The organism is Lysinibacillus sp. Ag94 (assembly GCF_023242215.1).
Classification (GTDB): Bacteria; Bacillota; Bacilli; order Bacillales_A; family Planococcaceae; genus Lysinibacillus.
This window is the reverse complement of sequence record NZ_CP096780.1, coordinates 2718556-2776226: the sequence shown is the minus strand read 5'-3', so window position 1 is coordinate 2776226 and position 57671 is coordinate 2718556. Positions and strand designations below refer to the sequence as shown.

General features: G+C 35.9%; 51 protein-coding genes and 3 pseudogenes (1 of these 54 running past the window's edge). 26 read left to right on the top strand and 28 right to left on the bottom strand.

The genetic code is table 11. The features are described from left to right. A protein-coding gene (locus MY533_RS12815) for an aminotransferase class I/II-fold pyridoxal phosphate-dependent enzyme (protein WP_248716267.1) crosses the window boundary here: on the bottom strand, positions 1-981 show its 5' portion. It extends 186 nt beyond the left edge of the window; the window shows 981 of its 1167 coding nt (coding positions 1-981); it begins with the start codon at positions 979-981; the stop codon falls past the left edge of the window. Beyond that, a complete protein-coding gene (locus MY533_RS12810) occupies positions 965-2098 on the bottom strand; it encodes a methionine biosynthesis PLP-dependent protein (protein WP_248716266.1) in 1134 nt (377 codons plus the stop codon). Before MY533_RS12810 ends, MY533_RS12815 begins: the two co-directional genes overlap by 17 nt. A gap of 184 nt (positions 2099-2282) precedes the next feature. Between MY533_RS12810 and MY533_RS12805 the strand changes: the two genes are divergently transcribed. Next, positions 2283-2831, top strand: coding sequence for a Rossmann-fold NAD(P)-binding domain-containing protein (locus MY533_RS12805; protein ID WP_248716265.1), 549 nt, complete (start codon positions 2283-2285; stop codon positions 2829-2831). Positions 2832-2887: 56 nt separating this feature from the next. Here MY533_RS12805 and mscL read toward each other — a convergent pair whose 3' ends face one another. Next, entirely contained in the window at positions 2888-3277 is a 390-nt protein-coding gene (mscL, locus tag MY533_RS12800; RefSeq protein ID WP_248716264.1) for a large conductance mechanosensitive channel protein MscL, read from the bottom strand. Positions 3278-3445: 168 nt separating this feature from the next. Here mscL and MY533_RS12795 point away from each other — a divergent pair, with 168 nt between their 5' ends. After that, positions 3446-4141 (top strand): lytic transglycosylase domain-containing protein, encoded by a 696-nt coding sequence (locus MY533_RS12795; protein ID WP_248716263.1) that lies wholly within the window; start codon positions 3446-3448, stop codon positions 4139-4141. A gap of 281 nt (positions 4142-4422) precedes the next feature. Here the strand turns inward: MY533_RS12795 and MY533_RS12790 are convergent, their stop codons facing one another. Beyond that, on the bottom strand, positions 4423-4680 hold the full coding sequence (locus tag MY533_RS12790) for a GlsB/YeaQ/YmgE family stress response membrane protein (RefSeq protein ID WP_248716262.1): 258 nt from the start codon (positions 4678-4680) through the stop codon (positions 4423-4425). A gap of 177 nt (positions 4681-4857) precedes the next feature. After that, complete coding sequence (locus tag MY533_RS12785; RefSeq protein WP_248716261.1) at positions 4858-5403, bottom strand: cysteine hydrolase family protein; 546 nt, start codon at positions 5401-5403, stop codon at positions 4858-4860. Between the two features lie 407 nt (positions 5404-5810). Here MY533_RS12785 and MY533_RS12780 point away from each other — a divergent pair, with 407 nt between their 5' ends. The 20 genes and pseudogenes from MY533_RS12780 to MY533_RS12680 all read left to right on the top strand — a co-directional run bounded on the left by MY533_RS12780 (position 5811) and on the right by MY533_RS12680 (position 30369). Continuing rightward, positions 5811-6986: an amino acid deaminase/aldolase gene (locus MY533_RS12780; protein ID WP_248716260.1), complete on the top strand. Its 1176-nt coding sequence runs from the start codon at positions 5811-5813 to the stop codon at positions 6984-6986. Further along, entirely contained in the window at positions 6974-8296 is a 1323-nt protein-coding gene (locus tag MY533_RS12775) for a D-arabinono-1,4-lactone oxidase (RefSeq protein WP_248716259.1), read from the top strand. Before MY533_RS12780 ends, MY533_RS12775 begins: the two co-directional genes overlap by 13 nt. A 365-nt stretch (positions 8297-8661) precedes the next feature. Next, complete coding sequence (gene ilvD, locus MY533_RS12770; RefSeq protein ID WP_248716258.1) at positions 8662-10332, top strand: dihydroxy-acid dehydratase; 1671 nt, start codon at positions 8662-8664, stop codon at positions 10330-10332. Between the two features lie 570 nt (positions 10333-10902). Next, complete coding sequence (ilvB, locus tag MY533_RS12765) at positions 10903-12669, top strand: biosynthetic-type acetolactate synthase large subunit (RefSeq protein ID WP_248716257.1); 1767 nt, start codon at positions 10903-10905, stop codon at positions 12667-12669. Continuing rightward, complete coding sequence (gene ilvN, locus MY533_RS12760) at positions 12666-13181, top strand: acetolactate synthase small subunit (RefSeq protein ID WP_132359853.1); 516 nt, start codon at positions 12666-12668, stop codon at positions 13179-13181. Before ilvB ends, ilvN begins: the two co-directional genes overlap by 4 nt. Positions 13182-13279: 98 nt before the next feature. Beyond that, complete coding sequence (gene ilvC, locus MY533_RS12755) at positions 13280-14314, top strand: ketol-acid reductoisomerase (protein WP_132359851.1); 1035 nt, start codon at positions 13280-13282, stop codon at positions 14312-14314. Then, positions 14310-14492, top strand: a pseudogene (locus tag MY533_RS12750) (2-isopropylmalate synthase); the annotation flags it as partial. The gene ilvC and the pseudogene MY533_RS12750, both read left to right, overlap by 5 nt. A 35-nt stretch (positions 14493-14527) precedes the next feature. Then, a complete protein-coding gene (gene leuB, locus MY533_RS12745; RefSeq protein WP_248716256.1) occupies positions 14528-15628 on the top strand; it encodes a 3-isopropylmalate dehydrogenase in 1101 nt (366 codons plus the stop codon). Between the two features lie 17 nt (positions 15629-15645). Then, complete coding sequence (gene leuC / locus MY533_RS12740; protein ID WP_248716255.1) at positions 15646-17055, top strand: 3-isopropylmalate dehydratase large subunit; 1410 nt, start codon at positions 15646-15648, stop codon at positions 17053-17055. 30 nt (positions 17056-17085) lie between these two features. Continuing rightward, positions 17086-17676, top strand: a complete 591-nt coding sequence (leuD, locus tag MY533_RS12735) for a 3-isopropylmalate dehydratase small subunit (RefSeq protein ID WP_132359845.1) — start codon at positions 17086-17088, stop codon at positions 17674-17676. 382 nt (positions 17677-18058) lie between these two features. Next, a complete protein-coding gene (locus MY533_RS12730) occupies positions 18059-19270 on the top strand; it encodes an MFS transporter (RefSeq protein ID WP_248716254.1) in 1212 nt (403 codons plus the stop codon). Beyond that, a complete protein-coding gene (locus tag MY533_RS12725) occupies positions 19267-19437 on the top strand; it encodes a hypothetical protein (protein WP_248716253.1) in 171 nt (56 codons plus the stop codon). Before MY533_RS12730 ends, MY533_RS12725 begins: the two co-directional genes overlap by 4 nt. A gap of 293 nt (positions 19438-19730) precedes the next feature. Then, positions 19731-20612, top strand: a complete 882-nt coding sequence (rbsK, locus tag MY533_RS12720) for a ribokinase (RefSeq protein ID WP_248716252.1) — start codon at positions 19731-19733, stop codon at positions 20610-20612. A 233-nt stretch (positions 20613-20845) separates the two neighbouring features. Beyond that, on the top strand, positions 20846-22696 hold the full coding sequence (locus MY533_RS12715) for a dynamin family protein (RefSeq protein WP_248716251.1): 1851 nt from the start codon (positions 20846-20848) through the stop codon (positions 22694-22696). Positions 22697-22834: 138 nt separating this feature from the next. After that, entirely contained in the window at positions 22835-24067 is a 1233-nt protein-coding gene (locus MY533_RS12710; RefSeq protein WP_248716250.1) for an RtcB family protein, read from the top strand. A gap of 90 nt (positions 24068-24157) precedes the next feature. Next, complete coding sequence (locus tag MY533_RS12705) at positions 24158-25153, top strand: LacI family DNA-binding transcriptional regulator (protein ID WP_248716249.1); 996 nt, start codon at positions 24158-24160, stop codon at positions 25151-25153. A 99-nt stretch (positions 25154-25252) separates the two neighbouring features. Continuing rightward, positions 25253-26674 (top strand): aldehyde dehydrogenase family protein, encoded by a 1422-nt coding sequence (locus MY533_RS12700; protein ID WP_248716248.1) that lies wholly within the window; start codon positions 25253-25255, stop codon positions 26672-26674. Between the two features lie 390 nt (positions 26675-27064). Continuing rightward, entirely contained in the window at positions 27065-28246 is a 1182-nt protein-coding gene (locus MY533_RS12690) for an iron-containing alcohol dehydrogenase (RefSeq protein ID WP_248716247.1), read from the top strand. Positions 28247-28551: 305 nt separating this feature from the next. Continuing rightward, entirely contained in the window at positions 28552-29061 is a 510-nt protein-coding gene (locus MY533_RS12685; RefSeq protein ID WP_248716246.1) for a sigma-70 family RNA polymerase sigma factor, read from the top strand. Further along, positions 29062-30369, top strand: coding sequence for a DUF4179 domain-containing protein (locus tag MY533_RS12680; protein WP_248716245.1), 1308 nt, complete (start codon positions 29062-29064; stop codon positions 30367-30369). It begins immediately after the preceding gene. Between the two features lie 189 nt (positions 30370-30558). On the opposite strand, the gene MY533_RS12675 is transcribed toward MY533_RS12680, so the two are convergent. The 8 genes from MY533_RS12675 to MY533_RS12640 form a co-directional block, all read right to left on the bottom strand. Beyond that, positions 30559-31068, bottom strand: a complete 510-nt coding sequence (locus MY533_RS12675; protein WP_248716244.1) for a ferritin — start codon at positions 31066-31068, stop codon at positions 30559-30561. A 106-nt stretch (positions 31069-31174) separates the two neighbouring features. Then, entirely contained in the window at positions 31175-31807 is a 633-nt protein-coding gene (locus MY533_RS12670; RefSeq protein ID WP_132359823.1) for a Bax inhibitor-1/YccA family protein, read from the bottom strand. 187 nt (positions 31808-31994) lie between these two features. Next, positions 31995-32756, bottom strand: a complete 762-nt coding sequence (locus MY533_RS12665) for a TerC family protein (protein ID WP_132359821.1) — start codon at positions 32754-32756, stop codon at positions 31995-31997. A 507-nt stretch (positions 32757-33263) separates the two neighbouring features. Further along, a complete protein-coding gene (locus MY533_RS12660; protein ID WP_248716243.1) occupies positions 33264-34424 on the bottom strand; it encodes a Ger(x)C family spore germination protein in 1161 nt (386 codons plus the stop codon). Next, positions 34421-35881, bottom strand: a complete 1461-nt coding sequence (locus MY533_RS12655; RefSeq protein WP_248716242.1) for a spore germination protein — start codon at positions 35879-35881, stop codon at positions 34421-34423. Before MY533_RS12655 ends, MY533_RS12660 begins: the two co-directional genes overlap by 4 nt. Then, the gene (locus tag MY533_RS12650) at positions 35881-37005 is read right to left on the bottom strand and encodes an endospore germination permease (RefSeq protein WP_248716241.1); all 1125 of its coding nucleotides are present in this window, start codon (positions 37003-37005) and stop codon (positions 35881-35883) included. Before MY533_RS12650 ends, MY533_RS12655 begins: the two co-directional genes overlap by 1 nt. A 376-nt stretch (positions 37006-37381) precedes the next feature. Further along, the gene (locus MY533_RS12645) at positions 37382-38269 is read right to left on the bottom strand and encodes an anti-sigma-V factor RsiV (protein ID WP_248716240.1); all 888 of its coding nucleotides are present in this window, start codon (positions 38267-38269) and stop codon (positions 37382-37384) included. Next, the gene (locus tag MY533_RS12640; RefSeq protein WP_248716239.1) at positions 38262-38780 is read right to left on the bottom strand and encodes an RNA polymerase sigma factor SigV; all 519 of its coding nucleotides are present in this window, start codon (positions 38778-38780) and stop codon (positions 38262-38264) included. The genes MY533_RS12645 and MY533_RS12640 overlap by 8 nt, the downstream gene beginning before the upstream one ends. Positions 38781-39230: 450 nt before the next feature. Between MY533_RS12640 and MY533_RS12635 the strand changes: the two genes are divergently transcribed. Beyond that, positions 39231-39914, top strand: a complete 684-nt coding sequence (locus tag MY533_RS12635) for a YqeB family protein (protein ID WP_248716238.1) — start codon at positions 39231-39233, stop codon at positions 39912-39914. Between the two features lie 126 nt (positions 39915-40040). Here the strand turns inward: MY533_RS12635 and MY533_RS12630 are convergent, their stop codons facing one another. Beyond that, positions 40041-40808: a TSUP family transporter gene (locus MY533_RS12630; RefSeq protein WP_248716237.1), complete on the bottom strand. Its 768-nt coding sequence runs from the start codon at positions 40806-40808 to the stop codon at positions 40041-40043. 215 nt (positions 40809-41023) lie between these two features. On the opposite strand from MY533_RS12630, the gene MY533_RS12625 reads away from it, so the two are divergent. The 3 genes from MY533_RS12625 (at position 41024) to yfkAB (ending at position 44135) form a co-directional block, all read left to right on the top strand. Continuing rightward, positions 41024-41449 (top strand): hypothetical protein, encoded by a 426-nt coding sequence (locus MY533_RS12625; RefSeq protein ID WP_248716236.1) that lies wholly within the window; start codon positions 41024-41026, stop codon positions 41447-41449. Positions 41450-41522: 73 nt separating this feature from the next. Beyond that, positions 41523-42530 (top strand): LLM class flavin-dependent oxidoreductase, encoded by a 1008-nt coding sequence (locus MY533_RS12620; protein WP_248716235.1) that lies wholly within the window; start codon positions 41523-41525, stop codon positions 42528-42530. Positions 42531-43031: 501 nt separating this feature from the next. After that, complete coding sequence (yfkAB, locus tag MY533_RS12615; RefSeq protein ID WP_248716234.1) at positions 43032-44135, top strand: radical SAM/CxCxxxxC motif protein YfkAB; 1104 nt, start codon at positions 43032-43034, stop codon at positions 44133-44135. A gap of 87 nt (positions 44136-44222) precedes the next feature. Here the strand turns inward: yfkAB and MY533_RS22335 are convergent, their stop codons facing one another. From MY533_RS22335 to MY533_RS12560, 14 genes and pseudogenes are all read right to left on the bottom strand, one after another. Further along, a complete protein-coding gene (locus MY533_RS22335; RefSeq protein WP_371873352.1) occupies positions 44223-44312 on the bottom strand; it encodes an SPOR domain-containing protein in 90 nt (29 codons plus the stop codon). After that, positions 44312-46621 carry a LamG domain-containing protein gene (locus tag MY533_RS12610; protein WP_248716233.1) on the bottom strand — a complete coding sequence of 770 codons (2310 nt, stop codon included), beginning with the start codon at positions 46619-46621 and terminating at the stop codon, positions 44312-44314. The genes MY533_RS22335 and MY533_RS12610 overlap by 1 nt, the downstream gene beginning before the upstream one ends. A 47-nt stretch (positions 46622-46668) precedes the next feature. Further along, positions 46669-47613 carry a LamG domain-containing protein gene (locus MY533_RS12605; RefSeq protein ID WP_248716232.1) on the bottom strand — a complete coding sequence of 315 codons (945 nt, stop codon included), beginning with the start codon at positions 47611-47613 and terminating at the stop codon, positions 46669-46671. Beyond that, a complete protein-coding gene (locus tag MY533_RS12600; RefSeq protein ID WP_248716231.1) occupies positions 47614-48807 on the bottom strand; it encodes a discoidin domain-containing protein in 1194 nt (397 codons plus the stop codon). 92 nt (positions 48808-48899) lie between these two features. Further along, the gene (locus MY533_RS12595; protein WP_248716230.1) at positions 48900-50144 is read right to left on the bottom strand and encodes a discoidin domain-containing protein; all 1245 of its coding nucleotides are present in this window, start codon (positions 50142-50144) and stop codon (positions 48900-48902) included. A gap of 18 nt (positions 50145-50162) precedes the next feature. Next, positions 50163-51614 carry a discoidin domain-containing protein gene (locus tag MY533_RS12590; protein ID WP_248716229.1) on the bottom strand — a complete coding sequence of 484 codons (1452 nt, stop codon included), beginning with the start codon at positions 51612-51614 and terminating at the stop codon, positions 50163-50165. 1 nt (position 51615) lies between these two features. After that, the gene (locus MY533_RS12585; RefSeq protein ID WP_248716228.1) at positions 51616-52455 is read right to left on the bottom strand and encodes a hypothetical protein; all 840 of its coding nucleotides are present in this window, start codon (positions 52453-52455) and stop codon (positions 51616-51618) included. A gap of 33 nt (positions 52456-52488) precedes the next feature. After that, a pseudogene (locus MY533_RS22330) lies at positions 52489-52722 on the bottom strand (discoidin domain-containing protein); the annotation flags it as partial. Beyond that, a complete protein-coding gene (locus MY533_RS22150; protein WP_256469412.1) occupies positions 52707-52838 on the bottom strand; it encodes a hypothetical protein in 132 nt (43 codons plus the stop codon). The pseudogene MY533_RS22330 and the gene MY533_RS22150, both read right to left, overlap by 16 nt. After that, positions 52839-54062, bottom strand: coding sequence for a discoidin domain-containing protein (locus MY533_RS12580; protein WP_248716227.1), 1224 nt, complete (start codon positions 54060-54062; stop codon positions 52839-52841). Next, positions 54062-55138 carry a hypothetical protein gene (locus MY533_RS12575; RefSeq protein ID WP_248716226.1) on the bottom strand — a complete coding sequence of 359 codons (1077 nt, stop codon included), beginning with the start codon at positions 55136-55138 and terminating at the stop codon, positions 54062-54064. The genes MY533_RS12580 and MY533_RS12575 overlap by 1 nt, the downstream gene beginning before the upstream one ends. A 16-nt stretch (positions 55139-55154) precedes the next feature. Further along, the gene (locus MY533_RS12570; RefSeq protein ID WP_248716225.1) at positions 55155-55487 is read right to left on the bottom strand and encodes a hypothetical protein; all 333 of its coding nucleotides are present in this window, start codon (positions 55485-55487) and stop codon (positions 55155-55157) included. Between the two features lie 466 nt (positions 55488-55953). Then, a complete protein-coding gene (locus MY533_RS12565) occupies positions 55954-57345 on the bottom strand; it encodes a discoidin domain-containing protein (protein ID WP_248716224.1) in 1392 nt (463 codons plus the stop codon). A 3-nt stretch (positions 57346-57348) separates the two neighbouring features. Continuing rightward, positions 57349-57671 (bottom strand): annotated as a pseudogene (locus tag MY533_RS12560) (hypothetical protein); the annotation flags it as partial.

Genomic DNA, 57671 nt, shown 5'->3' with positions numbered 1-57671 from the left:
AAGTGAGACAGCGAAAACTGGAATTTTCATCGCCTCTACTAGCGCTTTTGCAGCTCCATAGCTTGGTAGGCGGAAGGATAGTACTGCACCTGCACTCGTGGACTGACTATGATGAATCTCATAGCCAGGATGTGATGCAAGTCCCGGATAGTAAACTTGCTCGACAACGGGATTTGTAGCTAAAAACTCTGCAATCTTTTGTGCCGATTCAGCAGAACGACTAAAACGCACATCGGTTGTTTTAATATTTTGCAATAGAGTAAAGCAGTCCTGTACACCTAATATATTGCCAAATGAATTTTGGATAAAGTACAGATCCTGACCTAGCTTCTCGTCAGCTGTTACTGTCAATCCCGCGATAATATCAGAGTGCCCAGATAAAAACTTTGTCGCACTATGAATAACAACATCGACACCTAGCTCAAGTGGACGTTGGTGTAAAGGTGTCATAAACGTATTATCTAAAAAAGTTAAGCAATTATACTGCTTGGCAAGTGCTACGACTCCGCGAATATCTGTGATGCCAAGTGTTGGATTTGACGGTGTTTCCATATAGAGTAGCTTTGTAGCTGGTGTTATGGCTGCTTCTACTGCTGCTAAATCTGTGAAATCAACGAAAGTATGAGAAATACCAAAGCGTGGTAACACCTTAGAGACGAAGCGGTATGTTCCGCCATATACATCCTCCGTAATGACAATATGATCTCCCTGAGATAATAGCATTAATGCTGCAGATACAGCAGCAATCCCTGAAGAAAATGCATGGGCACGTACGCCGCCTTCTAGCTCAGCTACTGCTTTTTCTAATGCATCCCGCGTAGGGTTGCCAGAACGTGCATAATCATATTCGCCGAATTCATCGATACACTCCTGATGGAAAGTAGATGATACATACATAGGCACATTGACTGCACCTTTTTTATTTTCATAGCCGTCACGGACACCTGCGTGAATTAGGCTTGTTTCAATATGCTGCTTCATTTTTAACCTCTTTTCTAAGGGTACCGAATACTTGTTTTAAATCCGTAATTAAATCTTCAGCCTCTTCAACGCCAACAGAAAATCGTAGTAATCGGTCACATACACCACGTTCAATACGCTCCTCATAAGGCATGTCCGCATGTGTTTGAGTAGCTGGATATGTAATAAAGCTTTCAACACCACCAAGGCTTTCAGCAAAAGTAATTAGCTTCAAGTTTCGAAGGAATGGGTCAATCCACGCCGCCTTTGCTAAGCGGAATGAAAGCATGCCACCTTTTCCTGTGTATAGCACGTCTGTTACAAGCTCTTCTTCCTCTAAATATGAGGCGATTGCTTTGGCGTTTGCATCGTGCTGCTTTAATCGAAGATGCATCGTTTTTAATCCGCGAATAAGTAACCAGGAATCCATTGCACCTAAAACCATGCCGCTGCCATTATGAATAAAGCCAATGCGTTCTGCTAATTCAGCACCTTTTGCGACAACTAAACCAGCTAATACATCATTATGTCCACCAATATATTTAGTAGCCGAATGAATGACAATGTCTGCGCCTATTTCGATTGGACGTTGGAAATATGGTGTATAAAACGTATTGTCGACAATTAACCAAGCCCCATGCTTGTGAGCTAATTCTGCATATACTTGCAAATCAAATTCCTGCATAAGCGGATTTGTTGGCGTTTCTATAAATAGAGCACGCGTATTGTCGTTGATTAATGCTTCTACCTGTTCAACGGATTCAAATTTTGAGTAGACAGGCTTAATATTGTATGTGTCTTCAAAGAAATTAAAAAGTCGATATGTACCACCATATAAATCATCAGGCACCACTAATTCATCACCAGGCTTAAATAAGGATAGAACTAATTGAATAGCTGCCATCCCTGAGCTACAGGCAAAGCCCGCATCTCCGCCCTCTAAATCGGCAATTCCTGCTTCTAATAGAGCACGAGTTGGATTTTTTGTACGCGTATAGTCAAAACCAGTGGATTCACCGATACCTGTATGTTTATAAGCTGTCGATAAATGGATAGGTGGGCTGACAGCGCCAGTTCTAGGGTCACTTAAATTCCCAAGTTGTACAAGTTTTGTTTCAATACTTCTGCTGTTTGTCATGTCGTCACTCTTTTCTTCATTATAATAAAAGGGGAGTCTATTACTTCTTTTCCCATATTCTCAATAATTGTTACCAATTTAACATGTATACTAAAGAAGAACAAGATAATTTCAGAAAATTAGCGAGATTGTTTATATTAAATCATCTAGGAATAGTAGGAAATGTGAGCGGGAGGAAGAAACGATGAAACATTGCTTAGTAATAGGTGGAACAGGAATGCTAAAGGATGTTTCTTTATGGCTTATACAGCAAGGAAATCATGTAACCGTTATCGGGAGACAACACAACAAAATGCAAAGTTTGATAAATGAAGCGGACTATTCTTCGAAATTGTCACCGTTACTAGTTGATTATACGATCTATAATAGCTTTAGAACGGCGTTAATAGAGTCTCAAGAAACACATGGTTCGTTTGATTGTGTTATTGCTTGGATTCATGGCTCTGATATAAGAGTCTGGGAGTCGCTTTTTCGAGCAATTCCTAACACGAAGAATGTGATTTTATATCATATTAAAGGGAGTCGTTCTTACGTAAATAATGAACGTACAAAAAATAATATCCCTTCTAACATAACTTATAGAGTGGTGAAACTAGGGTTTATCATTGAAGACAATAACTCTTCAAGATGGCTAACAAATAGTGAAATTGCCCAAGGAATTATTGATGCAATAGAACATGAAATACCAGAGAAACATGTTGGCGTTTTTGAACCATGGAATTTACGCCCTTAAAGAAAAAGAATCTGTCTATTACCTTTGAAGAGTAGTGGTAATTAGACAGATTCTTTTTAAGCTTGTTCTTTTTTTAATAAATCACGAATTTCTTTTAGAAGCTCTTCTTTAGCATCTAATTCTGGTGCTGGTTCTTCCACAACAGCCTCTTCTTTTTTACGAGATAGGTTAGTCATAATTCGTAATGCCATGAAAATTGCAAATGCGATTATTAAAAAGTCAAGAATTGACTGTAAAAATACGCCTAATTTTACTTGAGCATCACCTGAGCCATACTTAAAACTTTCTGTTAAATCAATACCACCAGTTAAAACACCGACTAATGGCATAATGATATTTTCAACTAAAGAGGTAACAATTTTACCGAAAGCACCACCAATTACTACTGCTACTGCTAGATCGACAATATTACCTTTCATAGCAAATTCTTTAAAGTCTTTCCACAAAATCAATTCCTCCTATTATTATCCATATAAAATAATCGAATTATATTTTACTATATTTTTCCCTTTCTTTTCAACTATTAAAGTAGTGGTAATTATATACCGAAAAATCTGCTATATAATCAAAAATTTTGGTAATATAGAAATAGAATAAAAGATTAGGTGTGACATATGGCGAAAAAAAACAAGAAAAAACCAATGCTATCGCCTTCCGCTCAATTGGGCATGATAGCTTTATTAATACCAATAGCGATTACTGTTTGTGTTTTCGCTTTTTTTGCATGGAAGGAGCTGCAAACATTACCTATATTTGAAAAAATAGCGCGGGAAAAAGCATTAGAAGAAATTCAACAAAATTTCGATATGAAAATTCCAGAGCAATATATTCCGATCTATGTAGCAGCAGAAGAGAAATACGGTGTACCTTGGACTTTACTTGCTGCCCATCATCGAATTGAAACACGATTTTCCTCAATGAAGTCGCTTGTTTCACCAGCTGGGGCAGAGGGACCGATGCAATTTATGCCTTGTACTTTTGTCGGCTGGCAACACCCTTCCTGCTCGGGGTTAGGAAAAGGGGATATATTGAAGGCTGAATTAATAAATCCAGAAACCATAAAAAAATATGGTGGATATGGCGTAGATGCCAATGGAGACGGCATAGCAGATCCTTATGATATTGAGGATGCTATATTCAGTGCTGCGAATTATTTATCGAAAAATGGTGCAGCAGATGGTCATATAAAGCAAGCTGTTTTTAAATACAATCATAGCGATGAGTATGTTAAAAAGGTTTTACATTATTTCAATTTGTATAACGACTATCATGATGAGCTAAAGGAAGCAGTCGTTTATAAAGAAAAGTAAAAAAACTCAAAATATAGGCGGTGATTTCCGTTTCTACATGGCACTTCCATGGGGGCATCCGATGAACCATTCACTCGCGATGCTCGCATGGTCTTTTGGCCAATATGGTGTTGGTCACGAAGAATGGAATCCGATTTAGGCTTTGTTCTATTGCTAATCGCCTGTTATGTAATTTAAAAAAGAGAAATTCGATAAATATGCGCAAACTCATGTAAAACGTATTTTCTTGATCAAAAATATATGTAAAGAGCCATCAAAAATGATGGCTCTTTACTACATATTTAGGTTGCTTTACGCATACTTTTTAGAATAAGGCTTACGATGAAGATCAGAACGACCGCACCGATTAATGCTGGGAATACGTAAAAGTTACTAACTCGCCAACCCCAGTTGCCAAGAATCATACTACCGATCCAAGAACCCACAACCCCTGCAACAATATTTCCAATGATGCCGCCAGGTACATCTTTACCTAAAATTACGCCAGCTAACCAACCTAATACTCCGCCGATGATTAAATACCAAATGAAGCTAATCATTTTTTTCATCTCCTTAAAATTAAGATATAATGGCGATTGCTTAGTTATGCCCTGAATGAAGTAAATTAACCGCGTCTGCTTCGTTAGTAATTATTACAAATTCACGATAATGTTTTTTTGTACCGTAGCAGCATGTACAGAAGATTCTCTTTTCTGAAGGTGGAAGGCGAAAATGAATTACTTAACTACTGTTGCGCCTAATGTCTGTTCAAAGTGACGTAATGCCCATTCATGACCTGCAGCATCAAAACTTGCAACACCATCTGCATAAACAACTGTTGAAATGCCCAAATTATAAGCATCAACTGCTGTATGTAAAATACAAATATCAGTACAAACGCCAACTAAATGAATTTCTTTGATGCCTCGCTCATTCAATAAAATCGATAAATTAGTTCCGGCAAAAGCGCTATAGCGGGTTTTATCGAGCCACAAAACTTTATCCTTGTGAAGCTTGTAAATTTCGCCAACTTGCCCAAATAAATGACGTCCTTTCGTGCCGCGAATATTATGAGGGGGAAACAGCTTTGTTTCAGGATGGAACGGATCATCTTCCTCGTGTAAATCATTCGCAAAAACGACAAATTCGTTTTCAGTCATAAATTTTTGAATTAAGGATGAAATTTTGTTATCTAATGCTTGACCGGGCTCTCCACAAGTTAGTTTTCCATCAGAAGCGACAAAATCATACGTATAATCAATAACTAATAAAGCCTTTTTCAACCTTTTCACTCTCCCTATAGGTATAATTTCACTTTTATCATGCCATATTTGGGCCTGTTTGTCAGAAAAATGATTCTTATTTAATATTACGAATAGTTTGAAAATTGATTTTTCTGAGAGTATAATGTGAAAAAAGGAGAGTGGTCTATATGAATATGACAGCTATGAAACGTTTAAATCGCCAAGGATTACTGATTGCAGGCATACATCTGCTAGTATTATTAAATTTAGCAGCGGATTTCATATTTTCCTCGTAATCTCTTAACATAATAGAAAGGTGAGTTAAATGCTTGTCCATTATTAAAACAACCGTGAAGGCAAATTTGATTAATGTCCACGGTTGTTTTTTATTGTTTTAATATAATTTTTAAATATTAAAGACAAAGTACAAATAAAGGAATGATAGCATGACCACTAGATTTAATCACGCGTTTCATGAACTAGAACGTCCATTTGCTTGGTTGGATTTTGATGCATTGGATCACAATATTTCAACTGTACAAAATGCTTGTGGACAGAAAAATATACGTATCGCTACGAAATCAGTTCGTTCTGTGGAGATATTACGTTATTTACAAAAGAATGTACCCAATGTGACAGGATTGATGACGTTTACAGCGGCAGAAACAATATTTTTACTGCAACAGCATTTTGATGATTTATTAATAGGATATCCGGTGATGGAGGTAGCTGCTGTTCGTCAGTTATTACTTTTCGTAAAGGCGGGAAAAACGGTCACCTTTATGGTGGATAAGCGGGAACATGTCAGATTTTTGGCGGAGCTAGGGCAAGAGCTAGGTGTCCGCGTGCAAGTATGTATTGATATTAATGTATCTAACGATTTTAAGTTGCTTTATTTTGGTACAAAACGTTCTTCTCTTCATTCACTTGAGTCACTTACACCATTCCTCGACTATATTAAAAAGCAAGAATTTATTAAGGTGGTTGGAGCGATGGGCTATGAGGCTCAAATTGCAGGAGTCGGTAATCGTCCAGTCAATGCTGTTAAAGGAAAATTTATTGAAGTAATGCAATTGCAAGCTAAAAAACAGGTTACCCAGTTTCGTAGATTAGCAATTGCGCATATAAAAGCATATTTTCCAAGCTTGCACTTTGTGAATGGTGGGGGTTCAGGAAGTATGGCATACACGGCTCAACAGAAGGAAATAACAGAAATTACGGTTGGCTCTGCATTTTATGCTCCAGCTTTGTTTGATCAATTTACGCATCTACAGCTGGAAAAGGCAGCCGGATTTGCTTTAAGTGTAACAAGAAAGCCAGAAAGAAATATTGTTGTTTGTCATGGTGGAGGCTATACGGCGTCTGGGGCAATTAGTGCTGATCGTTTACCGGTATTCTATGAGCCGACCTTTTTTTCATATCTTAGTTTAGAAGGAGCAGGAGAAGTTCAAACACCCGTTAAGGTAAAGCGTAAAACAGTTAATATAGGAGACACGCTTTATTTTCGACATGCGAAGGCTGGTGAACTTTGTGAAAGATTTCAAGAACTACATGGAATTAGAGGAGACAAGTATGTAGGAGCTTATACAACCTATAGGGGGGATGGACAATGTTTTCTATAGATAAGTGGAAAAATGGTGAGAAATGGACAAACTGGGCTGGTAATGTTATCTCTTATCCATCTGAGATGTACTTGCCTCGCTCTATTGAAGAGGTAACAAATATCGTGAAGCATGCACGTGAATTAGGAAAAACGATTCGTGTCACAGGTGCAGCCCACTCCTTTAGCGCTGTTGCGATGCCTGAACATATAGCTCTTTCTTTACATAATATGCGTGGGCTCATAGCTGTAAATGAGGAGAAGCAAGAGGCGACACTGTGGGCTGGAACGTATTTATATGAAATAGGTCCATTGCTTGCGAAGCATGGATTTGCCCTAATCAATATGGGGGATATTCAAGAGCAAACGATTGCAGGAGCAGTGTCAACGGGTACCCATGGAACAGGTGTAACACTCGGTTCGTTATCCTCAGCTGTAACAAGATGGGGGTTTGTAGATGGTACAGGTACTTATAGGGAGCATACGAGAGGAATGGATGATTTATCTGAAGCTTTGCATGTTTCACTTGGTATGCTTGGTGTGCTTGTGAAAGTAACGATCAAGGTGATACCTCTTTATAGCTTACATTATGTGAGCACAAAGGATACTTTAGCAAATGGGCTGGCGATGTTTGCTGAAGATATTCGACAGCATCGACATGTTGAGTGGTTTTATTTCCCTGGTAGCGAAACCATTCAAGTGAAGCGCATGAACGCTAAAGCGCCTGTTTATCAGAATAATTGGAATAAGAGAATCGAAACATTGAAGCTTCAAATAGTAGAGAACGGTGCTTTTTTTGCTATGTCTGAACTTTGTAAATGGAAGCCTGCGTTAAGTGGCACTATGAGTAAATTAGCAGCAGCCAATGTTGTGAAGGGGGAGAAAACGGGGATAAGCTATGAAATTTATCCATCTCCACGTAGCGTGAAGTTCCAGGAAAGTGAATATGCTATTCCGTTAGCACAATTTGGTGCATGTATAGAAGAGATCCACGCAACCTTTAAAAGTGGGGTTTTTAATGTACATTTTCCGGTAGAATGTCGGACAACGGCAGGAGAAGCTGGTTTTTTAAGTCCTACCCAAGGACAAGAATCAGCGTTTATTGCCTTCCATATGTATAAAGGAATGCAGGAAGATCCTTATTTTGAATGGGTCCATACGATGATGAAGAAATATAAAGGACGACCGCATTGGGGCAAACTAAGTCATTTAACGGCTAAATATGTCTACGAGCTATATCCAAATATCGAGAAATTTTTAGCTATTCGAAGACAATATGATCCTGATCATGTGTTTTTGACAGGGTACTTAAGAAAATTATTTACGTTATAAGCGCGATCTCGTTAAAAAGCTGTCCAACCACTTTTGGAGGATTTGGTAACATTATTGATAGATTATTTAAAAAAATAAAATTTGAACAAAATGTCAAAATATTCTTCAAAGCGAGATAAAAATGACACTTAATCAGCATGAAAACGATTTCAAATTTTATGCATTATTTAAATTGTTCAAACAATTCTAAAAATACTGTTGACTAGACCTTTTTTTCGTACTATGATTACAACAATTTAAAACGTTCGTTACAGCAGTTAGTAATCTCAAAAGAGATTAACATATACGTAAAAATGGAATAGACAGAACATTTCGTATATAGCAACGAACATAGCAATAAATGAGGTAAATGAGGGGCGTTTAAAATGAGAAGTGACATGATTAAAGTAGGCGTAGATCGTGCGCCACATCGAAGTCTTTTATATGCAACAGGCAAAGTAAAAGCGAAAGATTTAGGTAAGCCATTTATTGGTGTTTGTAATTCATATATCGACATTATACCAGGTCACGTTCATTTGCGTACATTTGCTGATGTAGTCAAAGAGGCCATCATTGAAGCGGGTGGTATTCCATTCGAATTTAATACAATCGGTGTAGATGATGGTATTGCAATGGGTCACATTGGGATGCGTTATTCTTTACCAAGTCGTGAAATTATCGCAGATTCCGCTGAAACAGTTATAAATGCACATTGGTTCGATGGCGTATTTTATATTCCTAACTGTGACAAAATCACACCGGGAATGTTAATGGCAGCAGTTCGTACTAATGTACCGTCCATTTTCGTATCTGGTGGTCCAATGGAGGCAGGAACATCGGTTACTGGCAAGCAATTGTCATTAACATCCGTTTTTGAAGGTGTAGGGGCTCATAAATCAGGCAAAATGTCAGCTGAAGAGCTGTTAGATATTGAAAACAATGCATGCCCAACATGTGGTTCATGTTCAGGAATGTTTACTGCAAACTCTATGAACTGCTTAATGGAAATGCTAGGGGTAGCTTTACCAGGTAATGGAACAATCGTAGCTACTTCTGAAGAGCGCCATAAGCTTATTAAAGAAGCTGCTAAACAATTAGTCCGCATGATTAAAGAGGACATTAAACCTCGTGACATTATTACTAAAGAAGCAATTGATGATGCATTTGCACTTGATATGGCGATGGGGGGCTCGACAAATACAGTCCTTCATACATTAGCAATCGCCAATGAAGCTGAAATCGATTATAACATTGAAGATATAAATAAAGTGGCAGAACGTGTGCCATATCTAGCGAAAATCATGCCTGCTTCAGATATTTCAATGGATGATATTAATAAAGCAGGTGGCGTTAGTGCCATTATTAATGAATTAGCATCTATCCCAGGTGCCATTCACCCAGATCGACCAACAGTTGCAGGTGTAACAATGGGTGAGCTTATAAAAGATTATCATATTACAAATGCTGAAGTTATTCGTACGAAAGACAATCCATATAGCCCAGTTGGTGGTTTATCAGTGTTATTTGGTAATATTGCGCCAGATGGTTCTGTTATTAAAGTAGGAGCTGTAGACCCTTCTATTAAAGTATTTAGAGGCGAAGCAATCGTCTTTGATTCACAAGAAGCTGCACAGGAAAATATTGATAACGGCACAGTTAAAGAGGGCCATGTAGTCGTCATTCGCTACGAAGGACCAAAAGGTGGCCCAGGGATGCCTGAAATGCTTGCACCAACGTCTGCGATACAAGGTCGCGGGCTTGGCACAAAGGTTGCGTTAATCACAGATGGACGTTTCTCAGGTGCATCTCGTGGTATTTCAATCGGACATATTTCACCAGAGGCAGCAGAAGGTGGTCCAATTGCTTTAGTAGAGAACGGTGACATTATCACAATTGATCTACCAAATCGTACTATTAATTTAGAAGTTTCAGATGAAGTATTCGCTGAACGTCGTGCAAAACTACCGGTATTTGAACCGAAAATTAAGCGCGGATGGCTAGCAAGATATTCAAAATTAGTAACAAGCGCTTCTACAGGTGGCGTTATGAAAATTTAACTTCTTTCAGAAGTTAAAGCCTCCGGCGGATGTCATGGAATCGGAAAGGAGTTCTTTGTGCAAGCACAAAGCCGATTCCAGACGCAATTATGCCAAGGCACAATTGATAAAGATAAAGCGTTGATGAGGTTAAAGGTTCTAGAGCCTTGTATTACCAGAGAGCCGGTCGTGCTGGAAGCCGGCAATACAACTAGATCCGACATCCCCTCTGAGTGAGCTATTAAACGCGTGTTCGCTATTAGATAGCTCCGGGCATAATCGAAAGTGCTCGTTATTAATGAATAAATAATTTATGACACCGTATTGGATGCGAAAAATTTCGCGTTGGTGCATAAATGCTACTATTTATTCACGAGGTAGCAATTATTTGCTATAAAAAAGGGTGGTACCATGGAAAGTCTTTTTCATCCCTACGTAAGGTAATTCTTTGCGTGTGGAGAAAAAGGCTTTTTATTTTTTTAGGACGTAAAAAGACTCTGTCATCTCTTTTCAAGGAGATAGCCAGTTTGTAATACTTCAATGATGCACATGACTGATGTGAAATTGAATGATAAGAAGGAGGCCTATTTGATGAGTACGAATGTTTCTATTAATGAGAAAGAAGAATTAGCAACAACGGCAAAAGCTGAACAAACCTATCAAGCGAAAGATGGTGCTGACGTATTAGTGCAAGCACTGCATGAACAAGGTGTTGAAATTGTTTTTGGTTACCCAGGTGGAGCGGTACTACCAATCTATGATGCAATGTATAAAAATCCGATTCGTCATATTTTAACTAGACATGAACAAGGCGCAATCCATGCAGCGGAAGGTTATGCGCGTGTTTCCAATAAAACAGGTGTTGTTATTGCGACAAGCGGTCCGGGGGCAACAAACTTAGTAACTGGTATTGCTGATGCAATGATTGATTCCATTCCATTAGTTGTATTCACAGGTCAAGTTTCAACATCTGTGATTGGTACAGATGCTTTCCAAGAAGCGGACATTATGGGCATTACGACACCTATTACGAAACACAATTATCAGGTACAGGATGTTAATGATATCCCGCGTATTGTTAAAGAGGCTTTCCATATTGCCAGCACTGGTCGGAAGGGTCCTGTTGTAGTGGATTTCCCGAAAAACGTTTCTCAAATGTTATTTGATGTGGAGAATCCACCACAGGCTCCCGATGAAATCTATTTACCGGGTTATCAGCCCACATACAAACCGAATTATTTACAAGTTCAAAAGGCTATTCAGGCGATTTCACTGGCTAAAAATCCAATCATTTTAGCTGGAGCTGGTGTCCTCTTTGCAGATGCTAAAGAAGAGTTAACAGCATTCGCTGAAAAATATCAAATTCCAGTAGCAAACACGCTATTAGGACTAGGTTCAATTCATGGAGAGCATGAATTATTCATAGGTATGGCAGGAATGCATGGAACTGCAACAGCGAACACAGCTATTACAAAATCAGATTTACTGTTGAATATCGGAGCTCGCTTTGATGACCGTTTAACTGGTAATTTAGCAACATTTGCTCCAAATGCAACAATTATACACATCGATATTGATCCAGCGGAAATTGGAAAAAACGTGCCGACAGATATTCCAATCGTTGCAGATGCCAAAGAAGCATTAAAAGCATTATTGAAAAAGGACTTTGATGGTCCTAATACAACTGAATGGCTAGCGTACTTAAATAACCATGCCAAAGAATATCCATTATGGTACAGCAAGGAGCCAGGGGACAAAGAGATTTTACCGCAGGAAGCACTAGAGCTCGTGCATAATATTACTGAAGGTGACGCAATTGTCACTACAGATGTTGGACAGCATCAAATGTGGGCTGCGCAATATTATCGCTTAAACAATGATCACGGATGGGTAACGTCTGGTGGACTTGGTACGATGGGCTTCGGCTTCCCAGCTGCAATTGGCGCCCAGTTTGCGAAGCCAGACAAAAAAGTTGTTTCCATTGTAGGTGATGCAGGATTCCAAATGACTGCGCAAGAGCTTTCCATACTACAAGAATTCAACTTACCGGTAAAAGTAGTGATTTTAAATAATAGCTGTCTAGGAATGGTACGCCAATGGCAAGAAACATTTTATGAGCAGCGTTATTCATCTTCATTAATGCCGATCCAACCAGATTTTGTTAAATTAGCGGATGCATATGGTCTTAAAGGCTACCGAATAAACACAATCGATGAAGCGGAAAGTATTTTCCGTGAGGCACTACTTTCCGATGAGCCCGTATTAATTGATTGTCGTGTAAAACAGAGCCAATGTGTTTACCCAATGGTAGCACCAGGAAAAGGCCTACATGAAATGATTGGGGTGAAAAAGAATTGAAACGAGTAATTACAGTAACAGTGATTAACCAAAGCGGTGTGTTAAATCGTGTAACAGGCTTACTTATGAAGCGTCAATTTAATATTGAATCAATTACAGTTGGTCATACAGAGCAACCAAACTTTTCGAAAATGACTTTTGTTGTAAACGTTGAGGATGAGCGTAAAATTGAACAGCTAGTGAAGCAATTATCGAAGCAAATTGATGTATTAAAGGTCAATGATATTACAGATAAATCAATCGTGCTACGCGAGTTAGCGCTTGTGAAGGTAATTTCACCACCAAACTTACGACTAGAAATGAATTCAATCGTGGAACCATTCCGTCCTCAAATTATTGATACAGCGAAAAACGTTGTCACATATCAAGTGGTAGGAGATCCAGATAAGATTGATGCCTTTATTGAACTAATTCGACCTTATGGTATTAAAGAATTAACGCGTACAGGGGCTACAGCATCTGTTCGTGAAACACAAAAAATCTCAAATGCGCAGCTCTCTATTTTAAAATAGTTTGCATATAAAATTCACAGCTTTGGATGCATAGCCCTTGTTGGCTTCCTTGCATCTGAGGTTGAAAAAAACAAACCCAAAATTAGGAGGAAAAAACAATGGCTACTATGTACTATGAACAAAACATCAACGAGGAAGTATTAAAAGGAAAGAAAATCGCAATCATCGGTTATGGTTCACAAGGTCATGCACATGCATTAAACCTTAAAGAATCAGGATTCGATGTAGTTGTAGGAGTTCGCCCAGGCGGATCATTCGATGCAGCTAAAGCGGATGGAATAGATGTAAAGACTGTTGCGGAAGCAGCGCAAGAAGCAGATGTTATCCAGATTTTACTTCCAGATGAGCGCCAAAAAGCGGTATATGAGGCTGAAATTGCTCCACATCTTGAAGCGGGTAAAGCACTTATGTTTGCACACGGCTTTAACATTCATTTCGGTCAAATTACACCACCAGCAGATGTAGATGTATTTTTAGTTGCTCCGAAAGGTCCAGGACACTTAGTTCGTCGTCAATTCCAAGAAGGTGCTGGTGTACCAGGTTTATTCGCAATTCATCAAGATGCAACTGGTCAAGCAAAAGATTTAGCTCTTGCTTACGGTAAAGGAATCGGTGCAGCTCGTGGTGGTTTACTTGAAACAACATTCAAAGAAGAAACTGAAACTGATTTATTCGGTGAGCAAGCTGTACTTTGTGGCGGTGCTACGCAATTAGTTCGAGCAGGATTTGAAACTTTAGTAGAAGCAGGCTACCAGCCAGAGCTAGCATACTTTGAAACACTTCACGAACTAAAATTAATTGTCGACCTGATGTTTGAGGGTGGTATGGCAACAATGCGTTACTCAGTATCAGATACAGCAGAGTGGGGCGACTATGTTGCAGGCCCGCGCATTATCGATGACTCCGTTAAAGCTCGTATGAAAGATGTATTAACGGATATCCAAGATGGTACATTCGCTCGCCGTTGGATTCAAGAAAATGAAAACGGTCGTCCAGAATATACAAAATTCAAAGAAGCTGGTGCAAACCACCAAATCGAAGAAGTTGGTGCTAAATTACGTGCTATGATGCCATTCATCAACGAAGGTAAAGAAAAGGTTGTAAGAGAAGTGGCTACAAGTACGAAAAATTGATATTTTCGATACAACACTTCGCGACGGCGAACAATCTGCTGGTATTAATCTAAACACAGCAGAGAAGAATGAAATCGCCAAGCAACTGGAGCGCCTAGGAGTGACAATTATTGAAGCAGGTTTTCCTGCTTCGTCACCAGGTGACTTTGAGGCGGTAAATCGTATTGCAAATTTAGTATAGTTCAACGCTATACAAAGAAAGGTGTTTTGACGATGGAGAAAAAAATTACAGTACTTCCTGGTGACGGAATAGGGCCAGAGGTTGTTGCTTCTGCTGTACGTGTATTGCAGGTGATTGGTAAGCGATTCAACCATACATTCCATTTAAGTTATGCAACAATCGGAGGCGCTGCCATCGACCAACACAATAATCCACTACCAGATGAAACAATTGAGATGTGTGAAAATAGTGACGCAGTTATACTGGGAGCCGTCGGTGGTCCGAAGTGGGATAATAATCCACCGGAATTACGTCCAGAAAAAGGACTATTACGCATTCGCAAACATTTCGATTTATTCGCAAATCTACGTCCAGTAAAGGCGTTCCCGAGTTTACTAGATGCTTCGCCATTAAAGCGTGAAGTAGCCGAAAACGTCGATTTAATGATTGTACGTGAATTAACAGGCGGCGTATACTTCGGGGAACCACGTATGCGTACTGAGAATGGTGCGATAGATACAACGGTTTACTCAACTGCTGAAGTTGAACGTATCGTTGAAAATGCCTTTGAATTAGCACGTTTACGTGGAGGCAAATTATGCTCTGTTGATAAAGCGAATGTACTTGAAACAAGTCGTTTATGGCGCGAAGTTGTAGAAGCGAAGAAAAAAGAGTATCCAGATGTTCAAGTAGAGCACAATTTAGTAGATTCAGTTGCTATGAAATTAATTACAAACCCTAGTTATTATGATGTGGTCGTTACTGAAAATATGTTTGGAGATATTTTAAGTGATGAAGCCTCTGTTATTACAGGTTCTTTAGGCGTTCTACCATCTGCTTCTATTCGCGGAGATAATTTTGGTCTATATGAACCAGTACATGGCTCAGCGCCAGAAATTGCAGGTCAAGGTGTAGCAAACCCTGCCGCAACCATTCTTTCAGTGGCCATGATGCTACAATATTCATTTGGCTTAAAAGAAGAGGCTGCAGAAATCGAACGTGCTGTAAGTGCAGTATTTGATGATGGCTATTTCACAGCAGATCTTGCACGTGATGGTAGTCGTATACTTTCGACGAATGAATGGACAGATAAAGTCATTAACGAGATAGATACAAGCTTTGTTTCAGAAAGCATTATGACAACATACATTTAAAGAAATAGGTGAAGATAATGGGCAAAAATATAATTGAAAAGATTTGGGATAAACATGTCGTTTATCAGGAAGAGGGCAAACCGGACCTGTTATATATTGATCTCCATTTAATTCATGAAGTAACTTCCCCACAAGCCTTTGAAGGTCTAAGATTGAATGGCCGTCAAGTACGTCGCCCAGATTTAAGCTTTGCAACAATGGATCATAACGTACCTACAAAAAATCTACCAACGATTCATGATTCGATTGCGCGTAACCAAATCGAAACGTTAGCTAAAAATGCTGAGGAATTTGGCGTTGAACTTGCAGGAATGGGGCATCCTGACCAAGGGATTGTTCACGTAATTGGACCTGAGCTAGGTTTAACGCAGCCTGGTAAAACGATTGTCTGTGGTGATTCCCATACGTCTACACATGGTGCGTTCGGAGCGATTGCTTTCGGTATTGGAACATCAGAGGTAGAACATGTATTGTCAACACAAACTCTATGGCAAAACAAGCCGAAAACAATGGAAATTCGTGTAGAAGGTGAGCTTCCGGTAGGTGTTGCTGCCAAAGATATTATTTTAGCAATTATATCGAAATTCGGTATCGGTGTCGGCACAGGACATATTGTGGAATTCACTGGAGAGGCTATCCATAAGCTTTCTATGGAAGAACGGATGACAATTTGTAATATGTCAATCGAAGCGGGGGCAAAGGCAGGGCTAATTTCTCCTGACCAAACGACTGTTGACTATATTCGTGGTCGCAAGCATGCGCCACAAGGAGAAAAGTTTGAGGAAGCAGCAAATTATTGGCTAAGCTTAGCATCCGATGAAGATGCAACATATGATACAGTTCGTATTATTCAAGCAGAAGAAATTGAGCCAATCATCACTTGGGGAACGAATCCGTCAATGGGTTCAGGTGTTTCAAGTAATGTACCAACACAGTCAGAGTATGAGGATGAGTCAGATAAAGCTGCTCTGCGCAAAGCACTAGCCTACATGGGCTTAGAGGAAGGTCAACCATTAACTTCAATCGATATTCAACACGTATTTATCGGTTCTTGCACAAACTCACGCATTAGTGATTTACGTGCAGCTGCAAATGTCATTGAAGGGCGTAAGGTACATGAAAATGTATCAGCGATCGTTGTGCCAGGCTCCTATTCGACGAAAAAACAAGCAGAAGCAGAAGGATTAGATAAAATCTTTACAGATGCTGGCTTTGAATGGCGTGAGACAGGTTGCTCAATGTGTCTGGCAATGAATGATGATGTAGTACCAGCTGGTGAACGCTGTGCATCAACATCAAATCGTAACTTTGAAGGACGCCAAGGAGCTGGTTCTCGTACGCACTTAGTATCACCTCCAATGGCAGCAGCTGCAGCAATTGCTGGTCACTTTGTGGATGTACGTGAATTCGTAAAGGAAACTGTGTAAATGCTATTTACACGGAAGGGATGATTGCAAATGGAACCAATTAATATCGTAAATAGTGTAATAACACCACTCGATCGTAAAAATGTCGATACAGACCAAATTATTTCGAAAGAGTTTTTAAAGCGTATTGAGCGTACAGGTTTTGGTCAGTATTTATTTTACCATTGGCGCTTTGATGGAGAGGGCAATGAAATTAAGGATTTTGTATTAAACAAACCCGAATATAAAAACTCTAAAATTTTAGTAGCTCAAGATAACTTCGGCTGTGGTTCATCTCGAGAACATGCACCGTGGGCTATCCTAGACTATGGCTTCAATGTCGTAATTGCACCATCATTCGCGGATATTTTCCATAATAACTGCTTCAAAAATGGTATTTTACCAATCAAACTAACTGCAGCAGAGTGTGATGAAGTTCTAGCTAAAGGCTTAGAAAATCCGTATACGATGGAAGTCAATCTAGAAGCACAAACAGTAACGGGTGAAGATGGTGCAATTTATAAATTTAGCATCGATCCTTATTATAAAGAAACATTGCTGAATGGTTGGGATGAAATTGCGCTAACCTTTAAATACGAAGAACATATTGCTGCTTACGAAGCAGAACGTATTGTATTTTAATAGATTGAGGGCTTACCCTTTGACTGAAGACGGATTTGTTGTCTTCAGTTTTTTTGTTGCTTAAAGAAGGGGTCGCCTTGAGTGAAGGGGAAACGGCTCAGGTAGCAGGCAGAACGCATAGCTTTGTAAATGATAGTTCTAATAAAAAGCGACTTTAGTTATTTGAATGTTTATTTAAAAAACGCAACCAATTGAAGTAATATTTTGATAATATATAAATAGAGTTATGGGAAATAAATGGAATGTTACCCAGTTTGTTGTCATGACGCTATAAGTTAGTAATGAATATAAGTTGGAACGGAAATTAATTAACGATTGGTGGTGAGTCAGTTAAACATTTACAAGAAAAGCTTTTAAGTAAAAGCGAGGGGGAACTATAAAAATGAAAATCCTTCGAAAATACAGCTTGTTAATTGGTGGCTTAGGTTTTTCTAATTTAGGGAACTGGATTTACCTTGTTGCGCTAAATTTATTAATATGGCATTTAACGCAATCGCCTGCAGCGATGGCTGGAATTTTTATTGTCGGACCAATAGCAAGAGTTTTAACAAGTTTGGTAGCAGGCTCTTTTATTGATCGTATGAATAAACGCAAGTTGATGATTGCAACTGATATTATACGAGGTTGCATTGTTTTTTGTATGCCGTTTATGGAATCTATTTGGCTTATCTATATGCTGTTATTTTTAGCGAACATAGCGAGTAGTTTCTTTGGACCGAGCAGTACATATTATATTACAAAGCTTGTTCCCTCAGAAGATAGACAACGATTCAACGCAATTCTTGGCACGTTCAATTCAGGCTCGTTTTTAGTTGGTCCAGCACTTGCAGGAGTCCTCATCATGCTTTTTAATACAACAATTACGATTTGGTTTAACAGCTTTACATTTTTTGTTTGTGCTTTGATCATATACTTATTACCTGATGTAGATGATGTGAAGGAAACTTCACTGCAACGTATTACTTGGCAAATACTAAAAAGTGACTACCTAGCGGTGATAGCTTTCATTCGACAACATTCATTATTTATAACGATTTATTTACTGTTTCAAAGTACATTAATGATTGCATTTGCGCTTGATTCTCAGGAAACAACCTTTATAAAGCAGGATTTGGCTTTATCCGATAGCTTATATGGAGTTTTTGTGAGTAGTGCAGGAGCCGGAGCAATTGTAGGTGGAATGGTTGCTGCAAGCTTCGCCAAAAAAAGGTCCACTCGGTCATATATGGCTTTTGGCTTGTTGCTGACAATGCTGTTTTATACAGCTTTTTATGCCTCGACATCGAGTGTTTTGGCCTTTGTAAGTTTTGTTTTTTTAGGCTTTTTTATGGCATTTAGTAATACTGGTTATGAGACGTTTTATCAGCAAAATGTACTACCTGAAATGATGGGGAGATTCGGTAGTATTTCTAGTATTTTTCAAAATATTTTACAAATCTCCTTTACTTTACTATTAGGTCTGTTTGCAGAATTATTTACACTTCAAATGACGGCAATTATTTTTGGAATTATAAGTATTTTATTGTCGCTCTCATTATATTTTGTACTATATTCCCCGAAAAACTACATCGGGTTAAAGGAGGAAGTATCATGATTAGCTATAAGGTGCATTGTATTTTTTGTAAGAAAATATTTGAAGTTGTAGAAGGCACAAGGAAATATAAACTATATAAAGAAAATATGGACGGGAAGTTTTCCTGTGATGATTGTGATAGGAAAATTGAATTAGAGGCAAGGAAAGGTTTATTAGGAAAACTTTAACCTCATTTAGCGAGTGTCAAAACGTCCCCTGAAATAGAGGAACTTTATTCGAATAGCGCCACGTCCTGTGGCAAAGACTGAGTGACCAACATCCTGTCGCTGCCGCTACGTTGCACTGCGCTTTCGCACAAAAACCATCTGTCGCTGCCGCTACGTTAAAGGGTGACGAAAAACTGCATTGCAGAATATTGAGTAAGAAGATTAGTACCCCATAATTTTCAAATGTAAATGGCCTGTCTTTCTACTGTTTTCTCAGTTAAAATGGAAAAATAAGATGGAAGGTAGGTCAAAAGATGATTACAGTTATAGGTAGTATAAATATGGATTTAGTTGTACAAATGGGGGTTTTTCCGAAGCAGGGTGAAACGATCCTTGGTACAGATTTTCAAACGATTCCAGGAGGAAAAGGGGCTAATCAGGCAATTGCTGCAGCACGTCTTGGAAGTGAAGTCACAATGATAGGCTGCGTAGGTTCCGATAGTTTTGGCGAAACATTGTGCAATGTTTTACAGCAAGAGCATGTTCAAACTGAAGCTATTACAAGCGTATCGGTACCAACTGGGATTGCTAATATTTTAATCTACAATAATGATAACCGTATCATAGTAGTACCAGGGGCAAATTATGAGTTAACGCCTGCGCATATAGAGGCAGCGAAAGAAATTATTCAAAAAAGTCAAATGGTAATTATGCAGCTAGAAATCCCAACGGAAACGACCGCTTATGCAATAAAACTTTGTAAAGAAGCGAATGTACCTGTTTTATTAAATCCTGCACCAGCGGCTAATTTTGATGTGCAATGGATGGAGGATATTGCCTATATCACACCAAATGAAACGGAGTGTGCAGAAATTTTTGGAGATGATGTAGAACAAATACTAGAAAAGTATCCTAATAAAATGATGATTACGCTAGGTAGTGATGGTGCACGCTATTTTGACGGTGAATATCCTATTCATGTTCCGGGCTATTTGACGAAAGCAGTAGATACAACAGGTGCAGGTGATACGTTTAACGGTGCACTCGCTTATGCTTTAGCAGAAGGGCAATCATTGGATCAGGCAGTGTATTTTGCAAATATTGCAGCTTCACTATCAGTGGAAAAATTCGGTGCACAAGGTGGAATGCCAACACTTGGAGCAGTTTACTCACGTATGGCTGGAATGGAAGAATGAAGGGAAGACTAACTCTCTTACGAATTTATCATAATAATTTTTATTTCTTTTAGTCTGAATGAGTAATAGTATCTGAGATAACCTGTTTAAAAATGTAAGATTTATTACCTATTTGTGACGTTTGCATTTAAGTATATTGTCCTTTTTTGTCATTATTTCTTAGTACTATATATTAATAAATGAATATTTTCATTTATAATAACTTTAGATACATACGAAAAGAGGTTTTGGGGATGACAAATATTGATAATGTTCCGATCGAATATACAGCCTCAGCGAATAATATTTTGCCACAGCTTGTCGATCATTTGCGACAATTACATGGCATTATTGTACAAAATACTTATGTAAAAGATACAGCAAAACATTTAAATCGTATCATTCAAGATGCCAACAACGAAACGATGATTCTTATTGTTGGGAAAGAGCGTGTTGGAAAAACAACACTTGTAAATGGACTTTTAGGACGTCAAGTTTTGCCTGTTAGTGATCAGCATCCAACAGGGGTAAATACATTTTTGCGATACGGTGAACATGAAGAAATAAAGGCGTATTTTTTAGATGGCGTTGTAGCAATATTTGATATGAGCAAGCTAGAATTATTGACAACTAGCGATACTTTTGCATCTCAAATACTACGAGAACATTTAGATTACTTAGAAGTATATTTGAAAAACGATTTATTAAAATCAGTAACAATTATTGATTCGGTTTCATTGGAAGCTGGAGGAGGGGAAATGGCCTACTTCCCAGAAGTATTGATGAACCGTGTTGACGAAATCTTTTGGGTATTACGCTCAGGTTCGATGGCTATTTATCCTGAAATATTATTGATGGAAACGCTAAAAAACAAAGGTGTTGAGCCTCTTTGTGTAATCAATGCTATAGATTCAAATGAAAATACACAGGCGTTTATTAATGCTGAGAGGGAACGAATTGGGCATTTAATAAGTGATTTTGTAGCTATCTCTGCAAGAGAAGCAATTGAAGCTAAACAGACTAATAGTGATGAGCTTTGGGAGAAAAGTCAGTATGAGCAATTAATTTCAGAAATTCATCGGGTTGCAGAAAATAGTGATAAGAAAACGTATGGCATTTTAATTCGCTTCTTGCAATGGCTTGAACGATTCCGCTTCGAATTAACTGTTATTCCACAAAGAGATCCATTCCAATCTGCAGTTGAGAACATTGAAAAGTATGCAGGCGATACACAATACGAATTTTCACGCTATCAACGTGATTTAGCGATTGTAACTGAATATGAGCAAGAATACGAGCAGGTTGCCAACGTATTTAAAAATGTTCAAACATTATATCAACTTTTACAAACCATTTCACAAAATGATTATTTTCAGGATGAAATTGTGGAAAGCTTTACAGAAAAAGCTGTTTTATATCAACAAATGTTACGGGAATACCGTAATATGCATAGCGATTATATACGTGAATATGATAGATTGGACGCTCAGCATAAAAAAATTCACGGAAAAGGCCTTATGAAAGCTATTTTTGGTCAGCATACACAAAATGGATTTTTCAAGGAACGTGTCAACAAGTTAAATGAGCAGCAAGTTGTTTGTATTGCACAATATGAAAAAGTGCAAGAAGCGGAGGCAACGATGCTTCAGTCCCTTTATTCAATACAAAGTTATCTTATGGAGTTAACGAAAAAACGTTTGGAACGTATTGAGCAAAAAGTGCAAGAGCTAAATCGCCAACGTTCAAAAGAAAAGCGTCAATTAAAGTTATACGCAAATAAATTAAATGAATTTTCTTGTTTAATTGAGGCGCAGGGCTATATTAAAGAAAATATTCAACCATTTTTAATGGACGAACAAATGCCGTTAAAAGAAAAAGATATTGTCATGCTAAAAGAAACGATTAACAGTATTATAAGCATTGATCTGACAAATAATGGGCTACTTGCACGTAGTCAAATGAACAATAAAATGGAGAGCATTGCAATTCCTTTCGATGCTCAGAAAAAATATCCATTACATACGTTAGCTTTAACAGAAGTAGATGTAAAATCAAACGATATACCAGAAATACCGAAAAAATTAGATATTCAATATGAAGAATAAATGTTAAAAGAAATGTTCTAAAATTATTTTGTAATTTTAGAACATTTTTTATGTATCTCCGGTTTTTTATAAATGGATAATTGGCGAAAATTGGAACCAAAAAAGACGATTTTCGTATAAATAGTAGGAGGGATAAACATGATTCAAATTAAAGGACGTTTTACTGAGGCGAAAATTTATTCAAATACAGCCTTACAATCAGCTATCGATCAAATTAAAGAATTGGCAAATCAAGCCTTTATGGCAGGAACAAAAGTACGGATTATGCCAGATTACCATGCAGGGAAGGGTTGTGTTATTGGCACAACAATTCAACTGCAAAATCGTGTAGTGCCTAATCTTGTAGGCGTTGATGTAGGCTGTGGTGTATTTGTAGCAGAGTTAAATGAGACAGATATCGATTTTTCGAAACTTGATGCTACAATTCGAGCACATATACCAAGCGGACAGAATATCCATCAGGAAGTATCTTCTGCACGTCATTTTGTTGAATTCGAGGGGAGACAGTTTGTAGCAAGTGGTTTAAAAGATGACTATACGAATTTATCGCTTGGTACACTTGGGGGAGGCAATCATTTTATCGAGCTTGCCAAAGACGAAGCAGGCACACATTACTTACTTATCCATACTGGGTCGCGATATGTCGGAGCTAAGGTAGCGAATTGGCATCAAAAAAGAGCCTATGAAACATTACAACAAGAAGAGTTAAAAGAAAAAATTGCCGAGCTGAAATATCAGGGGCGCGAAAAAGAAATTCAAACGATGATTAAAGCTTTTAAAGAGCAAAATCCTATTGTACCAAAAGATTTAGCTTATTTAGAGGGTGAGTATTTCCATGATTATATACACGATATGAAAATTGCTCAGCAATATGCTCGGATGAATCGTTGGACAATTGCCGAAACAATCTCCAAGCATATGAACTGGCGTTTTAACGAAACATTCGATACGATCCATAACTATATTGATACAGAAACAATGACGTTAAGAAAAGGAGCCGTTCGAGCAAATAAAGGGGAGAAGCTCGTTATTCCTATGAATATGCGAGATGGCTCACTCATTTGTATGGGGAAAGGGAATGCAGATTGGAATTACTCGGCACCACATGGGGCAGGGAGAATGTATTCTCGCCGTGCTGCAAAAGAAGCACTAAACATGGAAGATTTTAAAGAAACGATGCAAGGCATTTGGACAACATCCGTAAATGAAGAAACATTAGATGAAGCCCCAATGGCCTATAAGCCGATGTCAGAAATTACATCTGTTCTTGAGGAAACTGCAGATATAATAAAAGTGATTACACCCGTTTATAATTTTAAAGCTAGCGAAGCCGTTAAGCCTTATGAGCGAAAAAATCGGAAAAATCACTAATAATAGAAAGTACTTGCATTTACTCTTATCTATTAACATTATTTCTTTAATGGTATAAAATAGGCTTACAAAGATGAAGTGGGTGGTTTTTTGGTATCTTCAAAAGATGTGGCTAAATATGCGGGTGTCTCTCAAACAACGGTTTCAAGAGTGTTAAATACTCCTGAACTCGTAAAGCCGAAAACTGTTGAAAAAGTGATGCGGGCAATTGAGGATTTAAACTATATTCCAAATGATATTGCAAGATCACTTGTACAGAAAAAAACTGGCATTATTACTTTGATATCAGGGCCTTTACATAATCCTTTTTTTGTCGATACAACTACTGCAATTGTTAATTATGTTAATGCTCGGGGCTATAAAGTAAATGTTTATTTTGGTACGGAAGATGATTTAAATTCTATTTATAATTCTGTTTTGGAAACTAGGGCTGATGCGATTATTTTATCGTCAATGTTATATGAAGATGACTTATTTTTTAAGCTTGAAAAACTAGGCATTCCTTTTATCATGTATAATCGCAAGCATCGAGAAAACAGGTATTTTGTAGAAATTGATAATGTGGAAGCTGGTTATATAGCGACGAATCATATTTTATCTTTAGGTCATCGTGACATATGCTGGATTGGCGGTCCACATGAAATCAGTACTTTTTTTGAGAGGTACAATGGCTTTAAAAATGCTTTAAAGGACAGCGCTATAGATATAAATACAGTGCCAGCATTTTTTACAAATACGAAAAAAGACGATATTGAACAAATGTTTGAGGAAATACTAAAGCTTCCTACTAGGCCTACCGCTATTTGTGCCGCAACAGATGCAATTGCTATTGAAATTTTAAACCTTTGCTTAGAGAGGGGCTTTCGTGTTCCTCAAGATTTTAATGTTATTGGTATTGATAATGTGGAGCTCAGTAAGCACCATTCAATTGCTTTAACAACAGTAGGTTTAGAATCCGAAAAAAACCTCGGATTTATTGCTATTGAAAAATTATTTGAGGTAATGGAGAAAAAAAGTGCTTGCATCCAACAAACAGAATCTGTTAAACTTTTCCCGAGAAATACAACAAGTAAAAAAATAAACTGATGCCTCAGTTTATTTTTTAAAGCTAAAATGGTTACGTATTCATTTTTTTATTTTCAGAAATGAATACGTAACCATTCGAAGAGAGGAGTGAGTAAGGTCTTGAAAAAGTGCTTATTTATTAATGGACAATGGCAAATGACAGATGAATTTATGGAGGTTAAAGCTCCTTACTCAAAAGAGGTCATTGCTCAATTTGCTATGGCCACTGAGGATGATGTACAGCATGCAATTGAAAGTGCTCATGCAGCAGAAGCAGAAATGGCAGCATTAACAGCATTTCAAAGAGCAGAAATTTTAGAACAATTATCGGATCTATTTGCAGAAAATCGAGAAGAGGCAGCTAGAATTATTTCACTAGAATCAGCTAAGCCGTTAAAATATGCCTATGCTGAGATTGATCGAACGATTGAAACTTACAAATTTGCAGCAGAAGAAGCAAAGCGGCTATCTGGTGAAATGATTCCGATGGATGCATCTAAAAGTGGAGAGGGAAGATTTGGTTATACTATTCGAGAGCCATTGGGCGTTATTGCGGCTATTACACCTTTTAATTTTCCGCAAAATTTAGTAGCCCATAAAGTTGGACCCGCATTAGCAGCTGGAAATACGATTGTTTTGAAGCCTGCAACCCAAACAGCGTTATCTGCTAATTTTTTAGCACAATTATTGGCACAAACAAAATTACCAGCTGGTGCATTTAACTTAGTAACTGGGCAAGGAAGACTAGTAGGAGATGCCTTTTTAGCGCATCCAAAAGTAAAGATGATAACATTTACCGGAAGTCCTGCTGTAGGTATTTCCCTCCGCAATCGCGCTGGCTTAAAGAAAGTCACATTAGAACTTGGTTCGAATGCAGGTGTTATTGTTGATGAAGGGATTCAACTCGATAAGATTATGGACCGAATTGTGATGGGGGCTTTTTCAAATCAAGGTCAAGTTTGCATCTCCCTACAACGTATATATGTAAAAGAAAATATGATGAATGTATTTTTAGAAAAACTAAAAGCAAAAATAGAACAGCTAACAATAGGGGACCCATTAGATGTAACAACGGATTTAGCGATGATGATTTCAGAAACGGAGCAACAGCGTGCTGTTACATGGATAGAAGAAGCGGTAGCAGAAGGTGCCGAAGTACTGACAGGTGGTCGTATTGACAATAATATTTTACTTCCAACAGTATTATATAATGTATCCTCTCAAAGCCGTGTATCTTGTGAGGAAATATTTGCACCTGTTGTCATTGTCAATCCTGTTTCTTCCATAGAAGAAGCCATTGATGCTGTCAATGATTCACATTACGGCTTACAGGCAGGCATCTTTACACCTTCAATCGAGATGGCCTTTAAAGCTTCAAAGAAATTACAAGTAGGAGGTGTCATTATTAATGACGTTCCAACTTACCGTGTTGACCATATGCCATATGGCGGCATTAAAGAAAGTGGAACAGGTCGAGAAGGCATCAAATATGCAGTTGAGGAAATGACAGAAATGAAGTTAGTGATTTGGAATAACAATTAACTTCTTTCAGTAGCAAATGTTTTATGTAGCGAAAGCAAAGCGACAGCCACAATTATGTCGGGGTATAAATGATTCTGAAATAGGGATGGTTGTAAATGAACATAATCAAGCAGCACCCGAAATTGTATGTAATGGATAATGGAACAATGCGAATGGATTGCCATGCATAACCCTGCAACGATTGATTATCCAAACCAGCCAAATGAATTTGTAGAGCATCACCTGTCAAGCTACCTGGTATACTTTATAATTCTGGTGGCTATAATTCTACAGTTGAACGAATTAGAAGATTAGCAAATGAAACAAATTCACATTGTGGTTTGGCCATGACTCAGTCCAATTTAAGTCATTTAGAAAATCGAATTATGAATAGATAGGAGTAGAACAATTATGCATAAATTAACCTTTACTCCTGCGAGTTATACAGGCTGGGGTTGTTTAAGTCAGCTACTACCGGAAGTAGAAAAATTGAAAGCAAATAATATTTTAATCATCACAGATCCATTTTTAAAAGAGTTAGGTTTAACAGATCATCTTGAAAAGCCTTTACTTGAAAATGGGTACGCTACAACTATTTATACCGATATTGCCCCAGAGCCACCGCTCGCAATTGGTGAAAAACTAGTTGATTTTACTCGAAAACATCATTTTGATTTAGTGATCGGTTTAGGGGGAGGAAGTGCATTAGACTTAGCGAAACTTGCCGCGGTTTTAGCAACACATGATGGGAAAGTGGCAGATTACTTAAATTTAACAGGAACAAAAACCCTTGAAAATAAAGGGTTACCTAAAATTTTAATTCCAACTACATCCGGAACAGGCTCAGAAGTGACAAATATTTCAGTACTGTCACTTGAAACGACGAAGGATGTTGTGACACATGATTACTTATTAGCAGATGTCTCCATTGTAGACCCTGCGTTAACGATTTCCTTACCACCCAAAGTGACCGCTGCTACAGGCGTAGATGCTTTAACACATGCAATAGAGGCCTATGTTTCTGTAAATGCCAATGAAGTAACTGATGCACTTGCACTACAAGCTATAAAATTAATTAGTGGCTCCATTCGAACTGCAGTGCATGACGGTCAAAATAAGCAGGCACGCTCGGATATGAGTTATGGTAGTTATTTAGCAGGCTTAGCCTTTTTTAATGCTGGTGTTGCAGGAGTACACGCTTTAGCTTATCCACTTGGTGGCCAGTTCCATATTGCTCATGGAGATTCCAACGCAGTGCTATTACCATATGTCATGGGCTATATTCGTCAAAGTTGCGAAAAACGTATGAAAGATATTTTAGATGCAATGGGTATTTCATCTGCGTATTTATCGCAAGAAGAGGCTTCCTATAAATGTGTAGATGCATTGAAGCAACTTGTGAAGGACGTTAATATTCCATCCACATTACAAGGATTTAATATACCTGAAACAGCACTGGAACAACTAACGGATGATGCGACAAAGCAAACAAGAATTCTGGCACGTAGTCCGATGCCACTTAAGCGAGAAGATATCTATTCGATATATCGAGCTGCGTTTGATGGAGAAGTTCGAGAACCTCATCTACTATAAAGAAATACGAGAAACGTTGATTGCTTGCGTTTCTCTTTTTTTAGGAGCTTTCTCAATGATTAAAGTCCCTGTTTGTGAAATATTTAATTTAAGAAAAAAACAGAGTTGATTCTACATTGTAGATTAACTCTGTTTTTATGTTTTAACAGCAGCAATCATAAAGAAGCCCTTTTTTAAATTCTATGAGGAAATACATACATAATATAAATAAAAATGAAATTTGTTACAATTGATTGAATAATTAAAAATAAGTCGAACGAAAATGTCAGCTTGACTGTCTAATAAGTAGAAGGGGGGTGTATGTGATGGATGACCAAGCATTGGTGAAGCGTGCGATAGCTGGGGACGAAGATGCATTTTTACATCTAATAAAACAATATGAACAGACGATGTACCGTATGGCATTTGCTTATTTAAGAAATGAACACGATGCCATCGAAGCAATACAAGAAGCTACATATCGAAGCCTAAAAAAGATACATACCATAAAAGAACCAGATTATTTTAGTACGTGGCTTGTCCGAATTTTACTCAATATTTGCCATGATATGCGTGAAAGAAGCAGACGTCTTGAATTGCAGGAAGACATAGAAATCAGTGATAATGCCCCCAATTATGAGCGCTTTGAAATGACAGATATCATTACAAAGCTACCAAAAGAGCAGCAAGAGCTTATTTTTCTAAAATATTTTCAAGATTATAAAAATCAAGATATCGCTAGACTTCAAAATATTCCAGAAGGAACTGTGAAATCAAGGTTACATGCGGCATTGAAAAAGCTAAAACTATATTTTAAGGAGAAGGGAGAGCTATAGATGAAACAGCTAGAAAAGCATGATTATGATATTTTTGTCAAAGAACTAGCGAAAATTGATATACCACATGAGCATTTAGAAGAGTCGCATCGGAAAAGTGTCATACGCTTCCAAAAAGAAAAGCGTAATCGACAACGTATATGGAAAAGCATTGCTGTTACTTGTGCATTGCTGCTACTTTTTGTAACGTCTATCCGTGTATCTCCAGCTTTTGCGAGTACCATCGCAAAAATCCCAGGCTTTGCGCCGTTAGTAGAGATGATTACGTTTGATAAAGGGGTCAAAGATATACTCCATAACAACTATTATGAGGAACTAGGACTGTCACAAACGAAAAACGGTGTATCATTTACACTTCAAGGAGTTATTGCTGATGAAACAGGTATGATATTGCCTTATACATTTTCAGCACCGTTCGATGTTCATGATTTAGCAACCAAGAAAATGGAGCTCCGTCTAAATGGTGAGGTATTACCCGCTGGAATAAGTTACAGTTGGTATAGCGAAAAAGAAACATCTTTGATTGAAGATAAATTTGTGGCTTCATTTAACAATCCTATAAATTATGACAATGCTAATTTTGAACTATATATACAATTTGCAGATGAAAAACAAACAGAGTTTACGATCCCATTCTCACTTAAAAAGCCAATAGCGAAAACAAAGTCTTATGTATTGAATGAAAAAATGAGCTTTGAAGGTCAGCAAATCACCATCAAGTCTGTATCTATTTCACCGCTCCGTACAGGTGTTACAATCGCTCTCGATCCACATAATGATTATCGTATTTTAGGATTTGATGATATTCGTCTATTGGATGAAAAAGGGGAGGAATGGACGACGATTAATAATGGCATAACAGCTACAGGGGATTTTATCGATGGGGAAGCGACATTCTTTATGCAAAGTAATTATTTTAGAGAGCCCAAAAAGTTAACATTATCCATTGGAAAAGTAAAAGCATTGCCGAAAGGGCAAGATTTTATAGAGGTAGATTTTAACCAAAAGAAAGTTCTATCGAAACCACCTCTCCCAGGCTTAAAAGTTCAAGTTAATAAGCACATGGTAACGATAAATGTTCCAACTTCTTATGAAAATAAAAATATCGGTTTACTTGGTACAGCAATAGATGCAAATGGCGAAACTGTTTATAGTAATTCAGCAAGTTATCATAGACCTGATGAATACGTAATCGAACAAACCGAAACATATAACATGAAGGGGGTCGTCAATCCAGTTCGCATCTATTTCTCACATTATGAAAACTTTTTAGATGGAACTCAAACAATTGATATTCCACTGAAATAGAGGTGGAATTATTATTAGGCTCTGTTTTAAAACCAAACGAAGAAGTAGGGTTTCTTAATTATAGTGGTACCTTGAATAAGTCTATATAAATATGTTAAAAAAAGAGTCATTTTTATTCTTCCTGCGTAAATGTTAAGTAAGACTAAAACATTGAGGAGGAATAAAAATGACTCAATTTACTAGTAAATTTTAAGCTTCAGCATCTGGTGTAAATGAACGTGTCGCTAATTCAGCGTCAAGCATAAAGATGGCGTTAGAATCATTTTCAATGCGTTCAATTTTACGAATTAACGTATCGAATGTTGATTCTTCCTCCACTTGCTCGTCAATGAACCATTTTAAGAAAGCCATTGTCGCATGCTCACGTTCGTCTAAAGCGATATCCGATAGATTATAAATACGGCGAGTCACTTCCTTCTCGTGTGACAGGGCAGTTTTGAAGGCATGTAAAATAGACTCGAAATGATTATCTGGGCTATCGAAGCCATGGATTGTTGCGCGGTAGCCCATATCGCTTAGGAAATTATAAAATTTCATCGCATGGAAGCGCTCTTCTTCAGCCTGTACTAAAAAGAAGTTGGCAAAGCCATCGTAATCTTGATCTGTGCAATATGCCGCCATCGCCATATAAGCATGCGCAGAGTAAAATTCAAAATTCATTTGTTCGTTTAGTGCTGTGTGTAGTTTTTCAGATAACATAAAAGTTTTCCTCCCTTTGCAGTAAATACCTGCTGCATCTCTTTTAGTATACAGCGAAGAAGGCAAGTGTGGCAATTTAATTGATTTTTATTCTCAATTAGGAAATTTAATCAAATTCATTTTTTAAACGCCAAATGACCTCTAAAAGATTGACAAATAAATTAATGAAATCTAAGTATAGATTTAAAGCCATGCCTACTACTTCATCATCTGAAACATGATTATGTCGGATTCGGTTAAAGTCATAAACCGTATAGAGACTAAAAAGTAGTACAGTAATTCCTGCAATAATTAATGCAACCAAGTTACTAACAGGGAAAAACATAAAGGCTAATGAAAATACAATAACGACGATTAATACGGTGAATAAATAGCTTCCCCAATTGGAAATGTCTTTATTCATCATCATACCTATCAGTGCTAGTACAATAAAAATAGCTACAGTCGCTACAAAAACAAGTAAAACAAGCTGTTGCCCTAGCTCTACAATGTAAAATTGTGTTGTCCAAAATAGTAAAATTCCCATTAAAAAGGGGATTGTATACATAATGGAATTAGCAAGCTTCAGGTTACGTACAAAGATGACAATGATAAGAAGTACAAGCGCAATAATGGATATTGGCATGACAATTGCAGGAGGTAATAATGTTGCTATGTACATTCCGACAACGGTTAATACCCACATAAAAGCAAAGTGTTTTAAGATCTTATTTAAGTTTTGATTTTTAGCATACGCCATATAGAAAAATCCTTTCTTTTGTAAAATAACTTTTATATAGTAACATACGAATGAACATTGAAAAAGATTCAACTATAAAAAAATATGTATTATTATCATCATGTGGTGATGACTGGTTACCAAGTATCCGGGATTTGATTATACAAACAATACCCGGCCTTCGCTAGACCGGGTAATATTTTAGGCATTATTTTACATTTTTCCTTTGGTTTTTCACACCAACTAAATAGCCACCAAGGGCAATTGCAACTAAGACAATCCAGAAAATGGCCTTCCAAACTGTTGAGTGTGGAAATTCATGTGGGATTATACCTAGTTTTTCGTGTGCTAAAGTTAAAACAGCCAGCTTTACACCAACCCAACCAACGATTAAGAAGGCAGCTGTTTCAAGTGATGGATAATTATCGAGTATTTTCACGAACCAACGAGCAGCAAAACGCATCATAATCACACCGATAATACCACCTAAAAACATCACAGCGAATTGCCCAGCATTAATGCCGCCAACATCGAAATTTCCAATATGAGGTAGTGTAACAGCAATGGCGACAGCAGCTAATATTGAATCTATGGCAAAGGCAATATCAGCAAACTCAACCTTTAGTACGGTCATCCAGAAGCCAGATTGTTTTTTATTGTCCTGCGTTTCCTCGGGATTTTGTTTGGCTTTCCGGGAATCATAAATATGCTTCGTTGACATAATTAATAAATAGGCAGCACCTAGAGCTTGGATTTGCCAAAAGTTAACGAGCGTTGTAATAAGAAATAGTGCCGCAAAGCGAAAAACAAATGCTCCCACTAAACCATATAGCAGTGCTTTTTGCTGTTGATCTTTTGGTAAATGCTTAACCATAACGGCCATAACAACGGCGTTATCGGCTGCTAATAACCCTTCTAATACAATTAATACGACAAGGACCCATGCGTATTCTAGTAAAATTGCCTCCAAATGTATTTCCTCCTTTATACTTTGAACAGAAATGAATAAATTGCTTTTAACTTATTCTTTGCTTTTTTAGGCAAAATAAAAAGACCTCTGCCTAAAAAATAGGCAAAGGTCTTGCTAAGCTAATTAATTGGTTGTTGCACAGAATATCTGTACGCCAAGATATGCCTTCACACCCGATGGTAAATAACCATGTAATGACGAATGTGAAATCAGATGCTTTGTTTACATCTGCTAGCTACTCCCCTTTGACATAATTGTCAAAAGCTATTCAATTCTTTATACATGAATTATAGCATGCTGAGCATCAATTGCAAATGAAAATGTGAAGATATGTTAAATGTTTTGACGGTTGTTGCCAGGGAAGGCTATTTAAATATTTTTTTGTGGATTTGATAAAAATAATTAACGAATAGGTGACTCCTTCAGGAATAGCAAGATAAATGGAATGTGAAAAATGAATAAATAAAGTCTTATTATATTTAATCCAAAATAAAATATCCTCTAAGATTACTCATTAAATGTTCCTGTAAATGTTTTACGGCCAGGATTTACTTGGTTAACGTCTATTTCTAATTTCCTAATAGAACTAGGTGTTAATGGAATCTTCCCGTCTTTCTCTATCTTTTTCCATACTTTCACATTTTTTCGGTATAGCTGTTCAGAAAGGCGATAAATATCAATATCTTTCGCTAATGCTTCTTTATACGTTGTTCGAATTTCTTTCTTCACTTCTTTTATAATCTTTTTTCTTATTTCATCTTCTGAAATATTCGTTTTAAAACCATTTAAAATTGCATTTATTTTTACATGGACATCAAATGTTACTTGATCATTTTTAACTAGTGGTTCAATATCTACTTTTATTTTTTCCAATGTTGCTGTCAAATAATCTGTTTCGTCACCCTCTATTTTAAACGTTATTTGACCTCGGTGCGTTCTATTATGCATCCATTGCATGCCTCTTGCGGCATCATTCTTAATAAAGCCTTTAAACCCACTTTTAGAAAGTACCCCAACCCCTGTTAAGGCAGTTTCCTTACCTTGTTGCTCTGCAGTTTCCCAGTTTTTACTGATCGTTACATAAGGGATACCAATTTCGTGATTTGGTTCATTTAAGCCAATAACTAAATTTCGAAAATTAACGGGCTCGACGAATATTTCTTTATCAACTGTATCTAAAGGAGTACTAAGCTTTGATGATATTAGAGATGTATTCAAAATCGGCGTTAGAAGAAGGATGTCTTTTATAGAATCTTGTGTACAATAGGTCCATATTTGATACCTTGTTTCCCTATACCGCAATACAGTGTCTATAACGGAGAGGGCATTTTTATTTTTCATCGCTTCCTCGGAGAAAATTATAAATGTCATATGCCCCCAAAACACTTTTTGGTCGACAGATTGAAATAATTTATAAAGTGCTTCTTCCATTGTTTTTCCTTTAGAGTGTCCAACCTCAGCCTGTACTGTTTTTTGAGGATTAGGATACTCGAATTTTGCAACATTGGTGAAGTTAATTAATTGCATGTATATTACATACTGACCATCTTTATAATCAATACCAAGACCATCTACATAATACATTCTTTGCGCTTCATTAACATCCCAACATCCTGAAAGAAGGAGTGAAGTAGCTAAGCTTGATAATATAATAATTTTTTTCTTCATTGCTTCTTCCTGCTTCTAGATGTACGAGTGTTATCTTGGGGTGCAAGTGCTTTATTACGCTCGGCGTAGCCTTTTGGTGATAAGCGGAAGATCGATTTTTTAATAGTTGTCCAATTTAAATCTGTTGCAAGATTCATGTAAGAATAACCGTAAATTCGGATGTTACATAAGTAAAGAAGTGTAAAGTAAAGTGAGATGAAAAAGCCAAATAAACCAAAGAAAGCGCTGGCAAGAATGAACGCAATACGCAATATACTGATGGTTGTGACAAGAGATTGGTTCACAAGAGTAAATGATGCAATTGTAGAGATCGCAATAACGACAATCATTTCGGGACTTGTCACACCAGCGCGAATGGCTGCATCACCAATAATTAAACCTCCAACTACACTTATCGTACCACCAATAACAGAAGGCAGACGTAAGCCGGCTTCTCGAAACAATTCAAACATAAGTAGCATGATTAGCATTTCGAGTGAGGAAGGGAGAGGTAAACCTGTTTTTGATTGGACGACGGTTGCTAAAAGCTGGAATGGTAGCTGATTTTGATGATAGGTCGTCAAAGAGAGCCAAAATGCAGGCAATAGCAAACCGATTAAAATGCCAACGATCCTCAAAAGTCGTTCTATAGAACTGAAAACGATGGGATATTCATTATCCTCAGCGGATTTTAATAATAAAAATAAATTGACCGGTGTGATGATGCCATATGCTACACCATCGACGAAAATAAGAAAGCGTCCTCTAATTAGAGCCTGAATAGCATAATCGGGTCGTCCTGTGTAATCGAATTTTGGGAAAAGCTTGGAGTTTTTATTAATCCGCTCCATTAATATATCGCCACTAAAGACAATATCTGTATCTACTGCTGTCAGTTGCTTTTTAATTCCGTGTAAAATATCCATATCGACAATATCATCAAAGTAAAGAATAGCCACGCTTGTTTTTGAACGTTTGCCTAACTCCATTTTTTCTACACAAAAAGAATTCGTAGGTAAACGTTTTCGTAATAGTGCAATGTTGACCCGGATGTCTTCAATAAAGTTATCCCTTGGTCCCTTAACGAGAACTTCCATCCTCGTTTCTTCAGGATTTCGATTAGGCTTTTTAGCAATATTACTAGCATATAAAAGTTCCTCCTCTTCAAAATAAAGCAGTAGGAAACCAGTATATACAAAGGTAATGGCTTCTTCTTTATCTTTGATTTTTTGAAGAGTCGGAATATGAAGTTGCTGTGTAATATTATCTTCAAAGGTTGTATCAGCTAAATTGTCATAAAGGTACTGAACACGGCGAATAATGACTTCATTGAGCATTTGCTGGTCTATCATTGCATCACAGGTAATGAATTGAACCTTTTTTTGATTAAATTTATATTCCTGAAATTGAATATCTGCTGATTTTTGAAAAAGTTTTTTTAAGGTGTTTAGATCTATCGCCTTCTCCTGCTGAGGCATTATGATTCACCACTTTCCATCTCTTGTTTTTCAGATTTCTTTTTTTGGGGAGACTTTCCCGAAAAGAACGCAACTAGTACGAAAAAAATTGACAGAAGAAAAAAGAAAATAAAAGTTACTGTTAATATATAGTTCCCTTTCACCTTCAAAAATATGTTTTCATTTAAAATAATTAGCGGTAGACAAAGTAGAAAGAAGGGTGGACCTATCATTCTCCATATTTGCTTTGGGGCCCCAGTCATTTTCAATAAATCCGCTATAACATATAAGAGGAAGCTAACTCGTATAAATGTACCTGTAAGCCATTGGTATATTGAGAAAAAGTCAAGATGCTCAATATAGCGACCAATTGAAACTAGTCCCCATTCCTCGTAGGCAGGATATCTTTGCTTTGCGGCTTCGGTAGGACCAAATTCTGCAATTGCTCCAAGGAGTGGACCTAAAGTAAGCCCCATTAAAATGAAAAGTATGATGCTAAAATGATACCAACGAAGACGATCTTTAAATTGGTGCTGTAAAAATAACAGTATGATTAATTCAATAAACCCTGATGCTGGGTAAACGATCCCTTTGATAACGGGGTGGAATCCATGCTCAAAAAATGGACGTAATAACTCATATTCTTTTACCTGTATATTTGTAAATGCTACAAAAAAACCAAAGACTACTACACCAAATAATACAAAGACATTTAACATAACAATGGTTTGTAAGCTAGTTGTAACGAGTAAAATACAAAGAATCGTATAAATGAGTAATAATATAATGACTGGTGTTTCAGGTAAAAACGTTGTGTTTACCCATTGCAATGTTTCAACCATTGTAAATGCAGCTAAAATGAGTAAATAAATAACGATTATATAGATGACAATCGTTGAGCCTATTTTCCCGATTTTCCCATCTAACCAGTCTCTAATAGGTTCTTGATTGGTCTTTTTTTGAATATAAACTAAAAGAAATAGCCAGAAGAATATAATAACAGTAGCCATTAATACAGATGCCCAACCATCTCTTCCTACAACATTGAGTATTGGGGGAATAATTGTCACGTGATTTTTTAAGCCAATAACAGTCATAGATAAGAAGATAACATGTAATATACTAATCGATCCTATGCCTTTCATATAAAAACCCTCTAACGTTAATTGATACATTTTAGCTTAGACAAAAAGTGAGGGGATTATAAGTATGACAAACTACTCTGAAAAGAGAATTTTAACTTCTTGCAGCAGTTGGTAAAGAAAGCAAAACGTCAGCTACAGAAGTTCCCAACCTTAAAGGTGGTGAGGTGAAAGTGGTTTCGAGTTATTAAGAAGTGAAAGTCGATTCCGGACTAGTTCATGAAAAAATTTTTTATAGAAATACTTAAAGGGCAGTAAGTCTCCCCACATTAAGAACTGAGGTGGAAGACTTACTGCCCGTAAAAGCCCGATTGGTGAAATTAATAACCCGTGGGTATAGAAAACCCCCATGGATTAAAATTTACTTTATTGCAGATGATTAATGAATGTAATTAGAGCTTACAAGATCCTTTTTAAGGACATCTGTTGGGATTTCGAATTCTACTACGCCCATATAGCCTGGTGCCACTTCATATTTATCAAAGGAAATCACAAGTTTACCTTTATCAGAAATATAAAATTGCTGGTCTGCTTTAATAGCTGTAAAGTTGTCCGTAACCTCTTCATCTGGTAGCCCAGCACCTTTTACCCAGTATACTTTATCTGAGTCGGAAGCGGCTTGTTTGCGCATCTGTTCGATAATGTTATCGCTGATCGTTTTAATATAATTATCGTCTTTAAAGAGCATTGGCAGTGTAATTAAAATTTCATTTTGTTTATCAATCGTATCGTAGTGCATCGTTGTAGAAGAGGATCCTACTGTATTAACAGTGTAACGACCAATCGACAAGATTTGGTCATTATCTGTTTTTACGTCGTAGCCACTATCTACACCTAAATGGCCACCACCGTTAGCCTTTAAATCCCCAACTTCGGCAATAAAGTCATTATAAAGAGCTTTACCTTCTGAACGGTACTTCTCATTTAAAGCATTAGCAAGATCTTTATTTTCTAAGTTTTCAATAGAAGGTACTTTAATGTCTGCATCGTATGTCTCTTCTTTTACTTCATATTCAGTCCAAGTTAAGACTTTTACGACACTACCAACAACAGGAATATCTGAAAGTGTTCGTGCCATTGCAGGACTGACATTTAAACCAGCTGTAAAAAGCATTGCGGCTGCCGCAGATCCAAGCAACCATTGTGGTGCTCTTTTTTTTCTGTTCTTTTTACCTTGTTTTAATGCGTTTTCAACCACAAAATCAAGCTCCTTTGGAATAGATACCTCATTATATTGTTTTTCTAATTCTTTTAATTTTTCATCCATGTGCTGTTTCTCCCTTCACATCTTCCAACTGTATTTTCAATAGTTTTAGTGCTTTATAAAGACGTGATTTAGCAGTACTCAGCTTAATGTTAAGAATATTTGCAACATCAGCGAGTTTTAAATCTTCGAAATAATGTAAAATAACAACTTCACGATACATTACGGGTAAGTCGTCTAACGCATGCTCTAAATCAACGTTTTCGTAGACATCCTCTTGTGCAGGTGTTAAATATTGCAATGTATCATCATCTGTTACTTGTAAGCGTTTATGCTTACGTAAAAAATCTATAGATGTACGTACGACGATTTTGTAAAACCAGCTTTTCATATACTCGACATTTTCTAGTCGATCTAGAGAAAGCATTGCTTTTTGAATACTGTCTTGTACGATATCAAGTGCGTCCTGTTCATTTTTCGTATAGCTATACGCGAGCAAATAAAAACGCTCTTTCTGTTCACGAATTAACTGGACAAACTCCTCTTCATGTTGAAATGCATTTCTTGTTTTCATGTCCAAAGAAGCTCCTTTATAACATTTTCAAATTGTATACAACTACTAGACGTGTGAAAGGGGAAAAAAAGTTGATAGTATAAAAAACTTATCTTATTTTTTTAACATCAAAGGAAAATAATTCGTAAAACCCAATAGTGAAGACTTACAATCTGTGGGAATAAAAAAACCTCCGCAGATGAAAGTTACACTTTACCGTCCATGTTAATTTGGCGAAAAATCATAGCAAATTATAAACCTTTTGCTAGTGCTAAGAAAGGGGAAAAAATGACTTGGGTGTAATTGGAAGTGTCGTTGAGCAGTCTTTGTTTGAGCAGGAAGTAGAGCTTCTGAAATTATTGAAATAACTGTTGGAGAATGTTGGGGATTTTTAGGGGGGATGTCAAATCATTTTGACAGTATATTAATCTAGTGTTATTATTTACCTAAAATTAAATAATTAAAGGTGAAATGATGAATAAAAGTTTGGATAATAATTATACATTGTTGAATTTTTCCAAAGCCGATAAAGTGATCTTGTGGCTTGGTTTCCCACTACTCGGTTTAGTGCTTGGTTGGTTCCTTCCAAGTATTGCTAAGTGGGCTGTTACTTTACCATGGGTACCCTTTCAAGGGCCTTTAAATCTAGTTGCCTCTTATAATGGAGCATGGGTAGGTTTTATCACAATGGTTCTTGGATTGTTTGCGGGAATTATGGTGACATTATTTTCTTTTCATGAAAGCTTAGAAATGACTATTTACGATGAGAAAGTTATGTTAAAACTTAGAGATGATGAAACGATCTTAAAAAAGGAAGATATTTCACTTGTATTTATAGATGGAAAGCAAATAGTACTATTAGGTAACGATGATAAAGAGCTGTTTCGTTATAAACAAGAGCTTAATAGAAATACAGTTGGTGCTGCATTTTTAAAACATAATTATGTTTGGAGTGATACAGCACCTTTTATAGAAGATTATAAAAAATGGGTACTGGATTGCCCTGAGCTATCACCTGCTGCAAATGCTCTATTAAAAGCAAGAAAAGTAGCGATTGAAGATGGGAATGATGAAGAAGTATTTCAGTTAGCTAAAGAGCTTTGGAAGCTAAGAGTATCTGTAAAAGAAAAAAATAAAAGTCAATATTATCGATAAACGACAAAAATGGCCTCTTCAAAAATTGAGAATTGACCATTGTAAAACAACATATATACAAAACCAATAAAGCGGTGCAATTCATATAATTGCACCGCTTTATTTTGTTTTTAAAGATATAAAGAATCATGAAAAATAGTCATATGTATTTTTTAACAGTAATAGAATTGTCACAACGATAAATAAATTACGTACATATCCGCTACCACGTTTAATGGCAAATTTAGAACCAACGATAGCGCCAGCAATTTGTGCAAGTCCCATTGGTAAACCATAGGCATAATTTATTTGCCCTAAGTATATAAACATAAGAAGGGCGGCGATATTACTTCCGAAATTCAAAAACTTTGCATTGCCTGCTGATTTTAAAAAGTCAAAGCCAACTATTAAAAAGGCAAACAGTAGAAACGAGCCTGTCCCTGGCCCTAAAAAGCCATCATAGAAGCCAATTAAGGTAATGATCACTACGAAAAATGTGTAACGTTTAGGCGTCAGATTTTTATAGGTAGAAACGCTACCCCAGTCTTTTTTGAAAATAGTATAAATAGCCACAGCTGCTAGCATGACAAGCATTAGCGGCTTTAGAACGCTTGGGTCCAAAAGATGGACAATCCATGCACCAAGCATGGAACCTATAAAAACGAAGGGGAACAATTTATAAACAGCTTTAATATCCAATTTTCCAGAGCGATAAAATGTTATGGTGCTCGTTAATGACCCCATAGTGCCCGCTAATTTATTGGTAGCCACGGCTGCAGATGGTGGAAGACCAACAAACATAAGTGCGGGTAATGAAATAAGTCCGCCGCCTCCTACAACAGAATCAATAAATGCTGCTAGAAAGCCAAAAAAAATAAGAATGAGTAAAATGTTTACATCTAAATCGAAAGGCACGGTGGTCATCTCTTTTCTATAATAATAATTTGATAGTAGCGAAATGAAACGGGACTGTAAATAGCTTAAATAGTATTTCTCTATTAATTTTGACAATTAGATATTTTTGAATATTTTAAAATTCTACAAAAAACAAAAATATTCTACTTTGTGTGTATTTTTTAATGTAATATGTAGGTGATAATGTTTTTTGCGTAAAGGGGACGTGATAGCATTTGAGTTTAGGGAATCATATAAGAGTATTTATTTGCGTTGTGTTTATGGGGCTACTTGTCGGATATGTATATAATGCCAAAAAAGATATAACTGATAATGAATATATCGATATAGTAAAAGAAGGATATTTGGGGAATTTTTCAGATGTATCTGTTCGTAATGCATTTAATTACGCATTTTTTGAACCGTATTGGCGGTATTACCAAGCAAAAACAGGTGAGCATGTTGTCGAATTATCGGGTGATATTACATTTGAAGGTGAGAAAGGGCATGCCATTTTACAATTCGTAGTGGATGAACAAACAAAGAAATTTACTGCATATGCAATGAAATTTAATGATGTCGTATTGAGTCCCGTACAAACCCGGTTGCTTATTGGCATGGTTTATGAAACATGGCATTCAAAGCGGCTAGCCTATGAGTAAGGTCTTTTGCTTTGTAAAAAGATATTCCTATATTACAGTAGAGGGGAGTGTTTAGACAGAGAGGGTGTTTTTAATGAGATTAAGTATTTTAGATCAAATGCCTATTCCTAAAGATCATACTGCTGAGGAAGCCTTTCAGCGTACAGAACAAATAGCGCTTTTAGGTGAAGAGCTTGGCTATCATCGTATGTGGTTAGCAGAGCATCATAATAGTCATTCACTGGCAAGTTCAGCTCCCGAAGTTACAGCCGCTTTCTTAGCAGCAAAAACAAAACGTCTTCGAATCGGTACTGGGGGTGTTATGATGATGCACTATTCTCCATATAAGTTGGCCGAGGTTTTTAAAACATTAAGTGGCTTAGCGCCAAATCGTATTGATTTTGGCGTCGGCAGAGCCCCTGGCGGTGATCATGCCTCCATTTATGCACTAGCAGAGGGTCGGAGACAACGATTTACAGAGCAATACGATAAGCTCGAAATAATATTAAAACTAATGAATAATCAAAAAACAGGGGAAGATGTCTATGATCAAGTAATTGCGGCACCAGCGAATATCCAATTACCTGAAGCTTGGTTACTTGGGTCAAGTGGTCAAAGCGCTATGCAGGCAGGTCGATTTGGTGTAGGTTATTCATATGCACAATTTTTCACTGGCAATATGTCAAAGGATATATTTGATACGTATAGAGATTACTTTATACCTTCCTATTATATGGAGAAGCCACAAATTATCGTTACTTATGCAGCGACAGTTGCAGATACGCTAGAGGAAGCGGAATATTTGGCGAAACCGATTGATATTACACGTCTTCATCTCATGAAGGGTCAAATTATTCAAGCGATATCACCCGAGGAAGCAAAGGATTATCCACTTACAGAATTGGATAAAATGACAATCGCCAATAATCGAAAAGCCAATCTTGTCGGAACTCCGAAAGAAGTTGCAGAATTTTTAGTAGCAGAGCAAGAGCTTTATGGATTTGACGAAGTAATGCTAAACTGCAATCAATATGCACTAGAAAGTCGCATGAATACTTTCAAATTAATTGCAAAGGAATTAATAGGAACCACACAGGATTAGTGGCGGGAGTACTTATGTAAAACCTATTAATCAACAAGGATAGCTTCGAATTTGCTAGTGAAAGAATTCTATGAATCATGAAAAAGAGAGTACAATAAAAAATCAATTCACCATGTATATTGTTAAAAAGAAGTTTTGTGGAAAATAATAAAAAGAAGTCATGTTCGCTATCTGAGTATGGCTTTTTGATTAAACTTAAAGAACTTTATGATTTTAAGAATAGCAAAACATATTTTGGGTGTTTAAAAGAGGGTTAGTAGTTCGTCCGTGCTAAAATGAAAGTAATAAATAAGAGGTGACACCTGGGAAAGCTGAGGATAAAGATAAGATTACTTGTAAAAATGAAGATCAAATGGTAAGAAGAAAAAACATAAGATGTGCTTATACAAATGTAAAAAAAGGAACTCAAATTTTTAGGGAAAAGAAGATAATATAGACTAGCACTTTAAAATCTCCTTTATCTATGAGAAAATCATAGGATAGAAAGGGAGATTTTTTTTTATGAAAACACTAGAGAAACCATATGATGAATGGGAAAGCTATCATGATATTGATAAGCATGGAAAACTAACTTTATCAAATATTGAATTTACAACTACTAATCTTTGTAATATGCGTTGCGCTCATTGTGCAGTAGGATATACATTGCAAACAAAAGAAGATGAAGCTATTCCTACATCAGAGTTGATAAAACATTTAGATACTGTAGAAACACTTAGAGTAATGAGTTTTACAGGCGGAGAACCTTTATTAACAAAACGTGGAATAAGAAACAATTTGCTTCCACTTCTTAAATATGCAAAAAGTAGAGGAATTAAAACTCAAATAAATTCTAATTTAACTTTGCCTATGGAGCATTATGAAATGGTTGCACCATACTTAGATGTTATGCACATTTCACATAATTGGTGTGATGAAAAAGAATTTGTTGAAACAGGTTTCGCGATAATGGAAAGAAAACCAACAGTTCAACAAAGAGCAGAACTATATAGAAATATTTTTGATAATGCTAGAGAACTTTCAAAGGGTGGTATGTTTGTATCCGCAGAAACAATGTTAAATCGCAACACGGTTCCTTACATTGAAAAAATTCATAATGAGGTTGCTAATGAAATGCTTTGTAAGCGACATGAGATTCATCCTATGTATTCTAGTGATTTTGCAAGTAATTTAGAAACAATAAATCTTGATGAATATAGAGAAGTAGTGAACAATATCCTTGATTTTAGAAATGAGGATATATGGGTACTGTTTGGCACACTGCCATTCTATGCTTGTAGCTCTGACCAACGTGATTTAGCTTTGTTAGAAAAGATTAATAAAACACCAAATATCACAGTAAGAAATGATGTAGATGGTCGCTCTCGAATGAACTTGAATATATTCACAGGTGATATATCAGTATCAGATTTCTCAGATGATGGCTCTGCATTAGGTAATATCAAAACAGAATCATTGGAGAATATTTATAATAGATGGTTAGCTACAAATATTTCTAATAGTATTAATTGTCATTGTCCTGCTGTAAAATGTTTAGGCTCTAATATAATTGTGAAAAATATGTATTATCCTGATAGTGTCTTTACTAGTGGTTCTGTCAAATAAATAAAAAAATCTCCTTAACAAAAGCGTTAAGGAGATTTTTAAATTTGAATTAATTTATGCTTTAATAATTGAGTCGACGCAAAGAATTTACAATTCTTTTATTTTTTGAAGATATTGTTTAGCGGAAGCTTCGTTAGCATATGTGCCTGTTTGGAAGTAGAACTTACCTTTTGTGATTAGGCTTTATCTGCTCTCACGATAATGTCAAATGAACCGTTAGCGTCAGGTGTTGAACCTAATTCAGTTTTTAGTCTAATGAAGAATGACTTTTCTTCGTTGTTTTTTAGCACACCACTTAGTCTTAAATCAGGCTGAGGAATGAAAGGGGAGTTGCTTGTACTAAACTCACAAGTCATGCCAGTAGGGAAGTTTGCTGTATTTGCTAATAGATGCACATTTTCAACATCATATCCATACTGATTTTTAAGAATAATTTCATGCTCCATAGTAGTTTGACCTGCAATGATGATACCAAAGTCAAGATACTGTAGAACCTCACCAATCTCACTAGAGAAGTATTTCCCATATATATCTTTAAACATAAGACCTGAATATGTTCCAATGAAGTTTGCTTGCCAATAATCAGTAGTTCCATAGAAATCTTGGAACTCTACTTTAAGTGTATTCCAATCGTCGATTTTAATATCTTTACTTCCGATTACTAATTCAATATTTTGAGGTGATTCGCCAAGTTTAGTAAAACTTCCATCAGAAGGGTAGAAGTTCCCATTGTTTAATAGAACACGATATTGAACACGAGTTAAATCATCATCACTTAAAATACCTTTTAGAATATTACCATCTAACGAAATATCAATCTTAGCAGTAGTATTTAAGATATATAGACTTGTATCCTTAATAGCTGTAGTATTACGAGGGAGATAGTCTTCAAATGAAACTTCTTCTACAATTGTTCTGATTGTGTCACGAGGATTGTCTACTAAGAATATACCGATATTAATATATTCACTATTCCATGTGCGCCATTGTTTATCGGTAATGCTATTTAAGACTTTTTGTGTCATACCATTCTTTATGATTGCCTGTTCATTAGAAGCGTCAGCTACCACGAATTCACTTTCCTTCTTATTCCAAACATACCATTTGTCGGTTGTTTCACCTGCGACAAAGTAACGAGCTTCATCACGGTACGATTGAGAGATGTCATTTACGAACACATCGTCTAAAGCACCATACACACGTTTAGGGCTTACTAATTTAATGAACTGAGGTTTTGGTACTGCTGTCATTTCAAGCACTCTCTGAGCAGTCTCAGGGGCTTCATCTGTCCATGTCACAACTTCGAAGTCACCTTCTAATTCATCGACAGGCGACCAATTAGCTTCAAGGATTAGATCAGCGTTCGTTACGGCTTCATCATCTGTGTAATAAAGAACCTCAACACTTTCACGAAATTCATCGTAAATGTCGAATGGCTCAACAGTTGTAGTTACGATAATATCGTCTGTAGACTCTGTATAAGCCACTACAGTAGGTAGTTCTCCAATGTAGTCATATACACTGTAAGGGTCAACACCTGTCTCTACAACGATTTGTGAGGCGTCTGAGTCGGTGTAGTAAATAGCTTGAGGATTGTCACCTAATAAATCCTGTGCTTTAAATTCCTTTTTATTTAACACAACAGAAGCAAATTGCTTATCTTCAAAGTCAGACCACATAATTACTGATTTATCTCCTGATAATTCCTTCCATTGAGATTCTTTAATATGGTCTAAATTATTCATACCATACTTAATAAAGTTTTCTTCATTTGGCGATACTGACTGCCAAGCAGTGCCATCATGGTATTTGTATTGTGAGTTGTGTTGAATTAGATATTTATCAGGAATATGGGAGATTACTCTATCGTAGATTTCAATTTGGTCTAGTTGTCCACTTAGGAATAAATTGGTAGTTGGACTTGCGCCAACACTAAGATTTTCAGATGATGTTAAGCTAGTCTCATTTATACCTTTACCATAAACTATTAATTCACCATTATGAAACATCTTTACAGAATCATTTCGCATTAATCCATCATCTGTAATTATAATATCATGCCATATATTGGATGTAATATACTCTATAGGTATTGTTAATTGAAGTGGTATATTAGTTGGGCTTCCGTTGTAAACTTGATACCATACTCCTCTAGGATGCCATATAATCCTATAACCAACAGGAGTATTATCTTGTACATTACTCATAATAATTTGTGACATAGTTGGTATACTACCAGTTGGTTTAAACTTAAATCTAATCGTCTTTTGACCTAAAGGTATCAATTTACCATTAAATTTAATATGTTGATTTGTTCCATTGAAACTCATGGCATAGCCTTTGCTGTTCCAACCTGCTACACGAATAGGGTTATTAAACAGAGTACCTCTATATCCGCCAATAGAATCTATAGCATCACCACTAGGTTCATCAAAACTGATAAATCCTTTGCCATACTTACTTAAATTATCTTTACTATTAGCCATTGTATTGACCTCCAATATTTTTCCATATTAAAAAGACAACTATAAAACTAGTTGTCCTCAATCATTGCTGTTTTAAAATCACTACCAATAGGAATAGTAAACATTCTACCTTCCCCTAATGGTGTTCTCTTATTAGTCACAATCTCATATTCAGTTGTAGTTTTAGTAAAATCAATAGGTGGTCTATCGACTGCTGAGTCAATCTCTTTTATTACTCCACCTTGAGCTAACATCATATATTCTGCTGTGTTAGGGATTTCTTTCACACGAGTTGAAGTAGGGGATAAAACAAGATTTTTATTATTTGTTGTTTTAACAGCTAATCTTCTTTGTTCAAAATCAGATGGGGAAAGAGCTTTATTGTAAATTTGTAAATCATCTAAAAATAGATTTTCATAATTACCTGAATTTCCATAAGACCTATTATTAATCTCGAAGTTTTTAGAAAATGAAGATTCGTTTTGCTTTAATATTCCTTCACTTACAAGCTCACCGTCAAGGTATGTCCTCCATTTGCTCCCTATAGTGCCACCTTCTAATGAAAATATACTTTCATGCCATTTCCCATCACAAACATTCTTCGTTGATAATGTTGGGTACTCATAAGTGGCGCTACTTCCTCTAAAGCCAATATGCATTGTTCCATTCCATCCATTACCACCACTAAATTGAAAAGACCAGCCATTTGTATTATAATCTTTTGCATTACCCATAAATAAAAAATACTGATTGTTTATAGTAGTACACTTAAATTTAAAACGTACGGTTTTTCCCCCATAAGGTAGTAAAGTTGAATTAAAAGCAACTTTCTTATTAGCCACAGTATCTAAATTCATAGCTTTTCCTTCGCCATTCCATCCTTCAACCCTTACTCCACCTGATACTGTTCCTATATAATTGTTATCTAACTTATTTACAACGCTCCCACTAGCTTCATCAAAACCAAACCATGCGACACCATATTGATACATTAATTGTTCTGTTGTTGCCATTTATTTCACCTCTCTTGCGCCAAATAACAACTTACCTATAGCTACATAATTATTCCCACCGTTTATTTGACTAATATTTATTCTGTAATATCTAAACTTTTTTGTATTATCGAATGTAAAAAATGACTCTTGATGTTCAACCCAATTTGTATAATTATTAACACTGTGGATGGTAGTCCAATCAGAATTATTATTAGATGCTTCTATAGTCCAAGTTTTTGGCATGTTAGCTATTAAGGGACTACTAGTAGAATATCTATTTCTTAATCTGTATGTGTTAACAATTATCTCTTTACCATAGTCTATTTTTAACCAACCATTTGTAACGCCATTAACTGAAGCCCAACAATCTTGAGTATTTCCTGTGGATGGACTCGCACTAAATGGTATATATGGCATAAAGTCATTGCTATAAATACTACTAGCACTTGCGACTAGTGGAGTAGGGGTGTTGTTGGAAGTCATATTTGTTTCATACCAAGTTGTTACAATACTTTTATTCTCTCTTATTTCCTTGATACTTAAAGTATTAATTTTACCAATATCATGTGTAAATACCTTGCCACTCACATTAGCAACAGGTGTGTCATTAAAATATCTATGTTTATCAAAAGGCACATCTAATTGAACTTCCTTGCCTTGTTCAATACCATGTAAAATCATGTTTTTATGTGAGTTATCAGGTAGGTGAATTAGAGTGTTGTCTGAAAGGGAATAATATTGAGTAGAGTTACTAGGGTTTTGTAAGACCATTTTTCTAATAGGAAGACTATCTTGGTAAGGAATTATCGAGCTACCTAACACCAAGTCCACAGCATCTAAAATATTTGTTGCAGTAGAATTAGTTGTAATAACTACAGAGTGTTTTTTATTTGATAATCCTGTTTTTTCGTATACACAAACTCTCCAAACTAATGTAGCGTTATATTCAGTGAAATCTTCTTCTTTTCCATCTATAGAAATCTTTATTGAGTTTGATAAATCCTTATTAATAGGAGCTATTATTCTAATTGAATTTCCTATGAAACCAAATTTTATAGTTTGACCAACTGTGTTTGTTCTTTTGTCAGTACCTCCACTTGTGTCTATACCACTCCAATTAGTCCATCCTGTAGAATATTCAAAATTGGAGTTATTTTCCTCGAATCTTATCCATCCATTCTCTGCAACGCTATATTGAGTGCCAACCGCCATTGTAAATCATCCTTTCTTATTGTATTAAGAAAATCAAAATAAAAACTCAGCGACATTTTAAATAGTTTAAAACAATTTAAAACTGTTTTTAACTATTCAAAACTAATGATGAGTGGTTTTTTGTCTAATTTAGTTGTTAAAAGACCTTGCTCATTTTCTGAAACTTCATCCTGTAAAATGTAGCTTGTAATAGTTATTGGCTTACTAGGCTCTGATAGCGCTGTTTTACCATATTTCATAAAATTATCGACTGAATAATTAGGTAACTCAATTATACTATTGCTTTTATATCCAAATTGCAGTTGTCCGATAGCACTATAGCTACTGTATCCATCATTAGAAATTATTGTTAATTTAAATATGCGATATTTTTTATTGTTTTTAAATGTAAACTTACGTGTTTCATTCAATGTCCATTTTGTTTGTCCAGTAATAGACAATATTTCCTCAAAAACTACTCCATCATTTGAAGCAGTTATTGTGAAATCTTTTGGGCAAGCATTAGCAGTATCTCCTGCTCTTGAAGTTAGTTTTATTTGATTACAGCTAATAGGGGAACCAAAATCTAATAGTATCCAACCTTTTATAGTGCCACCAACTGTTATCCACGCATCTGTATTTGCTGTGTTTGTACCGTTAAAAGCTTTATATGGCTCATAAGTACCGTTCCAAATACTGCTTGCACTAGCAACATAGGGAGAAGGAGAGGTATTAGAGGTCATTTTTGGCTCATACCATTTGTCAATAAAATCTAAGGAAAAAGTTTTTTTGTTAGATTGAAGAAGTAATCTATTAGTTAAATTTTTTGAGCCATCATATGATATAGCTCCACTTGGTAAGTCATCAGGAATAAATTTGAAGTCTTCGTTACCAAAATTAAATTTAATAGTCATAAGTGCGTTTGAATTAGGGGTAGCTACAAAAGGAGAAAAGTTATTAAGATTAGATACATCTAAAGTGTTGATTTTAACACCATTCTTATAAAGAATTACTTCTTTTTTATCTGCGTCTAAAAAAACGCCTAGAACATCACCAATATTCAAACCATCAAAAAATTTTGGTTGTATGACAGTTAACCCGAATGCCCAATCAGCATAGCTAATGTTATTTTGTAATGAATAATTCGAATTTCTAAAATCAGTAATGTTATTACTAGCTATACCTATAAGACCATGTTTATAATTAATATCAAATTTAATAATATCTACTTCCCAAAACCATTTTCCGTTTGTTACAACCTTAGATGTTATTACACCACTTTCTCTAGCTGTTGCTACTTGGTAGCCATTAATTGTACAACTACCATATTTAGAAATGATAGAAACTTGTTCACCCATTTATTTCACCTCGATTCTTTAATTAAAACTTATGCTTAAAGGTTTCCTATCTAATTTAGTTGTCCAAAGACCATCTATGTTTTCTGAGAAAGTATCTTGTAATATATGATTATCTTTAAATACAACTCTATTCATAGGAGGTATAAGCGTCATACCATAATCTGAAAAGTTACTCTGTGAAAAAGTTGGTGTTTTATAAGACTTTAACCCCTTAAAGCCAAATTTAATCTCGCTCACTCCTATATATGGCGCACCATTGTTAGATTCAATGAAAACTCTTATATATTGAAATTTTTCATTGTTTTCAAATGAAAAGGTTTTTATTTCTTCTTTTGTCCAAGTCAAACTAGTAGCGTAGTGTAATTCTTTCCAACTAGCATTATCGTTAGAGCCTTGTATTCTTAAATTCTTAGGATTAGCTGTTATTACATATGCAGAAGTTATAGCAGAAGAGATACCTTGAATGCTAACCAAATCAATATTTACTTTTTCACCAAAATTAAGAGTTATCCATTGATTTGTTGTACTTCCATTAGGCGCTAACCAAGAAGTTTTAATATCTCTATCAAATGCATTCCAAGCAGGGTATGCAACACCATAGACACCACTAGAACTCACAGAAAATGGGGAGGGGGAAGTATCGGAGGTTAAAATAAAGTCAAGATTACGTTCCATATCCTCAAAAGAGTACCCTCTAAGTTTTGATTTAAACAAATATTTATTGACAACCCAACGGTATATTCCTGAGTAAACACCAACCCCTAGATTAACTTCATTATAATTTGAGATGTGATATTTGGAATCGAAGGAGCATTGGTTGTATACATTTATTCTAGTTCCTTCTGCGTAAAAAGTGTAATTTGTAATACAGTTTTCTAGCGTTGTTGAACCTATTCCTGAATAACTACTAGTGAAATTTTTTTGTACATCAAACACACAATTTACAAACTTAATAGTAGATGAAGTGCTGTTTCCATACATTAAACTTGGCGCTACATTTGTATTGTATTTTATAACGCAATTATGCACTTCACCTCTAACACTAGCACCACCCCCATAGCAAATAGAGGTTTCGTAATTAATGGTTCTATTGCCTGTGTGAAAATCAAAAATAATTTGATACGCTCTTGTTCCTTCATTTTTAAACATAATACAATGCGTATCTCTACCGTTATGTTTTCTTCCATCACATAGAAATATTGTTTTTCCTTTTTCCCCAATAAATGATATTGCTTTATTATCATCCCAAAGTCCACCTGAGTCATAAGTTCCTGCAATTCTAGTAACATCATGAGTTCCTGCTTTTGCAAAAACTGCGTCACCTGTTGTAGCGCATTTTGAAACAGCATAGTTCACTGTTGCGAAAGGAGAAGACAATGAGCCATCATTTGTATCTGAGCCTTTTATTGAATCAACATAAAAAATATTATTAAATGTCAGTTTTTTATCGCTAACAGTTATTTTTGGCAAATTATTTCACCTCGGTTCTAATTTTTCTAATGTCAAAATATTTCTTTAAATCAATTGTTTTGCTGAATACTTTTCCAACCTCACCAACACCTAAAATCTCACTTTTATCTGTCATTGCAATAGGTTTTAAAGTTGTAACTTTGCGGTCAATAGTAGATAAATTGTCCATACCTTTATCAAGGAATAGAGTTGAAGTAGGGAGAGATGTTGATACTGTTGACCAAAAATCGCCATTGAAAATCTGATACATTTCCAACTCACATATTGAAATAACAGTAGTTAAGCTTCTTACTCGGTACTGAAAGAAACTTTTATCATTATTGATAAAATACTCTTTTGTTTCAAAAGGTAGCTTGAACCCTGCGTTATTCTGCTTGTCTAAAATAACCCAATCAATTCCATTGTTAGAAGCTTCGAAAACAAAATTATTACTAGTTCCCGTGTCCATAGTTGTTCCATTCTGATAGACGCATGGTGTAGTTATCTTATAGCAATTTACTACTTTTTGTTCATTAAACTTGAATCCAATAAAAGGTTCTCCTTCTAATCCTATAGAGTAATATAGTCTTGCAAACCCTGTGCCTGCGTCAGCAAGTGTTTTTTTACCATCGAATGCTCGCCAAGCAGGATAATTTGTATCACTTACTTTATAACAAATTGTATTACCTACAGCGCTTGTATCAGATGTCAGTGAAGGTATTAAACTTGAGTTTATTGACGCATTCCATTTCTTACACTCACCATCATGTAAAATAAATGTTTTATTCTCAGATTCTTTAAAACCAAATATAATCTCGTTTATCTGAGTATCAGTACTACCATTTGAGTCATAAATATACAAATGGTAATATCTGTATTCTTCTTCTTTGTCAAAGTCATATTCTCTTTCTTGACCATTAGTCCATCCTGTTTGGTCTGTTACACGTTTAAGAACTACCCAAGTTGAATTATTATCTGACCCTTCAAAAGTAAAGTTTTTTGGAGATGCTGAGGTTCTAGCTACTATCGTTGCTACATTTACTTTAACTTTTTTACCAAAATCTATCTTTAACCACTGATTAGTTACTGCTCCAACTGCGCTATTCCATCCATCTAAATTTGCTTTGTTTCCGTTAAATGCTCTCCAAGCAGGGTAGTTACCTTGTGACCATTCACTACTTGCACTTGCAACAAGTGAGGGGCATTATTGGCAGTCATTTTTGTTTCATACCAAGTGGTTTTCATTTATCTCATCTCAGTTCTAATAGTTCTAATATCAAAATATTTTTTCAAGTCAAGAGTCTTACTGAATACTTTACCAACTTCTCCTGACACTAGAGTATCGTTTCTTTGAGTCATTGGTATTGGCTCTAATTGTGTTATTGTACGGTCAAATAGGGGAGATAGATTGTTCATTCCTTTTTCTAGAAATTCTGTAGAGTTTGGTAGCGTAGAGGAAACTGTTGACCAATAATATGGGATAGATGGTATTTCTTCAATATACTCATACATTTTCAACTCATAGAAAGAAGTGCTTTCAAAATTTTGGGTTTTCGAAAAATTGATTCTATACCTCTCATAATAGTTAGAAGAAGTTATTGTATAAATTTTCTCTCCACCTTCATTCCAACTTTGACCTGTTTGAGAGTCCAATGTTGTCCAATTTACACCATCACTTGAACCTTCAAACTTCCATGCAGAAAGACCATAGTATTTAGCGCAGATTAAACCATATTTAACTATCTTTACTTCTTTCATAAAATTGTATCCAATAATTGCATCCTGCTGTCTATAGCTCATAGGGTATGCAGAAGAGTAATTTCCATCAAAAAGGCGGAAAGCACTTTCTGGATTTTTATTTGAAAATGCTTTACCAGATGGGCTAGTATTGGAAGTCATAGCAGGAATAATTGTTTTTGAGCTAACACTAGGAGGTATAGCAGGAATATATCCATTAAATTTTTTGTATTCACCATCATGTAAAATAAGAGTTTTGTTTATTGGTATTTTTATAAAACCATAAACTATCTCATTCAAACCTGAGTAACTGGTATGACCAAAATTGGATTTTATGTTAAATCGGTAATATCTGTATCTAGTATTATTCTCAAATTCTATAATCATAAAATCTGTAGATGTGTTTATACCGTTGAAAGTAGCAATATCAATAAAATTTGTACCATCATTAGAACCTTGTATAGTAACCAATTTAGGGTATGCTTCTTTAACTAATGAAGGACATTTGTATTTCAAACAATTAAATAGCTTTACAGAGCCAAAGTCTAACGTAATGTGACATATTGGAGAACTACTTATCCATCTAGAATCACTAGTATTCATATTATCAAATGCTAGATAGGGAGGGTTAGCTGACATGCTTGAACTAGCACTCGCAACATATGGAGTAGGTGTTGTATTACTAGTCATTGCTAGGGTAAACCAAGTGTATTCTATAATTGTTTTATCCATTACTTATTCACCACATTTAATTTATCAATCTTTACCCAATCATCACGAGTGATTTTTTTTCGGTGTAAACTTCCTGATTCAGACCAATTTTTATCTAATGACATATCATACTGATATTCACGCTTAAGACTTAGTGAAGTTGTTCCGTTCACATAAAAATCCATTTCGGCTATACCTGTATAAGAAGTATTACCATTATTCTCTGAGAATTTTAGTCTGTATGCAAGATACTCATTTTTATTTGATATTTCATAGATTTTATCGGTAATTGTTGTAGACCAAACTTGATTAGTTTGTTTATCTAAGTCTATCCAAGTACCATTAATACCATCTGTAGTGTTATTGCTTCCTTGAAAAACCCAGCTCTTAGGCATTGAATTTACATACGAACTACCTGACCCACTTCTTAATTTGTACTTTATAATTCTCTTTTTGTCTTTAAAACAAAACCCTAGAAAACCTGTTTTAACTCCAATTTTAGTAACATATCCTTCACTTGTATCTGCTTTATCAAAAGCTTTCCATGCAAGATAACTTGCGTTAAGCTCAGTTTCCGCAAACGCAAAGCCTTCTGAGGAAGAAGTGTTTGATGTAAGTTTAGGAACAATATAGCTACCTGCTTTAGCTTCTTTTTCTTTTATATAACCATTACTTTCAAAATCGCTTTTTGCTATAATAAATTCATCTGTTATAAACCCTGCAAATAAATCTATTCTAACTTGGATATATTGTTTAGTTTCAGATTGAATCGCTCCATCCTCTGCAATAGCAACCCAATCAGACCAATCATTACTATTGTCTGACACTCTTGTTAATACTGTGAAGGAGCTTGCTCCTTTGATTGTATTAGTTGTAAATACTTTTTCGAAGTACTTGAACTTATCGCCTAAATCAATCACATCAGAAGTCCAAGAGCCTTGTTCTGAGTAAATAGGGTTTCCTTGACCATCAACATCAACTTGCATCAATTGAAGAAAACCTGTTGACTTATTAATCTCAGTATTGTTGTGAGTTCCTGAAACACCAATAGATAATCCTATCTCTTTGCGCTCTAAATTACCGCCAACTGTTGCCATTGAGTATCTTCCTTTCTTAAATATGAATTATGCTTTCTTCTTGTCTATCTCCTGTGTCAATAGACTCTAAGCCACCTATAAAAGTAACGAAGCTACCATTTACATTTGTGAATGAGTTATCTAAAAACAGTACAATAAATTTAGAACCTATAGGTGCTTTAATTTCTCCAATTCTAGCGTCTAAGCCTTTGCTAACAAGATTACTTACTAGTTTTGCAAGTGTGTGATTTCCTGAGTCAATTGTGTATACTTTCTTATTTGAAGATTCAAATAGAGATAACTTATTATTTGCTGTTGTTATTTCTATGGGATTAGACTTATCAGGTAGACGTAGCCAAAATCTCTTCATAGTGTGTTTCCTCTCTTTGTGTTAGTTTTTAATAGTCCAGTTAATTTGATCTGCTCTATGGGTTTCTAAAGGGGCATAGAAGCGTTCTATTTCAATCCCACTTGATTTAAATACCAAATAGCCGTTCATGTCTTTATTCGATGTTAATTTGGCCTCAATAAAGGCACTCTGATTAAAAGGTAGGGATACAGCGGGTTGGAAGAATAATTGCACATCATCTTTCTAGTAAACTGTTTTGTAGCCAAAATTAATTGACTTGATATTTGAGCGTTGAACTCCTTGTACATTGTTGTAGTCAGCGTAAGCTTCTTTATATGTAATAAGGTCTTTGTTTTCGAAATTTGTTGTTAAATGATAAGTTTTTCCATTTTCGTCAATATACTCAACTTCAATTCTTCTTTTCATTAGGTTGAATGAACCATCTGACATTTCGAAGAAAAATTAGGGTTTAATGTTACCTTTGCCATTATCTCACCTCAGTTTTTATAGCTCTAATATCAAAATACTTTTTCAAGTCAAGAGTCTTGCTGAATACTTTACCAATTTCTTCTGACACTAGAATGTCATTTCTTTGTGTCATTGGTATTGGCTCTAATTCCTCTGTTCTACGGTCAAATAGGGAAGAGAGATTGTCCATACCTCTGTCTAAGAATTGTGTTGAGTTAGGGAGGGTAGAGGAAACTGTTGACCAATGTCTATCTATTTCGTCTGTCCATCCATATAAAGTATATTTTCCTATTGAAATATAAATTGTGTTTACAACATTTCCTGAAATGGCTGAAATATTTAGTCTGAAACTCTTATATTTCATAGGCCTTGACAGAGAAAATTCCTTTGTTTGATTATTGACCCATGCTATATTTTGTCTAGAATCTAAAATATCCCAATTAGTATTGTCGTTCGAACCCTCAAATGTCCATGTTGATGGGGAAGATGCAGTAGCAGTATCATACTGAGTGTCATTACGAGAAGTAATAGAATATTTATAAACAGTTTTTTCGATAGGAAATTCAATTTGTACCCAACCTGTTCTTGTGTTGTTTGCAGATGCCCAACAATCATTTCTATCAATATTTGTTTTGTTGAACATTTGTAAATAATGTAAGGGATTTGAGCCATCATAAACTGAAGAAACTGAAACTGTTATTCCATCATGCATTGGTTGTTTCATCACAGGTAACAAATCAATAAACTGAGCAGGTATTGTCTCATTAAAACTTTTGTGTTCACTATCATGTAAAATAAGAGATTTAGTAATATAAAGTATTGTCTTTTTAGAGTGATAAGTGATATTAGATGATGTTGTAGGTATATTGGATACTTCATTTATAGAGCCTGTGTCTGCAAATAAATCATACATAATTAAACCATCTATATTGGAAATAAGGTCTCTTTTTTTCTCATAGCTTTCTAGGATTTCCGTTTTACTAAGCTCTCTGCTCCAGAATTTTGGAAACTCAAGAATAACACCATCTTTTTCTGTAAATGAAATCATTTTAAAACTTCTACTATATGAGCTGATAGATGTAGTAGATAGACTAAGCTCTCCATTAATATATATTTTGCAACCTGAGTTTCCTATAGTTATCGCTATGTGATTAGATTTATCTTTCTCTAAAAGAATATTTCCATATACAATACTACCTGGATTTCCATAATTATTCACAGCATGTCTCACACCAATTGAACCCCTAGCATCTAGCATTATTTCAGAGAGTGTTCCATTATAGAATAATTTCATGGTTTTATTGAAATCACTTTTTAGTTTTATCCAAAACTCAATTGTGTTTACGCTAGGTGTGGATACATCATAATTAATAGTTCCACCTGTTATAGCCCGTGTTTCTATTTTTCTCACCCCTTATTTTTCAAAAATATAAAGTTTGTCAATTTTTACAAAATCACTTCTATTAATCTTCTGTCTGTGTAAACTTCCTGTATCTGACCATGTATCATCCATTGTCATGTCATACTCATATTCACGTTTAAGATTTAGTGTAGTTGTACCTTCTTCATAGAAATCTAGCTCTCCTAATCCTGAAAATATAGTGTTACCGTTATTGGCTGACCATTTAATTCTGTAAGCGTTATAACTAATATTGTTTGGTATCTGATACTCTCTGCTTGCATTTACTGTAGTCCAAGTTTGATTATTTTGAGTGTCTAAATCCTCCCAAGTTCCAT

Excerpts from the sequence above, each read along its gene's own strand:
- MY533_RS12810 (WP_248716266.1), bottom strand. The coding sequence starts at position 2,098 with ATGACAAACAGCAGAAGTATTGAAACAAAACTTGTACAACTTGGGAAT.
- MY533_RS12805 (WP_248716265.1), top strand. The coding sequence starts at position 2,283 with ATGAAACATTGCTTAGTAATAGGTGGAACAGGAATGCTAAAGGATGTT.
- MY533_RS12795 (WP_248716263.1), top strand. The coding sequence starts at position 3,446 with ATGGCGAAAAAAAACAAGAAAAAACCAATGCTATCGCCTTCCGCTCAA.
- MY533_RS12790 (WP_248716262.1), bottom strand. The coding sequence starts at position 4,680 with ATGATTAGCTTCATTTGGTATTTAATCATCGGCGGAGTATTAGGTTGG.
- MY533_RS12780 (WP_248716260.1), top strand. The coding sequence starts at position 5,811 with ATGACCACTAGATTTAATCACGCGTTTCATGAACTAGAACGTCCATTT.
- MY533_RS12775 (WP_248716259.1), top strand. The coding sequence starts at position 6,974 with ATGTTTTCTATAGATAAGTGGAAAAATGGTGAGAAATGGACAAACTGG.
- ilvD (WP_248716258.1), top strand. The coding sequence starts at position 8,662 with ATGAGAAGTGACATGATTAAAGTAGGCGTAGATCGTGCGCCACATCGA.
- ilvB (WP_248716257.1), top strand. The coding sequence starts at position 10,903 with ATGAGTACGAATGTTTCTATTAATGAGAAAGAAGAATTAGCAACAACG.
- ilvC (WP_132359851.1), top strand. The coding sequence starts at position 13,280 with ATGGCTACTATGTACTATGAACAAAACATCAACGAGGAAGTATTAAAA.
- leuB (WP_248716256.1), top strand. The coding sequence starts at position 14,528 with ATGGAGAAAAAAATTACAGTACTTCCTGGTGACGGAATAGGGCCAGAG.
- leuC (WP_248716255.1), top strand. The coding sequence starts at position 15,646 with ATGGGCAAAAATATAATTGAAAAGATTTGGGATAAACATGTCGTTTAT.
- leuD (WP_132359845.1), top strand. The coding sequence starts at position 17,086 with ATGGAACCAATTAATATCGTAAATAGTGTAATAACACCACTCGATCGT.
- MY533_RS12730 (WP_248716254.1), top strand. The coding sequence starts at position 18,059 with ATGAAAATCCTTCGAAAATACAGCTTGTTAATTGGTGGCTTAGGTTTT.
- MY533_RS12725 (WP_248716253.1), top strand. The coding sequence starts at position 19,267 with ATGATTAGCTATAAGGTGCATTGTATTTTTTGTAAGAAAATATTTGAA.
- rbsK (WP_248716252.1), top strand. The coding sequence starts at position 19,731 with ATGATTACAGTTATAGGTAGTATAAATATGGATTTAGTTGTACAAATG.
- MY533_RS12715 (WP_248716251.1), top strand. The coding sequence starts at position 20,846 with ATGACAAATATTGATAATGTTCCGATCGAATATACAGCCTCAGCGAAT.
- MY533_RS12710 (WP_248716250.1), top strand. The coding sequence starts at position 22,835 with ATGATTCAAATTAAAGGACGTTTTACTGAGGCGAAAATTTATTCAAAT.
- MY533_RS12690 (WP_248716247.1), top strand. The coding sequence starts at position 27,065 with ATGCATAAATTAACCTTTACTCCTGCGAGTTATACAGGCTGGGGTTGT.
- MY533_RS12685 (WP_248716246.1), top strand. The coding sequence starts at position 28,552 with ATGGATGACCAAGCATTGGTGAAGCGTGCGATAGCTGGGGACGAAGAT.
- MY533_RS12680 (WP_248716245.1), top strand. The coding sequence starts at position 29,062 with ATGAAACAGCTAGAAAAGCATGATTATGATATTTTTGTCAAAGAACTA.
- MY533_RS12675 (WP_248716244.1), bottom strand. The coding sequence starts at position 31,068 with ATGTTATCTGAAAAACTACACACAGCACTAAACGAACAAATGAATTTT.
- MY533_RS12670 (WP_132359823.1), bottom strand. The coding sequence starts at position 31,807 with ATGGCGTATGCTAAAAATCAAAACTTAAATAAGATCTTAAAACACTTT.
- MY533_RS12660 (WP_248716243.1), bottom strand. The coding sequence starts at position 34,424 with ATGAAGAAAAAAATTATTATATTATCAAGCTTAGCTACTTCACTCCTT.
- MY533_RS12655 (WP_248716242.1), bottom strand. The coding sequence starts at position 35,881 with ATGCCTCAGCAGGAGAAGGCGATAGATCTAAACACCTTAAAAAAACTT.
- MY533_RS12650 (WP_248716241.1), bottom strand. The coding sequence starts at position 37,005 with ATGAAAGGCATAGGATCGATTAGTATATTACATGTTATCTTCTTATCT.
- MY533_RS12645 (WP_248716240.1), bottom strand. The coding sequence starts at position 38,269 with ATGGATGAAAAATTAAAAGAATTAGAAAAACAATATAATGAGGTATCT.
- MY533_RS12640 (WP_248716239.1), bottom strand. The coding sequence starts at position 38,780 with ATGAAAACAAGAAATGCATTTCAACATGAAGAGGAGTTTGTCCAGTTA.
- MY533_RS12635 (WP_248716238.1), top strand. The coding sequence starts at position 39,231 with ATGATGAATAAAAGTTTGGATAATAATTATACATTGTTGAATTTTTCC.
- MY533_RS12620 (WP_248716235.1), top strand. The coding sequence starts at position 41,523 with ATGAGATTAAGTATTTTAGATCAAATGCCTATTCCTAAAGATCATACT.
- yfkAB (WP_248716234.1), top strand. The coding sequence starts at position 43,032 with ATGAAAACACTAGAGAAACCATATGATGAATGGGAAAGCTATCATGAT.
- MY533_RS12610 (WP_248716233.1), bottom strand. The coding sequence starts at position 46,621 with ATGGCTAATAGTAAAGATAATTTAAGTAAGTATGGCAAAGGATTTATC.
- MY533_RS12605 (WP_248716232.1), bottom strand. The coding sequence starts at position 47,613 with ATGGCAACAACAGAACAATTAATGTATCAATATGGTGTCGCATGGTTT.
- MY533_RS12600 (WP_248716231.1), bottom strand. The coding sequence starts at position 48,807 with ATGGCGGTTGGCACTCAATATAGCGTTGCAGAGAATGGATGGATAAGA.
- MY533_RS12595 (WP_248716230.1), bottom strand. The coding sequence starts at position 50,144 with ATGGGTGAACAAGTTTCTATCATTTCTAAATATGGTAGTTGTACAATT.
- MY533_RS22150 (WP_256469412.1), bottom strand. The coding sequence starts at position 52,838 with ATGAAAACCACTTGGTATGAAACAAAAATGACTGCCAATAATGCCCCT.
- MY533_RS12580 (WP_248716227.1), bottom strand. The coding sequence starts at position 54,062 with ATGGATAAAACAATTATAGAATACACTTGGTTTACCCTAGCAATGACT.
- MY533_RS12575 (WP_248716226.1), bottom strand. The coding sequence starts at position 55,138 with ATGGCAACAGTTGGCGGTAATTTAGAGCGCAAAGAGATAGGATTATCT.
- MY533_RS12570 (WP_248716225.1), bottom strand. The coding sequence starts at position 55,487 with ATGAAGAGATTTTGGCTACGTCTACCTGATAAGTCTAATCCCATAGAA.